This window comes from Novosphingobium sp. BL-A-41-Hi4A-0G, assembly GCF_055521735.1.
The window spans coordinates 387,984-442,078 of record NZ_CM145501.1; the positions used below are offsets into that span (position 1 = coordinate 387,984).

Here is a 54,095-nt window from a genome sequence, read left to right on the forward strand (position 1 = left end):
ACCACCAGCGCCTGCATCGGCGCCCACGTGCCGCCGACCACCGCGCTGCGCTGGCTGCGCATCCTCGAAGCGCGCGGCATGGTCGAGCGTGAGGATGATGGCCGCGATGGCCGCCGCACCTTCGTCTGCCTCAGCACCACCGGCCTTGCCGCGATGGACGCCACGCTCGCCACCTTGTGCAAGCGCGCCCTCGCCATCGCCGAGGAACTGGCCGACCCGGTCCCGGAACCCGCGGCCGACGAGGACGCCGCCGAGCCTGCCTGACAAAGTCGACACCCCCGGGCCGGCCACACCGGCCGGCCCCGAGCGAACGGAGTCAGCAGAGCCCGCCCGCTTCCCCTGGCGCCCCCTCCGCTGGCTCCGTTTCCGCTTCCCCTTCAACCCCATTCATCCTGAGCCCGCCGAAGGGCCGCTCACCCTGAGCTTGACGAAGGGCCAGCACCCGCTCCCGCATCTCCAGCAACCGCCCGTGCAGGGACCGACGAACCGCCTCGGCCTCCACCGCATCGGCCGCCGCCCGCTCGCGCTCCCATTGCACCTTCAGCGCGTCATAGACCGGATGCCCCGGCCGCAGGTCGCCCACCCGCACCGCCCCATACTTCTCCGGCCGCCGCGCGCGCAGCAGGAACATCAGCAGCCCGGTATTGTGATGCGTCCACGTGGCGACGACCTTCCCGCGCGAGACCACCGGCCGCTCCTCCCCCGCAATCGCCCGCTCCAGCGCGCAGTCCTCCAGCCGCGAATAGCCCTGCTCCACCGCCGCATCCCACGCCCGCGCAAAGTCCTCCGCGCCCATCCGATGCCGCAACTTGTACAGCGCCTCCACCGAAGCCCCGATGCTCAGCGCCGCCTGACTCACGATCCCCGTAGCCGCCAGCGTAGCAATGAACCGCCGCTGCTTGTCGGGCGTGATCGAATTGCGCCGAGGCGCCACATGCACAAACGGCACAAAGTCGAGCGCCGACTCCTCCACCACATCCACCCGCCGCACCCGAGATGTTCGCTTTTCCTCCCCCGCCTGTCCCCGCGAAGGCGGGGAGGGAGGGGGACCACCCCGGACCTGATCCGGGGTGGTGGAGGGGCACGCGCTGTTCAGCACCACCTCAAACTCATCGCGCTCAATCTCATCCATCCCCCACAATTAACCCATACGGTTAAATGTAGGAAAGCGAAAACATGGAAGGGTCAGGAAGAAAGCCAAGATGCGAGGGTCATCACCCTCGCGCTCCCGGGAGTCGGGCATAAACTTGCAATCAAGACCCGCATCGAAGCCACAGAGCAAGCAAAAGCGCAAAACTAGCGAACGGAACAAAGCGAGTCTGAAACCAATGAAGTGTCTCTCACACAGGCAGTGAGTCCTTGACGCCAAAACTTTTTTGTTGATCGGCGCTTACCCTCCGCTAAACCGGCTGCACGTAGGGGATCCCTTTGATGAGTGCATATTGGAAATCAGTGCTAGGCCACTTCGGCACGGCGGCATTCGATGTTCTTTTTGTCGCCTTGATAAGTTTGGCACCTCTTCTTCTAGGTCGGGTCTCATTGATCATTAAGCAGGACTTAGTAGGAGGAGAATATTGGTCATTTCTTTGGAATGGACAACTGTCTTTCTTTTCGATGGGGTCTTTGGTTACTCTGCTACTTTTTTGCTTTAGAAAGAAACTGCCGGATATCGCCACATTGTGGATTGGTTCTTTTGCGACAGTTTGCCTTTTCTTTTTAGTTGCACTCGTCGGAATTGACCCAACTCTTCAGCAGGGCCAGCAGTTCGTCGGTCCCGCTGCTTTGCTGCTATACTTGGCAGTGCTCTCGATCAGGATTCTCGCTGATGCTATGAAAACAGTGGAGGCGGCTGATGCGTTGGCGGCGGGGACTAATGTTTCTAAAAAGTTACAGCGCGGACTAAGCGAGCGGATGTCGGGGAGAATCGTATGACCCGCGAGGTTGTGATGAACGTCGTTCGAGCGCGCCAGCCCTTGGGTGATCTTTATGTAGGGACAATTGCGAGTGGAGTGCTGTGGGAACTCGCAGAATATGACATGCGTGAAATCAGGCAGAAGGAAGATGGCATTTATCTAGCGACAGGTGTGCAGCGGGAATTGAGTGAAAAGCGTGTTCAGGAAATTGCGACATACGTTGGAACTATCGATGCAACGTTTCCGACCGCTGTCGTTTTGGCAGTTTCAGCAGATTGCATTGACTTAATTGAACTGACCGATGGCGGTCTTAAGATGAAGATTCGCAGCGAAGAAGTGGCTGTTGATGGAGATCTCTTCGGCTATGCAAGGGTGGTCAGGGTCATCGATGGTCAACACAGAATTGAAGGCCTAAAGAGGGCCAACAAGAGGGACTTTGACGTCAATGTTGCTGTGCTTATTGATGCAGATATTGAAGATCAAGCCCGGGTATTTGCTACTGTAAATCTTGCTCAAACCAAGGTAAGTAAGAGCTTGGTTTACGACTTGTTCAGCTACAGTACGTCCAATTCGCCGGAAAGAATAGCGCACTCTGTTTGCTTATCTCTGGATCAGACAGAGGGTAGTCCGTTTTACGAACGGATTAAGCGGCTCGGAACCGCTACTCCTGGTCGATCCGCGCCAGAGCCTTTGTCGCAGGCAACGGTGGTTGAGGCAATCTTAGCCCATATGGTTGCTAACAAATCGCAGTTGATCACCGACCGAGATTGGGCTCGGAGGGGTAAATCTTTTCGGCCAATCTCTGATGACGAAGCTACGCGACTTGTGCTTCGGAGGTTTTTCTTGGAAAATCGAGAATTAGACCTTGCTGAGTTGCTGTGGAACTACTTTGACGCGGTTAAACATCGCTGGCCATTAGCTTGGAAGGTTGGCGGCGCAGGGCAAATATTGCCGCGGACAAACGGATTCCGAGCATTAATGCGTTTCTTCAAGGATGCGTATAATTTTGTTGCAGTTCCGGGAGAAATGGTTCGCTCCTCTGATTTCTTTGATCTCTTTCAGAGAAGTCGATTAAATGACGCTGACTTTAACACGGATAGGTATTTGCCAGGCACGTCTGGTGAGACGCGGCTATATCGCGATCTGGTAGATATTCTTCCCCAATGGTAATGTTGGGGAACGGTGAGAATCGGGTTAACGTAGTCCTAACTCCGTTTCTGAAGTGGGCAGGCGGTAAGCGCTGGCTAGTGAGTGCGGGTGTCCCCGTACCAAAGAGGTTTGATCGGTTTGTGGAGCCGTTCCTGGGCGGTGCCGCAGTGTTTTTTGCACTCGCTCCGGAACGAGCCCTGCTCACTGACGTCAACGCAGATTTGATCAACCTCTATCAAATGGTACGAGACCGGCCGATTGAACTTCAGACCCTTCTTGAGGCACATCATAATGCTCACTCTAAGGAACATTACTATGCTGTGCGCTCTTCGGAGTATGCGTCTAACTTAGAGCGTGCGGCGCAGATGCTTTACTTAAATCGAACTTGTTGGAATGGATTGTATCGGGTCAACAGGAAGGGTAAATTTAATGTCCCGATTGGTACTAAGACATCCGTGATATTTAAGAATGAAAATCTGCAAGATTATGCAGATGTACTCAATAATGCGGTAATTAGAAGTTGCGACTTTGAGGAGACTGTTGATTCTTGTGGAGACGGTGATTTTTTATTTGTTGATCCACCTTATACAGTTAAGCACAATATGAATGGCTTTGTAAAATATAACGAGAAAATATTCAGTTGGGAGGATCAAGCTCGACTCGCTGCTGCACTAAAACGTGCCGGAAGTCGGGGTGCCTCGATTCTAGTGACAAACGCTGACCATGAGAGTGTTAGAGAACTTTATAGGAATGGATTTAGCTATCGGCCAGTCGGAAGGCAGTCAGTTTTGGCTGGTTCAGCAGTTCATCGGGTCAGGACTACCGAAGCGCTCTTTGGGCTAAACTTAGATGCAGCCTGTGATGCCATCAGCGATTCCTGACTGACAGATGAGTTGATCGAGAACGAACTTGGCCTGTCAGTCGTAAGCTTTGGCTAATGGTGCTTGACCCCACCCCCAAACCCGCCTAAGGGCGCCTCCTTCCACAGGTGCGGCCCCTTTTAATCGATTGGGCCGTGTCCGTGGCTTGAGCTGAACATTGCCGGTGCGTCTGGGTCTCCCAGGTAATCCGTCAAAGTAACCCGGTGACGAAAGTTGCGGGTGGAGCGTTTCGGTTCGTGATTGCGATTGACCCTGCGGGACTTTCTCGTTGGGCTGGGTCCCGGCCCTCGCCGGGATGACGGTTGGCTGATACGGCAACCGGATTGCACTTCGCGGGTCCCGCATCCTTCACCTTCGGCCGAAGCGCCAGAACTACAGGTGAAGTTTTCACATGCCCACTATCAATCAGCTGGTCCGCAAGGGCCGCGAACCGCAGAAGGCCAAGTCCAAGGTCCCTGCGATGGAGCAGAACCCGCAGAAGCGCGGCGTATGCACCCGCGTCTACACGACCACCCCGAAGAAGCCGAACTCGGCTCTCCGCAAGGTCGCCAAGATCCGCCTGACCAACAGCCGCGAAGTCATTTCGTACATCCCGGGTGAAGGCCACAACCTGCAGGAGCACTCGGTCGTGCTCATCCGCGGCGGCCGCGTTCGCGACCTTCCCGGCGTTCGCTACCACGTCCTGCGCGGCGTGCTCGATACGCAGGGCGTCAAGGACCGCAAGCAGTCCCGCTCGAAGTACGGCGCCAAGCGTCCGAAGTAATTAGGCCAAGGTCCGGCGCAGGACCGCTCCCCCTCCCGGCTACCCACCCTTGGGTAGGCTGTGGGTGGCCGGGAGGGGGAGCGGGCCGGAGCCGAGAGCCTGACGCGGATGCGGAAGGCTCACTCCGAAGGAGTACACAATATGTCACGTCGTCGTCGTCCGGAAAAGCGGGTCATCCTGCCCGACCCGAAGTTCGGTGATCAGGTTCTGTCGAAGTTCATGAACAACCTCATGCTCGATGGTAAGAAGTCGGTTGCCGAAAGCATCGTCTATGGCGCTCTCGAAACCATGCAGACGCGTGCGAAGGCGGACCCGGTCCAGCTCTTCCACGATGCGCTGAACAACGTCCGTCCGCAGATCGAAGTGCGCTCGCGCCGCGTCGGTGGTGCGACCTACCAGGTCCCGGTCGAGGTTCGCCCCGAGCGTGCCCAGGCGCTCGCCATCCGCTGGCTGATCACCGCTGCGCGCAACCGTTCGGAAACGACGATGGCCGCGCGCCTCTCGGCCGAGCTGCTCGATGCTGCCAACAACCGTGGCAACGCCGTCAAGAAGCGTGAAGACACCCACCGCATGGCCGACGCCAACCGCGCGTTCAGCCACTACCGCTGGTAATCGCTGGCGGTATTTGCGGCCGTCTTTAAACGGTCACAATGGTAACCATATGGGCGGGACCTGTCCGGTCCCCCCATACTCCCAAGGAATAGCACCATGGCACGCAGCCATCCGCTCGAGCGCTATCGCAATTTCGGCATCATGGCGCACATCGACGCCGGTAAGACGACGACGACCGAGCGCATCCTCTACTACACCGGCAAGTCCTACAAGATCGGCGAAGTCCATGACGGCGCCGCGACCATGGACTGGATGGAGCAGGAGCAGGAGCGCGGCATCACGATCACGTCGGCCGCGACGACCTGCTTCTGGAACGACCACCGCCTGAACATCATCGACACCCCCGGCCACGTCGACTTCACCATCGAAGTCGAGCGTTCGCTGCGCGTGTTGGACGGCGCTGTCGCCGCCTTCGACGGCGTCGCCGGCGTCGAACCCCAGTCGGAAACCGTCTGGCGCCAGGCCGACAAGTACAACGTCCCCCGCATGTGCTTCATCAACAAGCTCGACCGCACCGGCGCGAACTTCAAGTACTGCGTGCAGACGATCATCGACCGCCTCGGCGCGAAGCCGGCGGTGCTGTATCTGCCGATCGGTGCCGAGAGCGATTTCAAGGGCCTCGTCGACCTCGTCGAACAGCGTGCGATCATCTGGAAGGATGAATCGCTCGGCGCCGAGTTCTTCTACGAAGAGATCCCGGCCGACATGGCTGACGAAGCCGCCGAGTATCGCAACAACCTCATCGAACTCGCCGTCGAGCAGGACGACGAGGCGATGGAAGCGTATCTTGAAGGCAACGAGCCTGACGTGGCGACGCTGAAGGCGCTTATCCGCAAGGGTACGCTCGGCCAGGCCTTCGTGCCGGTGCTGTGCGGTTCGGCGTTCAAGAACAAGGGCGTCCAGTGCCTGCTCGACGCAGTGGTGGACTACCTGCCTTCGCCGATCGACATCGAAGACGTGCAGGGTATCAACCCCGACACGGACGAGCCGGACAGCCGTCCGACCGCTGACGATGCACCGTTCTCGGCGCTGGCGTTCAAGATCATGAACGACCCGTTCGTCGGCTCGCTGACCTTCACCCGCATCTACTCGGGCACGCTGACCAAGGGCACGTACCTGAACTCGGTGAAGGACAAGAAGGAGAAGGTCGGCCGCATGCTGCTGATGCACTCCAACAACCGTGAAGACATCGATGCAGCCTATGCCGGCGACATCGTTGCCATCGCGGGTCTGAAGGAGACGACCACGGGCGACACCCTGTGCTCGGAAAAGCATCCGATCATCCTCGAGCGCATGGAATTCCCCGAGCCGGTCATCGAACTGTCGGTGGAACCCAAGACCAAGGCCGACCAGGAGAAGATGGGCATCGCGCTCAACCGTCTCTCGGCCGAGGACCCTTCGTTCCGCGTTTCGACCGACCACGAATCGGGCCAGACGATCATCAAGGGCATGGGCGAACTTCACCTCGAAATCCTTGTCGACCGCATGAAGCGCGAGTTCAAGGTCGAGGCGAACGTCGGTGCGCCGCAGGTGGCCTACCGCGAATACCTCGCCAAGCCGATCGATCTTGACCACACCCACAAGAAGCAGTCGGGCGGCACCGGCCAGTTCGGCCGCGTCAAGGTCAAGGTCACGCCGGGCGAGCGTGGTTCGGGCTTCGTCTTCAAGGACGAAATCAAGGGCGGTAACATTCCGAAGGAATACATCCCCGCGATCGAAAAGGGCTTCCGCGAAACCGCGCTGACGGGCTCGCTGATCGGCTTCCCGATCATCGACTTCGAAGTCCTGCTTTATGACGGTGCGTACCACGACGTCGACTCGTCGGCCCTGGCCTTCGAAATCTGCGCCCGCGGTGCCATGCGCGAAGCCGCCCAGAAGGCCGGCATCAAGCTGCTCGAGCCGATCATGAAGGTCGAAGTGATCACGCCGGACGAATATCTCGGCGACGTGATCGGCGACATCAACTCCCGTCGTGGCCAGATCCAAGGCACCGACAGCCGCGGCAATGCCCAGGCCGTCGTGGCAATGGTGCCTCTGGCAAACATGTTCGGCTACGTGAACCAGCTCCGCTCGTTCACCCAGGGCCGTGCAAACTACTCGATGTTCTTCGACCACTACGACGAGGTCCCGGCGAACGTCGCGACCGAGCTCAAGGCGAAGCTTGCATAAGAGCACGGATAGCATTAGGGGCGGCGCTCGATTCAGCGGGTGCCGTCCATTTCCCGCAGTATCTGCACACATTGAAAAGAAGGTTTGAACAATGGCCAAGGCTAAGTTTGAGCGGACCAAGCCGCACTGCAACATCGGCACCATCGGTCACGTCGACCACGGCAAGACCACGCTGACCGCCGCAATCACCAAGGTTCTCGCAGAGACCGGTGGCGCGACGTTCACTGACTACGCGAACATCGACAAGGCTCCCGAAGAGCGCGAGCGCGGCATCACCATCTCGACCGCACACGTCGAGTACGAAACCGCCAACCGTCACTACGCGCACGTCGACTGCCCGGGTCACGCTGACTACGTGAAGAACATGATCACCGGTGCTGCCCAGATGGACGGCGCGATCCTGGTCGTGAACGCTGCTGACGGCCCGATGCCGCAGACCCGCGAACACATCCTGCTCGCCCGCCAGGTCGGCGTGCCTGCTCTGGTCGTGTACATGAACAAGGTCGACCAGGTTGACGACGAGGAAATCCTCGAGCTCGTCGAACTCGAAGTTCGCGAACTGCTGTCGTCGTACGACTTCCCGGGCGACGATATTCCGATCGTCAAGGGTTCGGCTCTGGCCGCTCTCGAAGGCCGTGACGACAACATCGGTCGCGACTCGATCAACGCGCTGATGGAAGCGGTCGACAGCTACATCCCGCAGCCGCCGCGTCCGACCGACAAGCCGTTCCTGATGCCGGTCGAAGACGTGTTCTCGATCTCGGGTCGTGGCACCGTGGTGACCGGCCGTATCGAAACCGGTATCGTCAAGGTTGGCGAAGAAGTCGAAATCGTGGGTCTGAAGGACACCATGAAGACGACCGTGACCGGCGTCGAAATGTTCCGCAAGCTGCTCGATCAGGGTGAAGCCGGCGACAACGTCGGCGCGCTGATCCGTGGCATCAAGCGTGAAGAAGTCGAGCGTGGCCAGGTTCTCTGCAAGCCCGGTTCGGTCAAGCCGCACACCGAGTTCTCGGCTGAGGTCTACGTGCTGTCGAAGGACGAAGGTGGCCGTCACACGCCGTTCTTCGCCAACTACCGCCCGCAGTTCTACTTCCGCACCACCGACGTGACCGGCGAAGTGATCCTTCCCGAGGGCACCGAGATGGTCATGCCGGGCGACAACGTCACCCTGGCTGTCAAGCTGATCGCTCCGATCGCGATGGATCCGGGTCTGCGCTTCGCAATTCGCGAAGGCGGCCGTACCGTCGGTTCGGGGGTTGTCAGCACGATCACGAAGTAATATAGGCCGCGCACCGGCGGGGAGATTCGCTCTTCCCGCCGGTCGGTTTTTTACTGACTGATCGCTTTTAGGCAGTCGGCCCGCTCTCCCCGAGCTTCAGGAAATGGGGTGGGGTAGAGGGCAGGTTGACTGACCTTTTTTGTTTTTGCTCTTTCGCATCGGTAAACGGACATGGACGCCCAGAATATCCGCATTCGCCTCAAGGCCTTTGATCATCGTGTGCTCGACCAGGCCACTGGAGAAATTGCAGATACCGCCCGCCGCACCGGCGCGCTGATCCGGGGTCCCATTCCGCTCCCGACGCGCATCGAGAAGTTCACCGTGAACCGCGGTCCGCACATCGACAAGAAGTCGCGTGAGCAGTTCGAGGTCCGTACCTACAAGCGCCTTCTCGACATCGTGCAGCCCAATGCGGCCACTGTCGACGCGCTGATGAAGCTGGACCTCGCGGCCGGCGTGAACGTCGAGATCAAGCTGGCCTGAGGCCGCTGATCGAGCGGCCTGCGAAAGCAGTCGCCAGCTCCGGTCGGGTCGTCCGCAACGACCCAGAATTTCTGGTCGGACTTGTTCGGCCAAGCCTTCATTTCGGTGAAGGGCCAGAGTTTCCGGGGTAACAAAAGCCTCGTTGACAATGGGATACCTCCGGCGCCGCCTTTACGGGCACAGCCGGGCAAGCGTCCCCCGATTGCTTCTGCCAAGGCAGGGGTACTCAGCCCGGTCGGGGGCGCGCTTCACATACGGGCTGAACACGCATGTCGGGATGGGCCCGGCATGCCTCTGTTATGGAGTATGGATCATGCGCACCGGCGTGATCGCGAAGAAGGTGGGGATGACCCGCCTTTTCCAGGAAGATGGTCGGCACGTGCCGGTCACTGTCCTGTCGCTAGAAAATTGCCAGGTGGTTTCGGTTCGCACTGAAGACCGTGACGGTTACGTCGCGGTTCAGCTCGGTGCTGGCCAAGCCAAGCAGAAGAACGTTGCCAAGCCGCAGCGCGAGCATTTTGCCAAGGCAGAAGTTCCGCTGAAGATGGAAGTCGCCGAGTTCCGCGTTGCAGAAGACGCGCTGCTCGATGTCGGCTCGACCATCGCCGCTTCGCACTTCGTCCCCGGCCAGTATGTCGACATCACCGGCAACACCCAGGGCAAGGGCTTCCAGGGCGCTATGAAGCGCTGGGGCTTCGGCGGTATGCGCGCCACCCACGGTGTCTCGATCTCGCACCGTGCTCACGGTTCGACGGGTAACCGCCAGGATCCGGGTCGCGTTTTCAAGAACAAGAAGATGGCCGGCCACATGGGCGACCGTCAGCGCACGCAGCAGAACCTCGAAGTCGTCCGCACCGACGACGAGCGTGGCCTGATCTTCGTGAAGGGCTCGGTGCCCGGTTCGAAGAACGCATGGCTCCTCGTGCGCGACGCCGTGAAGGTCTCGCGTCACGCTGAAGCGCCCTATCCCGCCGGCCTCAAGCAGGCCGCCAACAGCAATGACTCGGCAGCTGCCGACACCCCGGCGGAAGCCGTCGCGGCTGTCGAAGCCACCGAAGGTCAGGAGGGCTAAGTCGTGAAGGTTCAGATCCTCAATCTCGACGGCACTGCCGGCAAGGGCGAAGTCGAACTGTCGGAAGCCGTGTTCGGCGTCGAGCCCCGCGCAGACATCCTGCACCGCGTTGTCACCTGGCAGCTCGAAAAGCGTCGCGGCACTGCCCGCAAGGCGCGCGAGCGTTCGGACGTTGCCCGCACCGGCAAGAAGTTCGGCAACCAGAAGGGCGGCGGTACGGCTCGTCACGGCGATCGCGCAGCTCCGATCTTCATCGGCGGCGGCAAGGCCCATGGTCCTCGCGTTCGTGACTTCAACCCTTCGCTGAACAAGAAGGTTCGTGCGCTCGGTCTGAAGATGGCGCTGTCTTCCAAGGCCAAGGCTGGTCTGGTGATTGTCGACAACCTCGACATCGAAGCCAAGACCAAGGCTCTGGTTGCAGAACTCGGCAAGGCCAACTGGGGCCGCAAGGTTCTGGTGATCGACGGCGATGCGGTGAACGACAACTTCGCCAAGGCTGCCCGCAACATCGTCGGCGTCAACGTGCTGCCCGCGATCGGTGCGAACGTCTACGACATCCTGAAGCATGACACGCTGGTGCTGACGCGCTCTGCTGTCGAAAAGCTGGAGGCGCGTTTCAATGGCTAACGCAATCGACACGCGTCACTATGACGTGATCGTGGCTCCCCACATCACCGAAAAGGCAACGCTGCTGAGCGAAAACAACGCCGTGGTCTTCAAGGTTGCCGAAAAGGCGACCAAGCCGGAGATCAAGGCAGCGGTCGAAGCCCTGTTCAACGTCAAGGTCACCAAGGTGAACACCCTGACGCAGAAGGGCAAGACCAAGCGCTGGAAGGGCAAGCCCTACAAGCGCTCCGACGTCAAGAAGGCTGTCGTGACCCTGGCCGCAGGCCAGTCGATCGACGTCACCAGCGGGATCTGAGGCTAGACCATGGCACTCAAGAGCTACAATCCGACCAGCCCCGCCCGGCGCGGCCTGATCCTCGTCGACAAGTCGTCGCTGTGGAAGGGCAAGCCGGTCAAGGCGCTGACCGAAGGCAAGTCGAAGACCGGCGGCCGCAACAACAAGGGCCATGTCACTTCGCGCGGCATCGCCGGTGGTCACAAGCAGAAGTACCGCTTCATCGACTTCAAGCGTCGCAAGTGGGACATGCCGGCTACCGTCGAGCGTCTGGAGTATGACCCCAACCGCACCGCGTTCATCGCTCTCATCAAGTATGAGGACGGCGAGCAGACCTACATCATCGCTCCGCAGCGTCTGGCTGTCGGCGATGTGGTCGTCGCTGGCGAGAAGACCGACGTGAAGCCGGGCAATGCCATGCTTCTGTCGCAGATGCCGATCGGCACCATCATCCACAACGTGGAGATGAAGCCGGGCAAGGGCGGGCAGATCGCACGTTCGGCAGGCACCTATGTCCAGCTCGTCGGTCGTGACCGCGGTATGGTCATCGTTCGCCTGAACTCGGGCGAGCAGCGCTACCTGCGCGGTGACTGCATGGGCACCGTCGGTGCCGTGTCGAACCCGGACAACGCGAACACGAACCTTGCAAAGGCCGGTCGCAACCGCTGGCTCGGCAAGCGTCCGCTGACTCGCGGTGTTGCGAAGAACCCGGTCGACCACCCGCACGGTGGTGGTGAAGGCCGTACTTCGGGTGGCCGTCATCCTGTGACTCCGTGGGGCAAGCCGACCAAGGGCGCCCGCACCCGTCACAACAAGTCGACGGACAAGATGATCATTCGTTCGCGCCACGCGAAGAAGAAGAGGTAAGACCACATGGCACGTTCCGTCTGGAAGGGCCCCTTCGTCGAGCTGCACCTCCTGAAGAAGGCAGAAGCCGCTCAGGATGCAGGCAGCCGCGCTGGCCCGATCAAGACCTGGTCGCGTCGTTCGACCATTATTCCGCAGTTCGTTGGCCTGACGTTCAACGTCTACAACGGGCACAAGTTCATCCCCGTCTCCGTCTCGGAAGAGATGGTCGGCCACAAGCTTGGTGAATTCGCGCCGACGCGCACGTTCCCGGGTCACGCCGCTGACAAGAAGGGCAAGCGCTGATGAGCAAGCCTAAGGCACCCCGTCGCGTTGGCGACAAGGAAGCGCTGTCGGTCGGCACGCAGATCCGCGGTTCGGCGCAGAAGCTGAACCTCGTGGCTGCGCTGATCCGCGGTCGCAAGGCCGAAGAGGCCATGAACATCCTGGCCTTCTCCAAGAAGGGCATGGCGGTTGACGCCCGCAAGGTTCTCGCTTCGGCGATCGCCAATGCGGAAAACAACCACAACCTCGACGTCGACGCTCTGGTCGTGGCGGAAGCCTCGGTCGGCAAGTCGATCACGATGAAGCGCTTCCACACCCGTGGTCGCGGCAAGTCGACCCGCATCCTGAAGCCGTTCAGCCGGCTGCGGATCGTGGTCCGCGAAGTTGAGGAGGCCTGATCATGGGTCACAAGTCGAACCCCATCGGTCTGCGCCTGCAGATCAACCGCACCTGGGACAGCCGCTGGTACGCGGAAGGTCGCAACTATGCGCAGATGCTCAAGGAAGACCTTGAGATCCGCAAGTTCATCGTCACGAGCCTGCCGCAGGCAGCGATCTCGAAGGTGGTGATCGAGCGTCCTGCCAAGCTGTGCCGCGTGTCGATCTATGCCGCCCGCCCGGGCGTCATCATCGGCAAGAAGGGCGCTGACATCGAGAAGCTTCGTTCGAAGCTTGCCGCGATGACCAGCAGCGACGTGAAGCTGAACATTGTCGAGATCCGCAAGCCGGAAATCGACAGCAAGCTCGTTGCCCAGGGCATCGCCGACCAGCTGGTCCGCCGCGTTGCCTTCCGTCGTGCGATGAAGCGCGCCGTGCAGTCCGCCCTGCGTCTTGGAGCCGAAGGCATCAAGATCACCTGCGGTGGCCGTCTCGGTGGTGCGGAAATCGCCCGCGTCGAATGGTATCGCGAAGGTCGCGTTCCGCTGCACACGCTGCGCGCGAACATCGATTATGCCGAAGCCGAGGCGCTGACCGCTTATGGCATCATCGGCATCAAGACCTGGATCTTCAAGGGTGAGATCCTCGGTCACGATCCGATGGCCCAGGACCGACTGATGATGGAAGCTCAGACTTCCGGCGTCCGTCCGGCTCGTTGATCCTCGAGGTTAGAGAAGCACCATGCTGCAACCGAAGAAGACCAAGTTCCGCAAGACCTTCAAGGGCCGCATCCACGGCCTTGCGAAGGGTGGCACGGACCTGAACTTCGGCTCCTACGGCCTCAAGGCCCTGGAACCGGAACGCGTCACCGCCCGCCAGATCGAAGCGGCCCGCCGCGCGATCACGCGCCACATCCGCCGTCAGGGCCGTCTGTGGATCCGCGTGTTCCCCGACGTGCCGGTTTCGAAGAAGCCCGCCGAAGTCCGCCAGGGCAAGGGCAAGGGTTCGATCGAATACTGGGCAGCCCGTGTGAAGCCGGGCCGCATCCTCTTCGAACTGGACGGCGTCCCCGGCCCGCTCGCGGCCGAGGCTTTCAGCCGCGCCGCGATGAAGCTGCCGATCAAGACGAAGGTCGTTGCCCGCCTGGGTGACACTTCGCACCTTGGCGGCGAGTGATTGGGAGTCGAATGATGGCCAAGATCGAAGACCTTCGCGCCAAGAGCGACGACCAGCTGAACGCTGAACTCGCCGAGCTGAAGCGCGAGCAGTTCAACCTGCGTTTCCAGGGCGCGACGAACCAGCTTGAGCGCCCCGCGCGCATCAAGGAAGTCCGTCGCGACATCGCGCGCATCAAGACGCTGCAGACTGAGCGTTCTCAGTCGGCCCAGGCGTAAGGAAGCTACTATGCCCAAGCGTATTCTGGTCGGAACCATCGTTTCCGACAAGACCGACAAGACCGTGGTCGTGAAGGTCGAGCGCAAGGTGAAGCACCCGCTCTACGGGAAGATCATCCGCCGCTCGAAGAAGTATCACGCCCATGACGAGGCGAATGCCTTCAAGACCGGCGAGACCGTGCGCATCGAAGAGACCGCGCCGATCTCGAAGCTGAAGACGTGGAAGGTCATCGACCGCGTCACGGCCGGCAAGGGCACCGCGATCGAAGCGGACGTCTGATAGTCGTCAGTCAAGTTAGGGGTTGCTTCGCGGCACCAGTCGTGTAGCGGCCCCGGCTACTGTTTTGGAACTGCCGGACTGGTTCCGGCAAGCCAGTGAGAAGGAACCGGATCAATGATCCAGATGCAATCCAATCTCGACGTGGCGGACAACAGCGGCGCAAAGCGCGTCCAGTGCATCAAGGTGCTGGGTGGCTCGAAGCGTCGGTTCGCAAGCGTTGGCGACATCATCGTGGTGTCGGTCAAGGAAGCGCAGCCGCGTGCCCGCGTCAAGAAGGGCGACGTGCACCGTGCGGTTATCGTGCGCACCAAGAAGGATGTCCGCCGTGCAGACGGTTCGGTCATCCGTTTTGACGGCAACGCTGCCGTGCTCGTCGGCAAGAACGAAGAGCCCATTGGCACGCGTATTTTCGGACCCGTCGTTCGCGAACTGCGCGGCAAGGGCTTCATGAAGATCATCTCGCTCGCGCCGGAGGTGCTGTAATGGCTGCCGCGAAGATCAAGAAGGGCGACACCGTCGTCGTTCGTTCGGGCAAGGACAAGGGCCGCACCGGCACCGTCCTTCAGGTCCTTCCGAAGGATGAGAAGGTCGTCGTGCAGGGCGTGAACATCGCTGCCCGTCACCGCAAGCCGAGCCAGCAGAACCCGCAGGGTGGCATCGATCGCTTCGAAGCGCCGATGCACATCTCGAAGGTTTCGGTTGCCGACAAGGATGGCAAGCCCACCCGCGTCCGCTTTGAAACCAAGGACGGCAAGAAGGTCCGCGTGGCCGTGAAGTCCGGGGAGACGATCGATGGCTGACAAGTATACGCCGCGTCTGCGGTCGAAGTATGACGCCGAGATCGCTGCCGCGATGCAGGCCAAGTTCGGCTACAAGAACGCGATGGAAATCCCGCGCATCGAAAAGATCACGCTCAACATGGGCGTGGGCGAAGCGAGCCAGGACAAGAAGAAGGTCACGACCGCAGCTGCAGAAATGGAGCTGATCGCCGGCCAGAAGCCCGTCATCACCAAGGCGAAGAAGTCGATCGCGCAGTTCAAGCTGCGTGAAGGCATGCCGATCGGTTGCAAGGTTACCCTGCGCCGCGAACGCATGTACGAATTCCTCGACCGCCTCATCACCATCGCAATGCCCCGCATCCGCGACTTTCGTGGTCTGAACCCGAAGTCGTTCGACGGTCGCGGCAACTACGCGATGGGTCTGAAGGAGCAGATCATCTTCCCGGAGATCAGCTACGACCAGATCGAGAAGGTGCGTGGCATGGACATCATCGTCACCACGACCGCGAAGACGGACGACGAAGCGCGCGAGCTGCTCCGCCTGTTCGGTTTCCCGTTCCCGCAGGAAGCTGCTGAAGAGCAGCAGGCCGCGTGATCCAGAATTGAAGAAGAGAGCTTAAGTCCATGGCGAAACTGAGTTCCATCAACAAGAACGAGAAGCGCAAGAAGCTCGTTCAGAAGTTTGCGGCGAAGTATGCTGCGCTCAAGGCTACGGCTGACGACCAGTCGCTCGACGAAACCGAGCGCCTGATTGCCCGCCTCAAGATGGCCGAGCTTCCGCGCAACGCGAACCCGACCCGGGTGCGCAACCGCTGCGCAACGACCGGCCGCCCGCGTGGCTACTATCGCAAGTTCGGCCTGTGCCGCATCGAGCTGCGGGACAAGGGCAACAAGGGCCTTATCCCCGGCCTGACCAAGTCGAGCTGGTAAGGATCATCCGATGGCTATGACCGACCCCTTGGGTGATATGCTCACCCGCATCCGCAACGGCCAGCAGGCAAAGAAGGACTCGGTCCTTTCGCCCGCCTCAAAGCTGCGTGCGCACGTGCTCGAAGTCCTTCAGCGTGAGGGCTACATCCGCGGTTTCTCGGAGGACGCCACCGGCGCCCACCCGCAGCTGCGCATCGAGCTCAAGTATTTCGAAGGCCAGCCTGCGATCAAGCATGTTGCCCGTGTCTCCAAGCCTGGCCGTCGCGTCTACTCGGGTTCCAAGGAACTTCCGGTGATCCGCAACGGTCTTGGCATCACCATCGTCTCGACGCCCAAGGGCGTGCTTTCGGATGCCGAAGCACGCGCTGCCAACGTCGGTGGCGAAGTGCTTGCGGAGGTGTTCTGATGAGCCGCATCGGCAAGAAGCCGGTGGTGATCCCCGGTGGCGTCACTGCGAACATCGCGGACGGCGTGCTGACCGTGAAGGGCCCGAAGGGCACCCTGACGCTCACGCTCCGTGACGAGATTAGCTACACCGTCGACGGCGACACGATCCTCGTGAAGCCGGCGAACGACACCAAGGCTGCGCGTGCCTTCTGGGGCATGCAGCGCACCCTCGTCGACAACCTCGTGACCGGCGTTACGCAGGGCTACACCAAGGTTCTTGAAATCACCGGCGTCGGCTATCGTGCCAACGCTCAGGGCAAGAACCTGAAGCTGCAGCTCGGCTACAGCCACGACGTCGATTTCCCGGTGCCGGAAGGCATCGAGATCAAGACCCCTGACAACACCACGGTGGAAATCTCGGGCATCGACAAGCAGAAGGTCGGCCAGGTCGCCGCAGAGATCCGTCGCTGGCGCAAGCCCGAGCCTTACAAGGGCAAGGGCATCAAGTACCGCGGCGAGTTTATCTTCCGCAAGGAAGGGAAGAAGAAGTAATGGCAAAGCTGTCTCTCTTCGCACGCCGCCGCCGTCGCGTCCGCACGGCGCTCAAGGCTCGTTCGGGCGGTCGTCCTCGCCTTTCGGTGCATCGCTCCGGCCGTCACATCTACGTCCAGATCATCGACGACGCAGCCGGCAAGACGCTTGCTGCCGCCTCGACGCTGGTCAAGGGCCAGAAGTCGATCGGCGCGAACGTCGATGCCGCCACCAAGGTTGGTACCGAGATCGCCGAGAAGGCCAAGGCTGCCGGCATCACCACCGTCGTGTTCGATCGCGGCGGGTTCCTGTTCCATGGCCGCGTCAAGGCGCTGGCTGACGCTGCCCGCGCAGGCGGGCTGGAGTTCTGACGATGGCTGACGAAACCAACCTGGAAGTCGCCGCCCCGGTCGAATCGACCGGCGGTGAGCAGCGCGAAGGTCGCGGTCGTGGCCGCGGCCGTGGCGGAAATGATCGTGGTGGCGAACGTGGCGGCCGTGGCCGTCGCGACGACCGTCGCGGTCGTGGCAACAACGACGAGGAAGGTGGCGAGGAGCTGATCGAAAAGCTCGTCCACATCAACCGCGTCTCCAAGACCGTCAAGGGCGGCAAGCGCTTCGGCTTTGCAGCACTCGTCGTGGTCGGCGACGGCAAGGGCCGTGCAGGCTTCGGCAAGGGCAAGGCTCGCGAAGTGCCTGAAGCGATCACCAAGGCCACTGCCGCTGCAAAGCGCGCCATGGTCCGCGTGCCGCTGAAGGAAGGCCGCACCCTGCACCACGACGGCAAGGGCCGTTTCGGTGCCGGCAAGGTCAACGTCCGTTCGGCTCCAGCCGGTACCGGCATCATCGCCGGCGGTCCGATGCGCGCTGTCTTCGAGAGCCTCGGCGTTGCCGACGTGGTGACCAAGTCGGTCGGCACCTCGAACCCCTACAACATGATCCGCGCCACCTTCGACGCGCTGACCGACCAGACTTCGCCGAAGTCGGTTGCCCAGCGTCGTGGCAAGAAGGTTGCTGATCTCCTCGGCCGTGGTGGCGCTTCGCAGGTCGAAGCCGAAGCCGCTGCCGAAGCCATCGCGGAGTAATCGGTCATGGCTACCATCAAGATCAAGCAGATCGGTTCGCCGATCCGTCGCCCTGAAGCCCAGAAGAAGATTCTGGTCGGCCTGGGCCTGGGCAAGATGCACCGCGTTGTCGAGCTGGAAGACACGGCCGAAGTGCGTGGCGCCATTGCCAAGCTTCCCCACATGGTGGCCGTGGTCGACTGACCACTGCTCCCGTTGCGGGTTACAGGGACACCCCGGCCATGTGCCGGGGTTTTCCATTGGGGCTACGGGGCATGGGTTCCGCTGGTCCTGCGAGGGGGTGACAAGCCGGGCCTGATGGTCTAGGCGGCGCCCTTTCCGAAGCGCGTCTCAAAGCGAAAGCGAGTGCAGAACATGAAGCTCAACGAACTCAACGACAACTATGGCGCCCGCAAGGGCCGCATGCGCGTGGGCCGCGGTATCGGCTCGGGCAAGGGCAAGACTGCCGGTCGCGGCCAGAAGGGTGCCAAGGCACGTTCGGGCGTCAGCGTGAACGGCTTCGAAGGCGGCCAGATGCCGCTTCACATGCGCATCCCGAAGCGCGGCTTCAACAATATCTTCGCCAAGGACTTCGCTGAAGTGAACCTCGGCATGATCCAGAAGATGATCGATGCCGGCAAGCTCGACGTCTCGGGCACTGTCGATCACGCAGCGCTGAAGGCCGCTGGTCTGGCCCGTGGCGGCAAGGATGGCGTGCGCCTCCTCGCCAAGGGTGAGCTGACTACCAAGGTCGCGTTTGCGGTGACCGGTGCCTCGAAGGGCGCGATTGCCGCTGTCGAGAAGGCCGGTGGCTCTGTCACGCTTCCCGAAGCGCAGCCCAGCGAGCACGAGAAGAAGACGGCTCGCCGCGAGGCCAACAAGGCCAAGTAAGCACTTTTCCGGTCCCCGCCCGCCAGTCGGGCGGGGATTTCGGCATTGCAGGGGTTCGACTTTCGTCGCCCCGCACTATATGGGCTAGCTCAAGACGTCCGAGATACGTGGCCCAGGGCCCGATTTCGCAGCAAGGCTTAGAACCCCGAAATGGCATCACGCGCCGATAACATCGCCAGCAACCTCAATCTGGCCAACTTCTCCAAGGCAACCGAGCTCAAGAAGCGCATCTGGTTCACGGTGGGCGCGCTCATCGTCTTCCGGTTCCTCAGCTTCGTGCCGCTGCCCGGCGTAAATCCGCTGATCATGGAGACGCTGTACGACCAGACCCGCGGCGGCGTTCTCGATATCTTCAACGCGTTCTCGGGCGGTTCGCTCGAACGCATGAGCCTCATCGCACTGGGCGTCATGCCCTATATCACCGCGTCGATCGTGGTGCAGCTCGCCGCCTCGCTTCACCCCGCGCTTGCCGCGATGAAGAAGGAAGGCGAGAGCGGGCGCAAGAAGCTCAACCAGTACACGCGCTATGGCGCAGTGCTGCTCACCGCGATCCAGGGCTGGGTGCTCGCCTCCGGGCTTGAAGCATACGGCGCGTCGAGCGGTCTGCAGGCGGTGGTAAATCCGGGCCTCCTCTTCCGTGTCGGAGCGGTCATCTCGTTGATCGGCGGCACCATGTTCCTGCTGTGGCTGGGCGAGCAGATCACCTCGCGCGGGATCGGCAACGGCGTTTCGCTGATCATCATGGCCGGCATCGTCGCGCAGCTGCCGAAGTTCTTCGGCAACCTGTTCGAAGGCGGCCGCACCGGCTCGATCTCGCCGTTCCTGATTGTCGGCATCGTGATCATGCTGGTCGGCCTCGTGCTGGCGATCTGCTTCTTCGAGCGTGCGACGCGGCGGCTGCTGATCCAGTATCCCAAGCGCGCGACGCAGCGCGGCATGATGAATGCCGACCGCAGCCACCTGCCCTTGAAGCTCAACACCGCAGGCGTGATCCCGCCGATCTTCGCCAGCTCGCTGCTGCTGCTGCCGCTGACCATCACGCAGTTCGCCGGCAAGTCGATCTCGCCCGACACCACGATGGGGCAGGTGATCGTCTCGCTGAACCAGTACCTTGGGCACGGCAAGCCGCTCTACATGCTGTTCTATGCGCTCGGGATCATCTTCTTTTCGTTCTTCTACACCGCCGTGGTGTTCAACCCGGAAGAGACGGCCGAGAACCTCAAGAAGAATGGCGGGTTCATTCCCGGCATCCGTCCGGGCAAGAACACCCAGACCTACTTAGACTATGTGCTAACTCGCATCACCGTGCTGGGTGCGGCATACATCACCGTGGTCTGCGTCGTGCCGGAATTCATCATGGCGGAGACAGGCATGGGGACGCTGTTCTTCGGCGGCACCAGCCTGCTGATCGTGGTCAACGTCACGGTCGACACCATTACCCAGATCCAGTCGCACTTGCTGGCGCACCAGTATGGCGACCTGATCAAGAAGGCGAAACTGAAGGGACGGCTGCGCTGAGGGCAGCAGCTGCATGAGGGGAGCGATTTCGTGAACATCATCCTGTTGGGGCCTCCGGGCGCGGGCAAGGGCACGCAGGCCCAGCGTCTGGTCGAACGCCATTGCATGAAGCAGCTCTCCACGGGCGACATGCTCCGTGCGGCGGTCAAGGCTCAGACGCCGGTCGGCCTCAAGGCCAAGGCCGTGATGGAAGCGGGTCAGCTCGTTTCGGACGAGATCGTCTCGGCCCTGATCGGTGATGAACTCGATGCGCTGGCCGAGGGCCAGGGCGCGATCTTCGATGGCTATCCCCGCACCGCCCCGCAGGCGGAATCGCTCGAGGCGATCCTGGCGAGCCGCGGCAAGAAGCTTGACTACGTGATCGAGCTCGACGTGAACGAGGATGCGCTCGTCGAGCGCATCACCGGGCGTTACACCTGCGCCACCTGCGGCAAGGGCTATCACGACACGTTCGAGAAGCCTGCTGTCGAAGGTACCTGCGACAAGTGCGGCGGTCACGAGTTCAAGCGCCGTCCCGACGACAACGAGGAAACCGTGCGCACCCGCATGGCCGAATATCGTGCCAAGACCGCGCCGATCCTGCCGATCTACGAAGCGCAGGGCATCGTCAGCCGGGTTGATGGCATGGCGGACATGGATGAGGTCACGGCAGCCATTGAGGCAATCCTCGGCAAGCGCTAACACGCAGGCGTGACCCGCCCGTCCCGGTGCGGGCGGAGGCGCGTGATGGCCAAGGTCCTGAAATTCCTGACGGCGGGGCTTGGCGGCCTCGCCGTTGTTGCGTCTGCTCCCGCTCGCGCCGAAGTGACGACGCGGACTGACGCAGGGTTCGTCGTGCGGGTGACTGCAGAGGTCGCCGCGAGCCCCGCCGATGCGTGGAAGGCCTTCACCACGCCATCGCTGTGGTGGAACCCACAGCACACCTTTTCGGGCGAGTCCGTGAACCTGGCCATGGACCCTTCAGCCAACGGGTGCTTCTGCGAGAAGCTGCCGGTGCCCAAGGGCGCGCCAGCGACGCAGAAGCCGGGGTCGGTGATGCACATGCGGGTGGTCTATGCCGAGCCCTACCGGGCGCTGCGGCTCGTCGGTGGATTGGGTCCGCTGCAGTCCGAGGCGGTCAACGGCACGATGACAGTGACGTTCAAGCCGGTCGACGGGAGTGGCGGCAAGACCACGCGGATCCTGTGGGAGTACGTGGTCGGCGGTTTCATGCGCTACAAGACCGAAACGATCTCCGGCGCGGTCGACAAGGTGCTGACCGAGCAGATTGCGGGTCTTTCCAAGCTGATCGGTCCGGCGGTGATGCAGGCTGCGCCGGCAGCTGTAGTGCCCGAAGCAACGCCTGAGCCAAAGGTGCCCGATGCTGCGTCCGAACCGCCTGCGATGAAGCAGGAGCCTGTCGGCGAGGATGCGCCGACCTACACGCCCGATCCCAACAGGGACGACGCGGCCGCTGCGGAATCGGTCAAATCGGCACTGGATGGCCTGTTCAAGAAGAAGGTCGAGGACGACCGACTCCCGCCAGGGCGCTAGACAGGCTTCAAGGTGCGCTTCGCCGCTTTCCCGTAGCGCAAAACCCGCTAATCTCTCTGCCACAACAGCGCGACTCGGGGCTTGGCCGAAGTCGTGCAGACACGGGCCGCACCCAGCGAATCCTGGCCGCCATTCCGGCAGCCGCATCGGGAGCCAAAAGGCTCCGATCAGGGGGAGAGTACCGTGGCCGTTTCCGATCATGTTGACCTGCCGACCTTCATGGAAGGCGTGAAGAAGCGCAATCCCTATCAGCCGGAGTTCGTCCAGGCGGTGCAGGAGGTTGCCGAAGACATCTTCGAGTTCATGCAGGACAAGGAAGAGTACCACTCGCAGCAGATCCTGCGCCGCATCGCCGAGCCGGACCGCGTGGTGTCCTTTCGCGTCTGCTGGGAAGACGACAAGGGCAACATCCGCGTGCAGCGCGGGTGGCGCGTGCAGAACAACAACGCGATCGGCCCCTACAAGGGCGGCATCCGTTTCCACCCATCGGTGACCGAATCGGTCCTGAAGTTCCTCGCCTTCGAGCAGACCTTCAAGAACGCGCTGACCGGCCTGCCGATGGGCGGCGGCAAGGGCGGATCGAACTTCAATCCCAAGGGCAAGAGCGTGCGCGAGATCATGCGCTTCTGCCAGTCGTTCATGACCGAACTCTATCGCCATATCGGTGCCGACGTCGACGTTCCGGCAGGCGACATCGGCGTGGGCGGGCGCGAGATCGGCTTCATGTTCGGCCAGTACAAGCGCATCACCAACAACTTCACCGGCGTGCTGACCGGCAAGGGCCTGGAATGGGGCGGCTCGCTGATCCGCACCGAGGCGACTGGCTATGGCGCAGTCTACTTCCTTGCCAACATGCTCGCCACCAAGGGCGAGGACCTGACCGGCAAGACGGCGGTGATCTCGGGCTCGGGCAACGTGGCGACCCATGCGGCCGAGAAGATCGTCCAGCTGGGCGGCAAGGTGCTGACCCTCTCGGATTCAGGGGGCTACATCCACGATCCTGATGGCATCGACCAGGAGAAGATCGACTGGGTCAAGACCCACAAGACCCATCGCCGCGGCCGCATTGAGGAATATGTCGAGGCCTTCCCGAAGGCGACGTTCGTGGCAGGCAAGACGCCGTGGGGCGTGCCATGTGACGTGGCATTGCCGTGCGCCACGCAGAACGAGCTGCTGGGCGACGATGCGCGCATGCTGATCGCCAATGGCTGCAAGGCGGTGGCCGAGGGCGCGAACATGCCGACCGACCTTGACGGCGTGCACGTGTTCAAGGCGGCCAAGATCCTCTATGCGCCGGGCAAGGCCTCGAATGCGGGTGGCGTTGCCGTCTCCGGCCTCGAAATGAGCCAGAACTCCGAACGCCGTTCCTGGAAGGAAGAAGAGCTGCAGCAGATGCTCAAGGACATCATGGCCGGCATCCACAAGTCCTGCCTTGCCTATGGCGACCAGGGCGGCGGGTACATTGATTACGTGAAGGGTGCCAATATCGCCGGCTTCAAGAAGGTGGCCGATGCGATGCTGGCGTTCGGCGTGGTGTAGCGCACCGGCGCTTTGCGCATGATGAGATGAACACGGGCCCGGGGCAAGTCTTCGGGCCCGTTGTCGTTTCAGTCCTCGAACTCTGTGGCAATCCGCGCGAGGCAGCGCAGGAACGCGGCGAACACGGCGCCCGGTAGCGTGGTGGCATTCTGCGAGTAGCCGCTGTGAATCCCGGCAAGTGCAACCTTGGCGATATGCGTCTTCGAGGATTCGAAGCGCGATGCGGCAATTTCGAGGCAATCCGGAATCGCGGCAAAGGCAGCGGCTTCGTGCTCGCCCGCGGCATAGCGGCGGAGCGCATCGGCGATCCTGCGCGGATCAAGTCCCGGAGCCGTGATCGCGAAGCGTTGTTCGCCCAGCACGATATCACACAGTTCGGCAGCCCCCGACTCCATGCCGTGCTGGTCGTTGCGCTCGACGCTTTCGGCCATCTTGAGCAGACGGCTGCGCAAGTTGGCGATGCTAATGATCTGCCCCGCCTGCGGCGGCGGCGAGAAGGTCGGCCACGGGAGAGACTTCCTGCAAGGCATATCCTGACGATCCATGGCTCGTGATCCTGATGCTGGGTTTCAATTTGGCTCTGAGGCCGGAGATGAGGACCTGGAGGGACTTCGGCGAGATCGGGCGATGCACAGACCTTCCGGTTGCGGCGAGCCTCTGGTTGCGAACGGGCGATCCCCTGGCTGCTACAAGCAACGACAGGATCTTTGCTTCGCGGCCGAGAAGGGGCGTGACGACGTAATGCTGAAGGTGCAGCTCACGCACCTCGCGCAGCAGTTCGTCGGTCTGCCGCTGACCCATGCGGGCGAGAATGGCCTCGATGCGGGCCTGTCCTTCCGGCGTGGACATGCCGACATCGAACACGTCATCGAAACCGACGTTGAGAATCTGCGCACGTACTCTTGGTCTGGCATCACGCAGCAGGGCAATCTTGGCCTTGCCCTTCAGCAACGGGCGATAGATGCGCATGAACTTGCGGATGCGGACCGGATCGCTTCCCACAACGAAGATAACGCTGTAGGCCTGACGCCCGTCATCGGTGTAAGCCGTGTAGTCGTCGGTGATGCGAAAGACTTGTGCCGTTTCGCAAAAGGCTGCGGCACAGGCCACTTCCATCGGCGGAGCGCCGTTTCCAAAATGAAGAATCCTTGCGGCCACCCCTACAGTGTGGCTCTGCCTTGCGGTCAGGAATTGATCTTCGGAACTCCAGGCCGAATCCGCCGCGCGCAGCTTCGTAGACGTCTTGCGCCTTCGGTCGCTATTGAAACGCATGTTGCTATAACTTTCGATATATCTAGAGATATACTTATAGATATTCGTTAGCCTTGCAATTGCGATCAATGGTTAACGGACCGGACGTGGGCCGAGTCGCCAGCTGTGGGGGGTGGAGAGTCCTTTGCGACGTTGAAATGAGGGTGCCGCGTCGGTGGCATGGCGGATGCGGCGGTTCTCCGGGCCGTGTGAGGCACACATGACGGGTTGCTTGTCGGCCGGGAAAAGCGTCTGGCGATAAGTGTTTGCGATAACGTGCTTCCAGAACGGAGCGATTTTTTCGTTCCCCTCTTGTTCTAATGGAACACAACAAGTACATAACCCTTGTTGACGGCTCATGTCAGCCAACTCTAGCAAGGGAAACGAAGCCATGGCGGCTCAGCTCAAGCTCATCGAGGAAGGTAAGATCAAGGACATGGATCGTCAGAAGGCGCTCGACGCGGCCCTTGCGCAGATTGACCGCGCGTTCGGCAAGGGGTCGGCAATGAAGCTGGGCTCGAAGGAAGCGATGCAGGTGGAAGCGATTTCCACCGGATCGCTCGGGCTCGATATCGCGCTCGGCGTGGGCGGATTGCCGCGCGGCCGCGTGATCGAGGTTTACGGGCCGGAAAGTTCGGGCAAGACCACGCTCGCGCTGCACGTGATTGCCGAGGCGCAGAAGAATGGCGGCACCGCTGCCTTCATCGACGCCGAACACGCGCTTGACCCGGTCTATGCCCGCAAGCTGGGCGTGGACATCGACAACCTGATCGTCTCGCAGCCTGATACGGGCGAGCAGGCGCTGGAAATCACCGACACGCTGGTGCGCTCCAACGCGATCGACGTGCTGGTGGTTGACTCGGTGGCAGCGCTCGTGCCGCGTGCCGAAATCGAAGGCGAGATGGGCGACAGCCATGTCGGTCTTCAGGCCCGCCTGATGAGCCAGTCGCTGCGCAAGCTGACCGGCTCGATCAGCCGCTCGCGCTGCATGGTGATCTTCATCAACCAGCTGCGCATGAAGATCGGCGTGATGTACGGCAACCCCGAGACGACGACGGGCGGCAACGCGCTCAAGTTCTACGCTTCGGTCCGCCTCGACATCCGCCGCACCGGGCAGATCAAGGACCGTGACGAGATCGTCGGCAACGCCACGCGCGTGAAGGTGGTCAAGAACAAGGTCGCCCCGCCGTTCAAGCAGGTCGAATTCGACATCATGTATGGCGAGGGCATTTCCAAGATCGGCGAGATTCTCGATCTTGGCGTCAAGGCCGGGCTCGTCGAGAAGTCCGGCGCCTGGTTCAGCTATGACTCCATTCGCATCGGGCAGGGGCGTGAGAACGCCAAGAACTTCCTGCGCGAGAACCGTGAACTTTGCGACCGGTTGGAAGCTGCGATCCGTGGCCGCACCGACAAGGTTGCCGAAGGTCTGATGGTCGGTCCGGACGCGGACGACGACGTCTGATCTTCAAGGCGGCGGGCCTGCAGCCTCCATCCGCACCCGCCTGCCACACCAAAGAGCCCGCGCATTCCCCGGCAGGAATGGGCGGGCTTTTTGTTTGCGTTCTGATGGTTGGCGTTTAACCTTGCGGTTAATCCAACAGGAGTCCCGACCATGGCGATCATCGTGCACCACCTCAACAACAGCCGTTCGCAGCGCGTCCTGTGGCTGCTCGAGGAACTGGGCGTGGATTACGAGATCCGCCATTACCAGCGCGATGCCGTCACCAATCTCGCGCCGCCCGAACTGAAAGCGGTGCATCCCCTCGGCAAGTCGCCGCTGCTCGAGATCGATGGCCGGGTGATCGAGGAATCAGGCGCGATCGTGCAGGTGCTGTGCGAGCGTTATGGCAATGGCGCGTGGTTGCCTGCTGCCGGGTCCGATGATGCGCTGCGCCATCTCGAATTGATGCACTTCGCCGAAGGCTCGGCGATGACGCCTGTTCTCCTCCAGCTTTACACCTCGCGCCTTGGCGATGCTGCGGAACCGTTGAAGCCGCGCATCGACGAGCAACTGGCTGCGCACTTCGGCTACATGGAACAGATCCTGCGCCCCTCCGGGCACTTCATCGGTGACGACTGGACCGGGGCGGACGTGATGCTGAGCTTCCCGGCAGAGATCGCGGTGATGAACGGCGCAGGCGCGCATTTTCCCAAGCTCGCGGCCTTCGTCGCTGCCGTCCATGCCCGTCCCGCGTGGCAGCGGGCCCGCGAGAAGGGCGGCGCCTACTTCGGGATGTGATGCGATGACGAATGCAGGGGACTGGCAGGGCACCGTCGGGCGGAGCTGGGCGGCGGAATGGCGGCGAACCGACGTCAGCTTTTCCGAGCTTACCCCCGCATTGCTTTCTGCCATTGCGGCCGAGCAGGGGAGTGACGTCGTCGATATCGGCTGTGGTGCGGGCGAGCTGGCCATGGCCGTCGCGGCGGCGAGACCTCAGGCACGGGTGACGGGAATCGATATTTCGCCGGACCTGATCGAAGCGGCCTCGGAGCGCGCCTATGCCGCGAACCTTTCGTTCGAACTGGCCGATGCGACCGCGTGGCAACCGCGCAACAGGCCAGACCTGCTGGTGTCGCGGCATGGGGTGATGTTCTTTCCCGATCCGCCACAAGCCTTTGCCCATCTTGCAGCGGTTTCTGCGCCGGGTGCCCGCATCGTGTTCTCATGCTTCCGTTCCGCAGCGCAGAACGAGTGGGCTGCGGCGATTGCCGACCTTCTGCCGAGGTCAGAGCCGCCACCGCCACAACCGTTCGCGCCCGGACCCTTTGCCCTCGCCCAGCCCGAGCATGTCCGGCGCTGCATGGCGGGGTGGCGCGACCTTGCGTTCACGGCGGTCGATTTCGACTACATCGCCGGGACGGGCGCGGATGCCGTGGGCGAGGCGATGGCGCTGTTCCGCCGAATCGGTCCGGCAGCGGCTGCGTTGCGAACCCTGCCCGAAGAGCAGCGCGAAGAGGTCGCCAAACGTCTTCAGGACCTTGTCGAGGCGCATCATCGCGAGGGGCATGTCGCGTTTCGGGCAGCGGCATGGCTGGTAACGGGCACATCCGATCACTGAGATGGATGAAACGTGCTTGTAGCGCGCCGAACGCTCGCCTAATCGGCCTTTCATGACTTCGACGAACGAAATCCGCCGCTCATTCCTCGAATACTTCGGCTCGCAGGGGCACGATGTGGTGCAGTCTGCGCCGCTGGTGCCCTACAACGACCCGACGCTGATGTTTACGAACGCGGGGATGGTGCCGTTCAAGAACGTGTTCACGGGGCTTGAAACCCGTGCGACCCCGCGCGCCACCTCGTCGCAGAAGTGCGTGCGCGCAGGGGGCAAGCACAACGATCTCGACAACGTGGGCTACACCGCACGGCATCACACATTCTTCGAGATGCTCGGCAACTTCTCGTTCGGCGATTACTTCAAGGAGCAGGCGATCACGCACGCGTGGACGCTGTTGACGCGCGAATGGGGCCTGCCCAAGGACAAGCTGCTCGCCACGGTCTATCACACCGACGACGAGGCGTTCGAGCTGTGGAAGAAGATCGCGGGGCTCCCGGAAGACCGCATCATCCGCATCGCCACGAAGGACAACTTCTGGGCGATGGGCGATGATGGCCCGTGCGGCCCGTGCTCGGAGATCTTCTTCGACCATGGCGACCACATCTGGGGCGGCCCTCCGGGATCGCCTGAGGAGGACGGCGACCGCTTCATCGAGATCTGGAACCTCGTGTTCATGCAGTTTGAGCAGACGGCGGGCGAGATCACCGGCAGCCTGCCCAAGCCGAGCATCGACACCGGCATGGGCCTTGAGCGCATCGCTGCAGTGCTGCAAGGCGAGCACGACAACTACGACACCGACACGTTCAAGGCGCTTATCGCCGCGTCCGAGAGCCTGACTGCGGTCAAGGCCGAGGGCGAGCAGCGTGCGAGCCATCGCGTGATCGCCGACCACTTGCGCTCGACCAGCTTCCTGCTGGCCGATGGCGTGTTGCCTTCGAACGAAGGGCGCGGCTATGTCCTGCGCCGGATCATGCGCCGCGCGATGCGGCATGCCCACCTGCTGGGCGCGAAGGACCCGCTGATGCATCGCCTGGTGCCCGCGCTGGTGGCCGAGATGGGCGCTGCCTATCCCGAGCTTGGCCGCGCGCAGCCGCTGATCGAGGAAACCTTGCTGCGCGAGGAAGTGCAGTTCCGCCGCACGCTGTCAAACGGCATCAAGCTGCTCGACGAAGCGACCGCGACGCTGGGCGAGGGCGACAAGCTGCCCGGCGACACCGCCTTCAAGCTCTATGACACCTTCGGCTTCCCCTATGACCTGACCGAAGACGCCCTGCGCGCACGCGGCATTGCTGTGGACCGTGAAGGCTTCGACGCGGCGATGGCGCAGCAGAAGGCGGCAGCGCGGGCGGCGTGGAAGGGATCGGGTCAGGCGGCGGACAGCGAAGTGTGGTTCGACATCGCCGAACGTGTCGGCGCGACCGAGTTCACCGGCTACACCGCCACCACCGGCGAGGCGCAGGTCGTCGCGCTGGTCCGCGATGGCAAGGAAGTCGACAGCGCCACGGCGGGTGACAGCGTCACCGTCATCGTCAACCAGACGCCGTTCTATGGCGAGAGCGGCGGCCAGACCGGCGATGCCGGGACGATCACTGGCGCGGATGGACTGGTGCTGCAGGTGAGCGATACGGCCAAGCCGCTGGGTCGCCTGCATGCGCATAATGCGACGGTCGCGTCGGGTGCCGTGAAGGTCGGCGATGTGGTCAAGCTCGACATCGATGTCGAGCGCCGCGATGCGATCCGTGCCAACCATTCGGCAACGCATTTGCTCCATGCGGCGCTGCGCCACCGGCTTGGCGGCCATGTGACGCAGAAGGGTTCGATGGTCGCTGCCGATCGCCTGCGCTTCGACTTCTCGCAGCCGACGGCGCTCACGCCTGAGGACATTGCCGCGATCGAAGCCGAAGTGAACGCCGAAATCCGCGCCAACGAGCCGGTGACCACGCGCCTGATGAGCCCCGATGAGGCCATCGAAGCAGGCGCCATGGCGCTGTTCGGCGAGAAGTACGGCGACGAAGTGCGCGTGCTGAGCATGGGCCGTGTGGCGGACAAGCATTATTCGGTCGAACTGTGCGGCGGCACCCACGTGCGTGCGCTGGGCGACATCGGCGTGTTCCGCATCGTCAGCGAAAGCGCGGTGTCATCGGGCGTGCGCCGCATCGAGGCGCTGACCGGCGAGGGTGCGCGGCAGTGGTTCGTGGCGCGCGAGGATGCGCTGAAGAACACCGCCTCGATCCTGCGCACGACGCCGGAAGACGTGGAAGCCCGCGTCACCGCGCTGATGGACGAGCGCAAGAAGCTCGAACGCGAACTCGCCGAGGCGAAGAAGGCGCTGGCGCTCGGCGGTGGTTCGGCCAAGGCCGAGAATGCCGACGAGGACGTGGGTGGCGTGAAGTTCTCAGGGCAAGTGCTTGATGGCCTAGACCCCAAGGAACTGCGCGGGCTGCTCGATCAGGCCAAGCAGCGGCTTGGTTCGGGCGTAGCGGTGATCGTCGCGGTGAACGAGGGCAAGGCTTCCATCGCGGCTGCGGTGACCGAGGATCTGGTCGGCAAGGTCAGCGCGGTGGACATCGTCCGCGCTGGCGTCGAAGCGCTCGGCGGCAAGGGCGGCGGTGGCCGTCCGGACATGGCACAGGGCGGCGGGCCGGATGGGGCCAAGGCTGCAGACGCGATAGCGGCGGCGAAGGCTGTGCTGGCCGCATGATCCGGCTATATGGCATCGCGGTGCTGACCTGCGCCGTGCTGTCGACCCCGGCACTGGCCCACGTCACACTGTCCCCGACAGAGACGCACGCGAGCGAGCGCACGGTCTATACCGTGCGAATGCCGAACGAGCGCAAGGTTGCCTCGACCCGCCTTGATCTGGCCATTCCGGGTGGCGTGACAGTCATGTCGTTCAGGCAGGTGCCGGGGTGGGCGCTCGACGTTGAGCGCGGGGCTGACGGTGCCATTGTCGGTGCGCACTGGACGGGCACGCTCATGCCTGAGGAGTATGTGGAATTTGCCGTGATGGCCCGGAATCCCGACCAACCGGTCGAACTCGTCTGGAATGCCCGGCAAAGCTATGCTGATGGCACCGTAGTCGAATGGTCGGGTGCGCCGGGTAGCAAGACGCCTGCTCCGCGGGTTTCGGTTACGGCAGCGGTATCGACGGACCATTCGGCCCATCACTGAGAGCGCAAGTCTTGCACCAGCGTTCTGAGAATCGTTCCGGCATCGGAATTTACGGAGTTTTCTAGGCTTCAGCCGCCCACCCGTTCGCGCAATGACGCCGACTTGAGCTTGGGCAGCGAGTTCAGTTCGCCTTCTTCCTTGATCTTCTGGCGGAATTCGTCGCGCTTTTCGTGGATCGAGGCGATGACCGGGCCCATCGGGAAGCCGAGGTCGACCAGCACCGCTTCGGAGAGCTGCAGCGAGCTTTCGAGGGTTTCGGGCACGGCATGGCTGGCGCCTGCCTTGTAGAGTTCGGCGGCGTGGCTTGCGTCGCGGGCGCGGACGATGATCGGCAGGTCGGGATGGGCCGAGCGCAACCGCTTGACCATGCGCAGGATCAGGACCGGTTCGTCCATCGTCAGGATCATCGCGCGGGCACCGTCGAGGCCGAGGCGGGAGATCGCGGCTTCGCTGTCGACATTGCCGAACAGCACCGGCAGCCCGTCCTTGCGCGCGGCCTTGACGATGGCAGGATCGCTGTCGATGCCGAGCCAGCTTGCGCCGTGCACGGTCAGCATGTCGGAGATCAGGCGGCCGACGCGGCCGAAGCCCATGACCACGACGCGCTCGCCTTCGGGCAATTCGACCGGGACCGACTGTCCGGCATCGGCACTTTCGCGACTTAGGCGCCCGGCCCATGTCTCGCCCAGCTTGGCCAGCATGGGAGTGATGGTGAGACCGATGGCGGTGACGATCTGCCAGAACTGCGCCGTCTCGCGGTCGATCAATGCGGCTTCGGCGGCGGCGGTCAGCACGATCAGGGTGGTCTCTGACGGGCTGGCCATGAGGATGCCGGTTTCGAGCGCGGTGGCGCGGCCCTTGCCCATCAGGCGCAGGCCAAAGCCGGTGACCAGGGCCTTGAGCACGACAACGCCGACCACCGCGAGCGTCAGCGGTCCGATCTGTGCCCAGACCACGCGCAGGTCGATGCCCATGCCGATGGTGATCAGGAAGACGCCCAGCGCGAGGCCCTTGAACGGCTTGGTAATGGCTTCGACTTCGGTGTGATACTCGGTCTCGGCGATCAGCAGGCCGGCGAGCAGCGCGCCCATGATCGGCGAGAGGCCGACGAGCGAGGTGGACAGGGCCGAGGCGATGACTACCAGCATGGTCGCGGCGAGGAACAGTTCGGGGCTCTTGGTCTGTGCGGCCTGCGCGAAGAGTCGGGGCAGGAGCAGGCGGCCGAACACCAGCAGGGCGGCAACGACCAGCGCTCCGTAGAGCAGCGTCTCGCCGATGCCGGGGCCATGGCCCTGCGCGGCAAGCGGGGCGAGCGCGCCGAGCATGAAGATGATCGGGACGAGCGCGATATCCTCGAACAGCAGCATCGACAGCGCGGCGCGGCCGACCGGCCCCTGCGTGCCAGAGATCGGCAAGACCAGCGCGGTGGAGGACAGGGCGAGGGCAAGGCCGAGGCCGAAGGCGCCGCTGATCTGCAGGCCGGTCGCCATCAGGACCAGAGCGAGCAGCGTGGCCGATACCGCCAGTTCCATGGCGCCGAGGCCGAAGACAAGGCGCCGCATGTCCCACAGGCGGTTGAACGAGAGTTCGAGGCCGATCTCGAACAGCAGGAGGATGATCCCGAATTCGGCGAACGGCGTGATCGCCGCCTGATCGGTTATCGTGACGTGATAGAGCCAGGGGTACTGGCCGACGAGCGAGCCGAGGCCGAAGGGACCGACGGCAAGGCCGACCAGAATGAACCCGATGATCGGGGTGATGCGCAGGCGGGCGAAGGCCGGGATGACGATGCCGGCGGCACCGAGGACAACAAGGACGTCGGAAAGGGCTGTAGTCGGTTCGAGATTGCCTGCCATGCCCGCAGGTTAGGGGAGGGGGCGCGGGGTGTCACCCCCGATAAGGCCCCTCAAAAGCAAAGGGCCCCGGCGTGAACCGGAGCCCTTGCGTTATCGGTTGAAGATCGGGCGCTTAGGCCCAGTTCTTCATTTCCGTTTCGAGGTTCTCGACGATGGCTTCGAAGAACTTCTCGGTGGTCATCCAAGCCTGATCGGGGCCGATGAGCAGCGCGAGGTCCTTGGTCATCTTGCCGCTCTCGACGGTCTCGATGCAGATGCGCTCGAGCGTTTCGGCGAACTTCACGACTTCCGGCGTCTCGTCGAACTTGCCGCGATACATCAGGCCGCGGGTCCAGGCGAAGATCGAGGCGATCGGGTTGGTCGAGGTCTGCTTGCCCTGCTGGTGCTGGCGGTAGTGACGGGTCACCGTGCCGTGCGCAGCTTCGGCTTCGACGGTCTTGCCGTCGGGCGTCATCAGGACCGAGGTCATCAGGCCGAGCGAGCCGAAGCCCTGTGCCACGGTGTCGGACTGGACGTCACCGTCATAGTTCTTGCAGGCCCAGACGAACTTGCCCGACCACTTGAGCGCCGAGGCGACCATGTCGTCGATCAGGCGGTGTTCGTAGCTGATGCCGGCGGCAGCGAACTTTTCCTTGAAGCCTTCGGTGTCGAACACTTCCTGGAACAGGTCCTTGAAGCGGCCGTCATAGGCCTTGAGGATGGTGTTCTTGGTCGACAGGTACACCGGCCAACCCAGGCCAAGGCCATAGTTGAACGAGGCGCGGGCGAAATCGCGGATCGAATCGTCGAGGTTGTACATCGCCATGGCGACGCCGCCCGAAGGATAGTTGAAGACTTCGCGGTCGATCGTCTCGCCGTTGTCGCCTTCCCAGACGAGGCGGAGCTTGCCGGGGCCGGGGACGACGAAATCGGTGGCGCGGTACTGGTCACCGAAGGCGTGACGGCCGACGACGATGGGGTCGGTCCACCCTGGAACCAGGCGCGGCACGTTCTGGATCACGATGGGTTCGCGGAAGACCACGCCGCCCAGGATGTTGCGGATCGTGCCGTTGGGCGACTTCCACATCGACTTGAGGTTGAATTCCTCGACGCGCTGTTCGTCAGGGGTGATCGTGGCGCACTTCACGCCGACGCCGTACTGCTTGATCGCGTTGGCGGAATCGATGGTGATCTGGTCGTCCGTCTCGTCGCGCTTCTGGACCGAGAGGTCGTAGTACTTGAGGTCGATGTCGAGATAGGGGAGGATCAGACGCTCGCGGATCCATTCCCAGATGATGCGGGTCATTTCATCGCCGTCGAGTTCGACGACCGGGTTCTTCACCTTGATCTTCGCCATGTCCGTCCTGTCTTTCAAGCTGGGGAGAGAAATTGCGCTTCCCCTTAGCAGAGGCTTGCAATGGTGCAAGGAGGGCTACCCGCCGATCAGGAGATTCGCGCAATTTTTGGGGCTTTCCACTGGACATCGGCGGGTCGGCAATGCAGATGTTTAAGTGACCGGTTAAGTCCGGGACGAGATCTGTTCGGAGAGATACTATGAGCGAGGCTGAAGTCCTTACCGAAGTCGATGGCAACGTGCTGATCGTCACCATCAACCGGCCCGACGCAAAGAACGCGATGAACAAGGCCGCTGCCGAAGGTATCTCGGCGGCGATGGACCGGCTGGATGCCGAGGCCGACCTGCGCTGCGCCATTCTCACCGGTGCGGGCGGGACTTTCTGTTCCGGCATGGATCTCAAGGGCTTCCTGCGCGGTGAATCGCCTTCGATCCCGGGGCGCGGCTTCGGTGGGCTTTCGGAATGGACGCCGAAGAAGCCGATCATCGCAGCGGTGGACGGCTATGCTCTGGCGGGCGGCATGGAACTGGCGCTGTCGTGCGACCTGATCGTGGCCAGCGCGTCGTCGAAGTTCGGCATTCCCGAAGCCAAGCGCGGGCTTGCAGCAGCGGCTGGCGGCCTGATCAAGCTGCCGCGCCAGATTCCGCCGCGCATCGCGATGGAACTGGCGCTGACAGGTGACTTCATCTCGGCGCAGCGCGCTTATGAACTGGGCTTCATCAACCAGATCGTCGAGGGCCCGTCACTCGATGCGGCCAAGGCGCTGGCAGCAAAGGTTGCCGAGAACGGCCCGCTCGCGCTGATCGCGTCCAAGGGCATCATCCGTGATTCGCACGAATGGACCGAGGCCGAGATGTGGCAGAAGCAGCAGGCCTACATCGCGCCTGTGTTTTCCTCGAGCGATGCCCGCGAGGGTGCGGCGGCGTTTGCCGAAAAGCGCAAGCCGAACTGGCAGGGCAAGTAAGCAGGACCTTGGGGACGGAAGGGGCGGGGGCGCTGCCTGTTGCTCCCGCCTTCCGGGCAGGCCTGGCCCGTGCAGCTTGTCCGGCCAAGAGCCGGATCTCGCCGTGCATGGAGACTCGTGCGGGCAGGAAAGCCGAGCAATTCGGTGTTTCTGAAAACTCGCCCGATCTTTTGCGGGGGGGGGGGGCAGCCTGAGCATATGCGTGGCGTGGGGCCACGCTTCCCGTCACCAGGCGATATTCAACGCACGATCACTGTGTCGGTTACGTACAGGACCAGATCGTGAAGGCCGAGCTTGTTCAGGAGCGCCAGGTAAGCGCGTGCTGAAGCGGTCTCTTCGAGATATCTGGACCGATAGAATGACCTCGTTCGGTCCTTTCGCGGCTCGAAAAACGCCCGAATGCGGTCGGTGTCACCAGAAACGAGCTCAGCCTTTGAGAAGACTTCTTCCTCGAAACCGCACTGCTTGCAAGCGATCGTGATGCTTTCGGGCTTGTGGGAGAGCTCCGTTTCGAACAGCTGCCGTTTGCGGTATGCATAGGTCGCTGGCATGGCAGATGTCAGCCCGCATCGAACACATCTCGTGTCGGGGCCAAAGCCGATTACGGTATATATTTGCGCCATTTTAATCAGCTAGATAGACTTTCTTGATCGCAAAAGCGATCGGGCTGGCAACAGGCTTTACGTAGAGGCAATGTGGGCATCTGAAGCCATGCTCCGTCGTCATGCCAAGCACCCGCCTCACACGCTTCATTACCAATTGATATGATGAACTCAGTTTGCAACGCGGACATATTTTCTCAGGCGTTCTGAGACTTCCACGAATCAAATGCCATTCTCCGCCTGGCTTTGGCACAAAGGCTCCCCGTCACGTGCTTTACCGAAAGGCGGTAGCCGGGCATCAAAGGTTATGGAAGCAGCCAAAATGGTGCTGTGGTTAGCGCCGTTGTAGCGGGTGGAATGTGCCCGAGGCCGGGCTGAAGCCTATCATGTCCCAGCCAATTTCTGCGACGGTCGGCGGCCTGCCGCCGTTCTGGTTGCAGAGAGCGAAGGCAGATCGCTTGCGCCGCAGGTCCATGTGACAGACCTGTGGAACAGATTGAGCCGGAAGGGATAGCTTGGCTGTCTGCTGGCGTGCTCGCCAACAGCGCCAGCGGATGGCGAGTACGTCTTGCTTTCAGCCTGTCGTGCAACAAAAAACCCCGCCAATGGCGGGGTTTGTTTTGCGATGGTGGGCGTAGCAAGGATTGAACTTGCGACCCCTACGATGTCAACATAGTGCTCTACCACTGAGCTATACGCCCGCACCATCTGCTTGTCCCGAACCTTGCGGCGAGCCGCTCTTGTCGTCGGGAAGCGCGCCATTAGCCTTGGGTTCGAGGCAAGGCAAGGGGGAATTTTGCGTGGCTGCCCACGCGTGGTCAGCGGCTCCCGGCAAACGGCGCATCTTCGAACACGCGCTCCACTTCGAGCACGAGATCCTTGAGGTGGAACGGCTTCGACAGCACGCGCGCCTGGGGAGCCTCGCGATTCGCCTTGAGCGTAACGGCGGCGAATCCGGTGATGAACATGACCTTCGTTCCGGGGCTGATCTCGCTGCAGCGCTGGGCCAGTTCGATCCCGTCCATTTCGGGCATGACGATGTCCGAGAGGAGAAGATCGAAATGCTCGCTTTCCAGCAGCGGGATGGCTGCGGTGCCGCGATCGACTGCAGCCACGGAGTACCCTGCATTTTCGAGCGCGCGGGTGAGGTAAGTGCGCATCGCCTCTTCGTCTTCGGCGAGCAGGATCCGGATCATGGCCAACCTGTATCTGTTTCGGGCTTCGGTTCGGGCGGGGGACGCACGGAGGCGACCTGATCCGTCATAAGCCCAGCCAGGTTAACATTCTTCCGACATCGCCACTTCGTTCATGCCGCTTTTCATTTCCCTGAGCTGGATAGCACTGACACCTATCGGACGTTGTTTTGACTTCGTTGCGAATCGGTTGCACGGTTCGCCCATGCAGCAATCCGGAAAGCATGACGGCGATTCGGCACTGGTCCAGGGAGGATCGGTACCCGGCCATGCCGGCGTGCCCGCGTTCAGCCTCAAAACTGTCGATCCATCGCCGATCCCGGTAGTGATCGCCGTGCCCCATGCCGGACGAGCCTATGCCAAGTCGCTGCTCGACCGCATGCGCCACCCGGCGTTTGCCGCACCACGGCTCGAGGATCGTTATGCCGACCTGCTCGGCGAGGCGGTTTCACGCGAGACTGGTGCGGCGCTGCTGGTGGCCCATGCCCCGCGGGCCATGCTTGATCTCAACCGGGCCAGCGACGATGTTGACTGGGAAATGCTGGGCGGGCCGCCCGCCGATGCATCCGCCGCGCCGAGCGGTTTCGGCAGGCGCGCGCGCAGCGGCCTCGGGCTCGTGCCCCGTCGCTTGCCGGGGCTGGGCGAATTGTGGAAGCGTCGGCTGGATCATTCCGAGCTCAACGAGCGGATCGCGGCGATCCACCAGCCCTATCACGCAGCTCTGGCCACGACCCTTGAGACCATTCGCGACCGGTGGGGCGCCGCACTGCTGATCGATCTTCATTCGATGCCGCCGCTGGCCGCACGCTCGCCCGGCGAGCGCGCACCCGAGTTCGTGGTGGGCGACCGGTTCGGCGCGTCCTGCGACGGCGGGATTGTCAGCGCGGCTTTCGGATACTTCACCGAATCGGCACGGCGCGTTTCGCACAACCGCCCATATGCCGGTGGCTATGTCCTCGAACGTCATGCCCGCAGGATCGAAGGGTTGCACTGCATGCAGCTCGAGATCGACCGGACGTGCTATCTCGATCCGCGCATGGCAGAGCCTGGGCCGGGTTTCGAGGCCACGGTCGAACTGCTGATCGGGCTGGTCCGGCGGCTGGCGGTGGACGTTGCGGACCTCGGCCGGACGTCTGATCGCGGCCGCTGGCGCGCTGCCGCAGAATAGCCAACCTTCCGCCCCTTCCTGAACACCCCAAGAAAAAACCACCTGGAGCGATGCTCCAGGTGGCCAAGGTTCAGGGAGGAGGTGCACGTGAGTGCACCAGTTACGCTGGGCCATGAGGGGAGCCGCAACGCAACATGCTCTAAATAGGGGAGGGCCTTGGAGCCTGCAAGGGGTTTCGAGGGATTTTTGCAACACTCCAAGAAAAAACGCGACGAACCGTGTGGCTCGTCGCGTTTTTGTATTGACCTGTTGCCCTTGCGTCGGGGCTTCGTGTCTTTTTATTTCTGATTTACTCGGCCGGGATGGCGATCGCCGGGGTCGGCCCCTTGCCGAGCTGAACCTGTGCGCCAAAGATCTGGCTGATCAGTTCCAGCGAGAACAGGTGCGCATAGAGCAGCGGCAGAAGCCCGCTCTGCGCCCAGCCACGCAGCACGTCGCCACGGGTTTCGCGCAGCTTGTCCTGGTTGACCATCTGGAAGCCACGATAGACGAACGGCTGGTCATTGCCCTGCTGCTGGATGGCGACTTCGCCTTCCATGAGCAGGTCGTGCTTCTTCAGCTCGTCGATGAAGGCCTGCGTGCGCTGGCCTGCCTGTTCGAACTGCTCGCAGAAGCCGAGTGCGGCCTGCGTGGCTTCCGAAGGCTTGCCATCGGTGAACAGTTCCTGGCCCTCGACCGAATCACCCAGCAGGTTTGCCGAGGGGTCGAAGCACAGCGACAGCTCTTCGCTGTTCGGGTTGAGCTTGGCGAGGAGGAAGGGATAGCGGCGGACATAGGCCGGGATGTAGATCGGCTGCGTCACCTTGCCTTCGTCGTCGACGAAGACGTTTACGCCTTCGTTCAAACCCATCAGCGCCAGCGGCACGGGATTGTCGCCCGAGGCGAAGATGATCGGATAATGCCGTGCAGCCTGCGGAAATTCCTCAGCCGTCAATGGGATGGCATGCTGACCGACGAGCCAGGGAGCCGCATCCGCGTTCTTGGCCTTCCACGTGGCGTGGTCGCGGCTGTTGAGCGGCATGAGGTCGTTGTAGAACATCGGCAGGTTCGCTTGCGGCGCGCTGGCCATTTGGCATCTCTCCAAGAATCAACACTGAACGCGCGGCATGAACTGGCTATGGCCGCGGCTTGCGGGAACCGCGGTTCTTAGGGACTGACAAAAGGCCGCGCAAGCCGCGTCAGACAAGCTTTCCCGGGTTGAGCAGGCCTTTGGGGTCCAGCGCCTGCTTGATTGCACGCATTGCCGCCAGCATCGCCGGGTCAGCGAGGCGGGCAAGATCGTCGCGCTTGAGCCTGCCGATGCCGTGCTCGGCCGAGATCGAGCCGCCCCATGCGGTGACCATGTCGTGCACTTGCGCGCTGATCGCCTTGCCGTCGCCCGCTTCCCACGCTGCTCGCTCGCGGCCCGGTGGTGCGATGACGTGGAAGTGCACGTTGCCGTCGCCGAGATGGCCGAAGCAGACTGCGCGCGTACCCGGCCAGTCTGCTTCGAGGCGCGGGACCGCAGCCTCGACGAAGGCCGGCATCTTCTCGACCGGGACCGAGATGTCGTGTTGCATGGCCGGGCCGATCGCGCGCTCGGCGGGCGAGATGGTCTCGCGGATCAGCCAGAGCCTCTCGGCCTGGTCCTCGCTGGCGGCGATCGTGGCGTCGTTGATCAGTCCGCGCTCGAACGCAGTGGCGAGCAGGTGCTCGGCGATTTCGGACAGGCGGGCCGCCGTCCCCTCGTCTCCTGCGACAAGTTCGATCAGGGCGTGCCAGGCGTGCGGCTCTGCCAGGGGCGCGCGCGCATCGGGCAGATAATCCAGCACGGCTTCGAGGCTGTGCTGGGGGAGGACTTCGAAGCCTTCGACCAGCCCCGGTGCAAGGTCCTCGGCCAGAAGCAGCAGGCTGCGCGAATCGTGCAGCGATGTGGTGCCGGCCCACATGACCGTGCGTCCGGCGATCTGGGGCACGAGCTTGAGTGTTGCCGCCGTGACGATGCCCAGTGTGCCTTCCGAACCGATCAGCACCTGCTTGAGGTCAAAGCCGCGATTGTCCTTCTTGAGCGGGGTGAGCAGATCGAGCACCGAGCCGTCCGCCATGACCGCTTCCAGCCCGAGGACCAGCGCCCGCATCGAACCATGGCGCAGGACCTGCGTTCCGCCCGCATTGGTGGAAATCAGCCCGCCGATCGTGGCCGAACCCTTGCCGCCGAGCGTCAGGGGAAAGCGCAAGTCGGCCTTTTCCGCCGCTTCGTGCAGCACCTGCAGGATCACGCCTGCCTCGCATGTGGCCGTGCGTCCGGCCGAATCGAGGCTGCGGATGCGGTTCATCCGGCGCAGCGACAGGATGACCTCGCCGCCGTGCTCGAACGGGGTGGCGCCGCCCGACATGCCGCTGTTTCCGCCCTGCGGCACGATCGGCACGCCATGCTTCGCGCATAGCCGCACAAGGGCCGCCACCTCCTCGGTGTCGGCGGGCGAGGCGAGGGCCAGCGCCTTTCCGGTATAGCGCCCGCGCCAGTCCGTCAGCCACGCGGCCATGTCGGCGGGGTCGGTGGTCAAGCCTTTGGGCCCGAGCAGGCGGGCCGCTTCTGCAAGAAACGTATCGCTCATGGCGCATCGGCTATTGCCACCCCGGCGAGAGGGCAATTCATTTTTGATTGCTGGCGGGTTAAGCACAGGTTCAACCCCTTGGGCTAAGGGGTAGGGAGCGATGGTGCAGGGCGGATCAGGGCCGTCTGCTCCAGAGAGGGGTCCAAGAGAGTTCTTTTGCAATAATGCCCAGTATCTTCAATCTCTTGGCCTCAATGGGCATGGTGCTGTCGTTGCCGACGGCAAGTCCTGTGGCAACGCCGGGGATCGACGAGCAATGGGCGGCTGCGAAGGTTCCGGCAGGCTCTCCACTTTTCAATGAGGATTTCACCCAGAGCCCGTTTGCCTCGTTCGTCGTGCAGGGCCTTGCCGACCAAGGCTGGGATCAGGTGCGTGTCGAGCAGCGCATGATCATTCGCATTGCGCCCCGGATGCCTGCGCAGATGTACGCCCCGCTGCCGTCCGCACCGCAGCCGCCCCGGTTCTACGAGCGCAAGACCGACAAGTGCCTGCCGATCACCAGCATTGCGGGCGTGCAGATCGAATCGCAGGACCGCCTGCTGCTGATTACCCGCAGCCGCAAGCTGATCGGCGCGAGCCTCGACAAGGCGTGTCATGCGCGGGACTTCTATTCGGGCTTTTACGTCGAACGGAACGAGGACGGCCAGCTCTGCGCGGGCCGTGACACGATCCATTCGCGCGCCGGAGCGAACTGCGCGATCACCAGGATGCGCGAGCTCGTTCCGGATGATGACTGAAGCCTGCGTCACATCGCGGATTTCTTGACTTTTCGGGCCATATCGTCATAGCGCGCATTCAGTGCTGGCGGCGTCTTGCGATGCAAGCTGTCCAGCGGGCGCGACACTGTTTTCGCCGTCTCTAATTCTCGGAAAATTGCCTGCATGAAGTTTGCCGATCTCGGCCTCTCGGATGAATTGCTCCAGTCGGTGCTCGACGCTGGCTATGATGAGCCCACTCCGATCCAGGCGCAGGCAATTCCCGCCGTCCTCATGATGAAGGATATCATCGGCATCGCCCAGACGGGCACCGGCAAGACCGCCGGGTTCGTGCTGCCGATGATCGACATTCTGGCCCATGGCCGCCGCCGCGCGCTGATGCCGCGCTCGCTGATTCTCGAACCCACGCGCGAACTCGCCGCACAGGTCGCCGAGAATTTCGAGAAGTACGGCAAGAACCACGACCTCAAGATGGCGCTGCTGATCGGTGGCGTGCAGATGGGCGATCAGGTCAAGGCGCTGCAGGACGGCGTCGACGTCCTGATCGCCACGCCCGGCCGGTTGATGGACCTGTTCGAGCGCGGCAAGATCCTGCTTACGGGCTGCGACCTGCTGGTGATCGACGAGGCTGACCGCATGCTCGACATGGGCTTCATCCCCGATATCGAGAACATCTGCACCAAGCTTCCGGCCCAGCGCCAGACGCTGCTGTTCTCGGCCACGATGCCGCCGCCGATCAAGAAGCTGGCCGATAAGTTCCTGTCGAACCCCAAGATGATCGAAGTGGCGCGTCCCGCCAGCACGAACACCAGCATCGTCCAGCACAAGGTCCGCTGCACCACGCGGCAGAAGCGCGAAGTGCTGCGCCACCTGCTGAAGACCGACAACGTGACCACCGCCATCGTCTTCGCCAACCGCAAGACGACCGTGCGCGAACTCGCCAAGTCCTTGCAGAGCCACGGCTTTGCCGCGGGCGAGATCCATGGCGACATGGACCAGAACTCGCGCAACGCCGAACTGCAGAAGTTCAAGGACGGCGACATCACGATCCTGTGCGCCTCCGACGTTGCTGCGCGCGGGCTTGACGTGAAGGGCGTGAGCCACGTCTTCAACTTCGACACGCCCTGGCACCCGGACGATTACGTTCACCGCATCGGCCGCACTGGTCGTGGCGGGGCCACCGGTCGCGCGTTCACGCTGGTTTCCGACGAGGATCTCGAATCGATCGAGAACGTCGAGAAGCTGCAGGGCACCAAGATTCCCGAATTCAAGATCGAGGTTGCCGAAAAGCCCGAACGCAAGCCGCGCGAAGCCAAGCCCGAGCGCGCTGAAGAGCGCCGCGAGGAAGAACCCAAGCGCGAAAGCCGCCGCGAACGTCCCGCGCGCGAGGAACGCAAGCCCCGCGCCGAACGCGCGCCGCGCGCCGAAGCCGTGCCAGAATCGCGCGCCGAACGTGCCCCGCGCAGCGAACCGCAGCGCTACCGCGAGCAGTCCGAGCCGCCGTCAAAGCCTGGCGAATGGAACGGCCCGATTCCGGAATTTCTGGCGGTTTCGGCGCTCTGACGCTCTAGCCCTCTCCCCTTCAGGGGAGAGGGTTGGGAGAGGGGGCCTTGCGCCCAGCCTCACCGTCCAAGCCCCTCTTGGGCTTCGGCTAGGCGGCAAGCCGCCAAGCCTGCGTATCTCTCCCCTGAAGGGGAGAGAGCGACGGCACTCGGCGCAGGATAACATCCCATTCCATCGTCGGCCCGGACTTGATCCGGGCCTTGGCTTTTCTGTTCTGGCGCTGCGCCGGAAGAACAGCCCAACGCCGTGCCAAGCACGGGGTGACGGAAGGAAGTGAAGCGTCCCGGGTTTTCCGGAGGCTCCTATCTGTGAGAAGGAGCTGTGATGAGCGCTACAAGGAACAAGTTTTCGCCTGAGTTCGCGACCGTGCCGTGCGGATGGTCGATGAGCATCGAGGGGATTATCCGTCGGAGTGGGCGGCGATGACCTCGATCGCCGGGAAGGTGGGCTGCACGACCGAGACGCTGCGCCGCTGGTGCCGCGAGGAGGCGAGCCGACGAGCGGGGCCAGTGGCGCAGGCCGCCACTGACCGGGAACGCCTCAAGTTGCTGGAGCGGGAGGTCAAGGAGCTACGGCGGGCCAACGAGATCCTGCGCAAGGCTTCCGCGTATTTTGCGATGGCGGAGCTCGACCGCCACGGCAGATGATGATGGCGTTCATCGACGCCCATCGCGAGGACCTGGGTATCGAGCCGATCTGCCGTGAACTGGCGATCGCCCCGTCCTCCTATCACGAGCATGCTGCCCGCCTTGCCGATCCCGGCAGGCGACCGGCTCGGGCACGACGGGACGATGAGATGCGGGCACAGATCAAGCGCGTCCATGAGGCCAGCTTCGGTCTCTATGGGACGCGCAAGGTCTGGCACCAGCTGCGGCGCGAAGGCGTGGTGATCGCCAAGTGCACAGTGGAACGCCTGATGGCAGCCATGGGGCTGGCAGGTGTGCGGCGTGGCAAGAAGACTATCACCACGGTCGGCGATCCGAAGGCGCCATGCCCGCTGGACAAGGTCAACCGTGAGTTCCGCGTCAGTCGCCCCAATGCCCTGTGGGTGGTCGACTTCACCTACGTCCACACCTGGGCAGGGTTCGTTTACGTAGCCTTCGTGATCGATGCCTATGCCCGACGGATCGTGGGCTGGAAGGTTAGCAGCTCGGCGACCGCCGGCTTCGTCCTAGATGCCCTCGAACAGGCGATCCACGCCCGCCGCCCCGGCCCCGATGACGGACTGATCCACCATAGCGACCGGGGCGTTCAATACCTTGCCATGAACTACACCCAGCGCCTCGCCGAGGCGAACCTTGTGCCGTCGGTCGGCAGCGTCGGCGACAGCTATGACAATGCCTTGGCCGAGACGATCAACGGCCTCTATAAGGCCGAAGTCATCTGGCGGCAGCGGTCATGGCCCAGCGTGTCAGCCGTGGAAATGGCAACCCTGCGCTGGGTCGATTGGTTCAACAACCATCGCCTGCTCGGCCCCATCGGACACATCCCGCCTGCTGAGGCCGAGGCCAACTACTATGCAGCCAACGAGACCCTCGATTTGGTGGCATGTCCCAATTCAAACTGCCTCCGGAAAACCCGGGACGCTTCAAAGATCAAGGCAAGTTTACGGGATGGCCGCGAATGGGTGGAAACCGAACGTAGACCACGTTAGCAACGCTCATGATGAAGTTGCAACTGACCGCTGCCACACCATGGGTGTCCCGCCACCTCGTCAGAGTAGGCGGACTTATTGGCATAGGTTTCGCAGCCGATTCTGATTTGCTTCAGGTGGCAAGTCACGATGGTCGCGGGGTTATCGATTGCGTTACGGGCGAGCTTCTAGCTCGGGACGATGATCCGCTTTTCCCGTTCGATGAAGACACGCAGATGGTGTACGGGGTAGGACCGCTAGCGGATCAGGAAGTTAGGATTGCGGGGCCGGTCTATGGCGGCACTCTACCGACAGAGACGCAAGACGGTTGGTCCTTGTTGGGAGGATTGACGAATAGCAGCGATGACGCCGTCGTTCTGCTTCCTCCAACAGCGCAAGGTGGTGAACCCCATACATTTACAGGCTTCGTCCCAGAAGTCCGCGTCTTCGGGTTCTCACCGACGTGGCGTTCTTTCGTCTTCGGAACTGGCGCGGAAGTCTACACCTTCGCCCGCTAACCAGCTCTTTCGAGTCACCGTGCATCATAGCCGAACGTCAGGCTTTGGGCGAATTCGCTGGTCCAACAATAGCGCGCGACAAAGGCAACGCCCTCAAGCCAGCTTCACAAAACTATCAATCACCCGCTTCCGCCCGGCGCTTTCGAAGTCGATCTCCAGCTTGTTGCCTTCCTGCTCCGCCACGGTGCCATAGCCGAACTTCTCGTGGAACACGCGCGCGCCCACGGCGATGTCGGCGCGGGGTTTGGCGGCGAAGCTGGCGGCGCTGCGGGTGGGTTCGGCGATGCGGCGCGGGGCCGGGGTGAAGGGTTGGGCGGCGGCGCGTTGCCAGCCCGGGCCGCGGGAGGCTGCGCGGTTGGCACTAGCCTGTGCGACATGGGCGAAGGGATCGTCGCGCTCGCTCCAGTTGGCGCGCCACATCGATGCGCCGCCCGAAAGCGTGGTTTCCTCCTCGATATGGTCGGCGGGCAGCTCGCCGATGAAGCGCGAGGGGATCGAGCTGGTCCACTGGCCGTAGATCTGGCGATTGGCGGCGTGGATGATCGTACAGCGCCACCGAGCGCGGGTGATCGCGACATAGGCGAGGCGGCGTTCTTCCTCCAATGAAGCGAGCCCGCCCTCGTCCAGCGAGCGTTGCGAGGGAAACACGCCTTCTTCCCACCCCGGCAGGAACACGTTGTCGAACTCCAGCCCCTTGGCCGCGTGGATGGTCATGATCGTGACCTTGTCCTCGTCGGCAGTGTTCTCGTTGTCCATCACGAGGCTGACGTGCTCGAGGAAATCGCCCAGCGTCTCGTACTCTTCCATCGCGCGGGCGAGTTCGGTGAGGTTTTCGAGGCGGCCTGCGGCTTCGGCGGTCTTTTCGGCCTGAAGCGCGGCGGTGTAGCCGCTTTCGTCGAGGATCGTGCGGGCGAGTTCGGCAGGCATCAGCTGCTTGGCGGCATCACGCCACCGTGCGAAATCGCGCATCAGCGCGGCGAGGGTGTTGCGCGCGCGGGCTGGCAGTTCGTCGGTATCGAGAATCTCCACCGCCGCCAGCGAGAGGGGGATGCCGCGCGAACGGGCATGGCGGTGGAGCTTTTCCAGCGTCTTGTCGCCAAGGCCGCGCTTGGGGGTGTTGTAGATCCGTTCGAACGCAAGGTCGTCCTGCGGGCTGGCGATCTGGCGCAGATAGGCCAGCGCGTCCCGGATTTCGGCGCGTTCGTAGAAGCGGAAACCGCCGACGATGCGATAGCCAAGGCCGATCTGGATGAAGCGGTCTTCGATGGTGCGCGTCTGGAACTGCGCGCGCACGAGGATGGCGACGCGATCAAGCGCCGCGCCCTCCCGCTCAAGCCGCTCGATGTCCTCGCCGATCCGCCGCGCTTCTTCGGGCGCGTCCCACACGCCGATCACGCGAACCTTGTCGCCGCCATCGACCTCGGTCCACAGCGTCTTGCCCAAGCGTTCGGAGTTCTCCGCGATCAGGCCCGACGCCGCGCCGAGGATGTGCGGGGTGGAGCGGTAGTTCTGCTCCAGCTTGATCACCTTGGCGCCCGGAAAATCCTTTTCGAACCGCAAGATATTGGCGACTTCCGCGCCGCGCCACGAATAGATCGACTGGTCGTCGTCCCCCACCACGCAGATGTTCTTGCGGTTCTGCGCGAGCAGGCGCAGCCACAGGTACTGGACGGCGTTGGTGTCCTGATATTCGTCCACCATCACGTACTTGAAGCGCTGCTGCCAGCTTTCCAGCACGTCGCGCTCGCGCCGGAAGATGTTGAGCATGTGCATCAGCAGGTCGCCGAAATCGCAGGCGTTCAGTTCGCGCAACCGGTTCTGGTAAAGCGCGTAGAAGCGCTGGCCCTTTCCATTGGCATAGGCCTCGTTCTCCAGCGCATCGAGATCGCCGGGATTGAGCCCGCGGTTCTTCCACTTGTCGATGAGGCCCGCGAGCTGCTTTGCCGGCCAGCGCTTGTCGTCAATCCCCTCGGCCACGATCAACTGCTTGAGCAGGCGCAACTGGTCGTCGGTGTCGATGATCGTGAAGTTGCTCTGCAGGCCGACCAGTTCGGCGTGGCGGCGCAGCATCTTGGCGGCGATGGCGTGGAACGTGCCGAGCCAGGGCATCCCTTCCACCGCCGGGCCGATCAACTGGCCGACCCGCTCGCGCATCTCGCGCGCGGCCTTGTTGGTGAAGGTGACGCACAGGATCTCGCTCGGCCAGGCGAGCCGCTGGCGCAGCAGGTTGGCGAGGCGGGCGGTGAGGGCGGCGGTCTTTCCGGTGCCAGCCCCTGCCAGCATCAGCACCGGCCCGTCGGTGGTCGTCACCGCCTCGCGCTGGGGCGGATTGAGGCCATCGAGCCATGCGTCAGCATGGCCGGGATTCACGGAAACAGGGGAAGACATAGGTGAACAGATAGGGACCAAACCTCGCGCGGGCAATCGCAATCGGCCCTTCCTTCACAGCATTCGGTTCGTCGCAGACTTCTCTGCGCTCCGTCGCAGGGGCGGGAACCTGCGTAGCTGCGGGTGCTTGGCTTTAGCAATCGGGTTCAAGAAAATTCAGGAGAATTCAGATGCGAAACCTTTTTGCGGCGAGCGCGCTGGCGCTTGCCATGGCAACGGCCCCGGCCATGGTCGCGGCACAATCCACCACACCGCCGACGACCATGCCGGACTCCACTTCGCCCACCGGCACGCAGGACACAACTGCACCGACGACCGCCACCACCGGCACGTTCTCGCCCACGCCTGATCAGCAGACCCAGATCGACGCCTGGGCCGCCGAGCAGAAGACCAAGTACAATGCCTGGCCTTCGACCTATCAGGAGTATTTCTGGACTCTCGATCCCGACCAGCAGAAGGGCTGGTGGGCGCTGACGGACGAGCAGAAGGCCCAGATCTACGCGATGACGCCCGAACAGCGCACGCAGGTCTGGCCCGCCATCGTGGCGCAGGTCACCGGGCGCGCGGTGCCGTCTTCTGGAGCCACGCCTGCGCAGCCCACTCCTGGCGCGGGGATGGGCGCTACGCCCGCAACACCGGCCGAGCCCGCAACGCCGCCCTCGCGCGGCATGAGCGCTGGCATGGACAGCACGACTACAGGCAACATGACTCCGCCGCCCGCCGCGGCGATGAACAAGAAGTATCCGGTCTGCAGCAAGACCGTGACCGACAGCTGCCGCAATCGCGGCGGCGTCTGACGCGAGCAGCAGTCGTCACGTGAGAGGGGCGCCGGGTAACCGACGCCCTTTTTCGTGTGCGCAGCAGTTGACCCGGAAGGAGCGCAGCCCAAAGAGCATCACTGCGACAACAGGGGGAGAGCGCGCCGATGAGTCCGATTCGCCAGCATGGCCGCGTGCTTGCTGCCAGCCTCGTCGGCACGGCGGTCGAGTTCTACGACTTCTACATCTACGCCACGGCTGCGGCGCTGGTCATCGGACCTTTGTTCTTCCCCACCGAATCGGCTGCGGCGCAGACGCTGCTCTCGTTCATGACCTTCGGCCTCGCCTTCTTCGCCCGACCGGTGGGCGCGGTTGCCTTCGGCCACTTCGGTGACCGCATCGGCCGCAAGTCTACGCTCGTTGCCTCGCTGATGCTGATGGGGGGATCGACGCTGCTCATCGCTTTCCTGCCGACATACGCGATGGCCGGCTGGATCGCGCCCGCGCTGCTGTGCCTGCTGCGCTTCGGGCAGGGTTTCGGCCTTGGCGGCGAATGGGGCGGTGCCGCCTTGCTTGCGGTGGAGAACGCGCCACAGGGCTGGGAAGCGCGCTTCGGCTCGGCCCCGCAATTGGGCGCGCCGCTCGGCTTCTTCTTTGCCAATGGCCTGTTCCTGCTGCTGGGCCTTGGCCTGTCGGACGAGGCCTTCGCCAGCTGGGGCTGGCGCGTGCCGTTTCTGGCGAGCGCCGTGCTGGTCGGCGTCGGCCTGTGGGTCCGCCTCAAGATCGGCGAGACGCCCCCGTTCCGCGAGGCCATGGAGAAGGCCCCGCCGCCGCAAGTGCCCGTCGCGAGCCTGCTGCGCGATCACACCCCGGCGGTCGTTGCAGGCATCGCGGGCGTCGTTGCCTGCTTTGCCGTGTTCTACCTCGCCACGACTTTCGCGCTGTCCTTCGCCACGACCAAGCTGGGCTATGCCAAGCAGGAATTCCTCGGCATCCAGCTGGGCGCCAACGCCTTCTTCGCGCTGGGAATTCTCGTCGCGGGTTACTGGGCCGACAAGTCCTCGGTCCGGCGCGTGCTGGGGACTGGCGCAGCGTTGACGGCTGTGATCGGACTGGTCTTCGGCACCGGCCTCGGCTCCGGTTCGCTGCCTGTGGTTTTCTCGACGCTCGCCGGATCGCTGTTCGTGATGGGGCTGGCCTATGGCCCGCTGGGCGCGTGGCTGCCGACGCTGTTTCCGGTGTCGGTGCGCTACACCGGCATTTCGGTGGCGTTCAACGTCGGCGGCATCATCGGCGGCGCGCTGGCACCGTTCGCGGCCGCTTGGGCGGCTTCTGCGGGCGGGACGGCCTATGTCGGCATCTTCCTGACGCTTGCGGGGACTATGACGCTGGCGGGCGTGCAGTTCTCGCCGAAGCTGCGGGACTGAAATCCTCCCTGATTTTCCGAAGGACAATCGGGGAGGGTGACCGTCCCGGACGTGTTCCGGGATGGTGGAGGGGCTTTTCCCCTCCGTCAGCCACCTGCGGTGCCTGACACCTCCCCATTTGAGCTACGCAGAAACGGGGAGGATCATGCTGCCTTCAACCGCATCAGCGTGATCAGCGCCTTGCCGACCTTGCGCTCTGCATCGACCTCGCAGACCCGCACATCCGGCACTTCCTTGGCGGCGGTTTCGAGGCAGATCCACGTCGCCTCGCCGATCCAGCCAAGCCGCGCCAGTCGCTCGATCGCCACCGCACCAGCGCCAGTGCCATAGGGCGGATCGAGCAGCACCAGATCGAGCGGCTGCTTCACAGGCCCCAACGTCAGCACCGAACTCGCGCGCACGTCGCACTGCGGGGCGCAGCGCAGCGCGGCGATGTTGGCGCGGATCGTGCGGACGGCGGCGGCATCGCTTTCAACGAACACCGCGCTCGCCGCCCCGCGCGACAGGGCTTCGAGGCCAAGCGCGCCAGATCCTGCAAACAGGTCGGCCACGGCCAGCCCTTCGAAGCTGCCAAGGCGGCTGGCGAGCATCGAGAACAGCGTCTCGCGCGTGCGGTCTGCGGTAGGGCGGGTCGTGTCACCCTCGGGCGCGCGCAAGGGGCGGCCGCGCCATTCTCCGGCGATTATTCTCATTTGGCTTTCAGCATCTTTCGGAAGCGTTCCACCTGGACCTGGGGGATTTCCTCGACCGAACCGCGCTGCAGATCGGCCAGTTCGAACGGGCCATAACTGGTGCGCAGCAGGCGTGACACTTCAAGGCCGAGATGTTCGAGCACGCGGCGGATTTCGCGGTTCTTGCCCTCGGTCAGGGTCATCTCGATCCACTTGTTGCGATTTGCGCTGCGTTCCAGATTGGCGTTTATCGGGCCATAGCGAACGCCGTCGATCTCGATGCCTTCGATCAGCTCTTCGAGCCGCGCCTGGCTGATGTCCCCAAACGTCCGGGCGCGATAGGTGCGCGGGATGCCGGTGGAGGGCAGTTCCAGCGCGCGCTTCAACTCGCCATCGTTGGTCATCAACAGCAGCCCTTCGGTGTTCACGTCGAGGCGGCCAACCGGCATCACGCGCGGCGCGTCCTTTGGCATCGAGTTGCGCAGGGCAGTGTAGATCGTCGGGCGGCCGGTGGGGTCACGCTCGGCAGTGATCAGGCCTGCGGGCTTGTGGAAGCGGTAGAGGCGCGGCGCGGCAATCGGGCCGACCATCTTGCCATCCACCGAAACGCCGCGCAGCGACTTGAGCAGCGTCGCGGGCGTGGTGACAACCTCGTCGCCGATCTTGACGCGGCCTTCCTCGATCATCCGCTCGACCTCGCGGCGGCTGGCAATGCCCGCGCGGGCGAGCAGCTTGGCGATGCGATCACCCTCGCGTTCGGAGCCATCCTCGTTCAGCGCGCGCTTGGCGGGCACGACCGGCTGCGAGGTGCGCGGTGCACCGCTGCGCATGGAAAAAGGCTTCTTTTCGGTGGCGCCGGGCCGAGGGCTGAACCGCTTCGGCCGATCGCCGCCGTTTCTTGGGGGAAAAGTCATGGGGGTGCCCTTACGCGAGATAGCGCAATCCGTCACCCCTAGCGCCACGCGAATAGAGCGCTAGTCTGCCAGCAACAATTGAGGGAGCTTTGGCGTCGATGAGCACCGGGACCAGTGAACGCAACCTGTGGGACTCGGTGCGTCCCTATCTCGAGAAGGAATCGCTCGCCGCGTTCTTCCTCGGCTTGTCCTCGGGCTTTCCCTATGCGATGATCGGCGCGACGCTGACGACCCGGCTGGCGCAGGACGGGATCGACAAGAAGACGGTCACCGCCTTCACGCTGGCGTTCCTCGTTTACAACCTCAAGGTGTTCTGGGCGTGGATCGTCGATGGCCTTCACCTGCCGTTGCTCGGGCGCATGGGGCAGCGGGTTTCCTGGATGCTGCTGGCAGGCTCGCTGGTCATGGCGGCGGTTGCCAATCTGGCGCTGGTCGATCCGAGCGCGGACCTTGGCGCCACCGTGCTCGCCGCCGTACTGGTGGGCGTTGCGGGTGCGACGTTCGACATCGTGATCGACGCCTATCGCATCGAGACATTGAAGCCGTACCAGCTCGGCACGGGCTCGGGCATGAGCCAGTACGGCTGGCGTATCGGTTCGGCCGGGGCAGGGGCCTTGGCACTGGTCATTGCAGGCCGCTCCGGCTGGAGCGCTGCCTACCTCGCTTGTGCGCTCTTTGCGTTGCCTGCGATGCTGACCGCGCTGGTTCTGGGCGAACCAGAACGCCATCGCGATCCTCTGGCGCGCAAGGGCGTGGCCGAAGTCTTCGCTTCGATCATCGGTCCGTTCGGCGAGTTCTTCCGCCGCAACGGTGCCTGGCTCGTGCTGCTGTTCATCCTCGTCCACAAGGTCGGCGATACGCTGGCGAACCTCACCTTCCGCCTGCTGTTCGATGATCTTGGCTTCAGCAACGACGAGATCGCGATCTGGGACGTGGGCGTGGGCTTCTGGGCCTACCTGATCGGCGTGTTCATCGGCGGCGTGGCTTACGCAAAAATGGGTCTCAAGCGCTCGGTTCTGGTGGCGCTGGTGTTGATGGCGGTATCGAACCTTTCGTTCGCGGCGCTCGCGGCTGCTGGCCATTCGAACCTTGGCATGGCAGGCGCAATCGGGTTCGAGAACATGGCATCGGGCTATGGCGGCGTCGTCGTCGTCGCCTATTTCTCGGCGCTGTGCGACCTGCGCTACACCGCCTCGCAGTATGCGCTGATTTCGGCGGCGGCTAGCATCGTCGGCCGCTTTGCCACGGGCACCACCGCAGGTGCGCTGATCGAGAGCATGGGCTATGTGAACTTCTACATGGCTACCACCGTACTGGCGCTGCCGGGCATCGTGCTGTTCTGGTGGATGAGCCGCAGTGGCCTTGTCGACGCGGCGATGGGGACGGCGGGCGAGGAAGAGGCCCCCGGTTCCTGATCAGTCCGGCACTTCCTCGTTAAGCCTCAGCACTTCGCCCGCAAGATAGAGCGAGCCGACGATCAGCACGTCGCCCTCTGAAGAAAGCGCGGCAATCGCTTCGGGCACGGTGGCGAAACTGCCGACCGGCAGGCTCGTATAAGGCGCGAAGTCCTCGGGCCGGTGCGCCTCGTGTCCCGGCGCGGGGACGACCGAGATCGACAGCGCCCGGTCTGCCAGGGGCTTGAGGATCGCCGATGGGTCCTTGTTCGCCAGCATCCCCATGATCACGTGCACGGGCGGCTGGCTCTCCAGATGCCGGGCAATGGCAAGGCCTGCGTCGGGGTTGTGCCCGCCATCGAGCCACACGGTGCGCCCGCCTGCGAGCGTCGTAAGCGGTCCCGCCCCAAGCCTCTGCAGTCGCGCGGGCCAGCGCGCGTCGACGATGCCCTTGCCGACTGCGCCAATCGTGACCTGAACCGCGCGCTGGTGGCGGATCATCGCCACGGCGAGCGCCGCGTTCTCGGCCTGATGCGTGCCGGGGAGGGCAGGCAATGGCAGCGGCAATTCGCCATGCTCGTCGCGATAGAGGATCGAGCCTGCAATCTCGGCATCCCAATCGCGCCCGCGCATGATCAACGGCGCACCGATCCGCGCTGCGGTCTCGGCCACGGAATCAGCGGCGATCTGCGGATAGGCCATCGTCACCAGCGGCACGCCGGGCTTGGCGATGCTCGCCTTCTCGAACGCGATCCGGGCAAGCGGCACGGTCGGCACGCCCTCTTCGGGCGCGAGCAGGAACGCCTCGTGATCCATGCCCAGCGTGGCGATGCCGCAGACTGCGGCGGTCGGTATCACGTTGGTGGCATCAAGCCTGCCGCCCAGTCCCGTCTCGATCACGCAAGCGTCGGCGGGATGCCGGGCATAGGCGAGGAAGGTGGCGACCGTCGTCACCTCGAAAAAGCTCGGCTCCAGCCCCTCGCCTGCATCGAGCACTTCCTTGAGCAGCGCGGCAAGCAGCTCATCCTCGATCAGCTTTCCAGCAATGCGGATGCGCTCGTTGTAGCGCACCAGATGCGGCTTGGTGGCGGAATGTACCGTCAGCCCTTCGGCTTCGAGAATATAGCGCAAGTAGCTGCAGGTAGAGCCCTTGCCATTGGTCCCTGCGACATGGAACACCGGGGGCAGGCGGTCCTGCGGATCCCCCAAACGCGCGCACAGTTCGCGCACCGTATCGAGGCCGAGGCGGCCTGATGGCAGCGAAAGCGCCCCCAACCGGTCAAGCTGCGCCTGAACCGCCGCGTTTTCGGAGATCGCGAAGTCTTTCAAGCAACCCCTCCGTC

Annotated in this window: 59 protein-coding genes, 1 tRNA gene, 1 pseudogene and 1 other annotated feature (1 of these 62 only partly in view); of the genes and pseudogenes, 46 read left to right on the forward strand and 15 right to left on the reverse strand. The window is 63.1% G+C overall.

The window, feature by feature from the left end; all coding sequences use genetic code 11:
* On the forward strand, positions 1-264 hold the 3' end of the coding sequence (locus tag ACZ1JX_RS02000; RefSeq protein WP_465125161.1) for a MarR family transcriptional regulator. 264 nt of this gene lie to the left of the window's left edge; only the last 264 of its 528 coding nucleotides appear in the window; its start codon lies beyond the left edge, outside the window; the stop codon is at positions 262-264.
* Between the two features lie 52 nt (positions 265-316).
* Here ACZ1JX_RS02000 and ACZ1JX_RS02005 read toward each other — a convergent pair whose 3' ends face one another.
* On the reverse strand, positions 317-1,132 hold the full coding sequence (locus ACZ1JX_RS02005; protein WP_465125162.1) for a hypothetical protein: 816 nt from the start codon (positions 1,130-1,132) through the stop codon (positions 317-319).
* A 299-nt stretch (positions 1,133-1,431) separates the two neighbouring features.
* Between ACZ1JX_RS02005 and ACZ1JX_RS02010 the strand changes: the two genes are divergently transcribed.
* The 32 genes from ACZ1JX_RS02010 to gdhA all read left to right on the forward strand — a co-directional run bounded on the left by ACZ1JX_RS02010 (position 1,432) and on the right by gdhA (position 23,578).
* The gene (locus ACZ1JX_RS02010) at positions 1,432-1,932 is read left to right on the forward strand and encodes a hypothetical protein (RefSeq protein ID WP_465125163.1); all 501 of its coding nucleotides are present in this window, start codon (positions 1,432-1,434) and stop codon (positions 1,930-1,932) included.
* The gene (locus ACZ1JX_RS02015; RefSeq protein WP_465125164.1) at positions 1,929-3,083 is read left to right on the forward strand and encodes a DGQHR domain-containing protein; all 1,155 of its coding nucleotides are present in this window, start codon (positions 1,929-1,931) and stop codon (positions 3,081-3,083) included. Before ACZ1JX_RS02010 ends, ACZ1JX_RS02015 begins: the two co-directional genes overlap by 4 nt.
* Entirely contained in the window at positions 3,083-3,943 is an 861-nt protein-coding gene (locus tag ACZ1JX_RS02020) for a DNA adenine methylase (protein WP_465126336.1), read from the forward strand. Before ACZ1JX_RS02015 ends, ACZ1JX_RS02020 begins: the two co-directional genes overlap by 1 nt.
* A 391-nt stretch (positions 3,944-4,334) precedes the next feature.
* Positions 4,335-4,706, forward strand: coding sequence for a 30S ribosomal protein S12 (gene rpsL / locus ACZ1JX_RS02025; RefSeq protein WP_011444902.1), 372 nt, complete (start codon positions 4,335-4,337; stop codon positions 4,704-4,706).
* A 141-nt stretch (positions 4,707-4,847) separates the two neighbouring features.
* Positions 4,848-5,318, forward strand: coding sequence for a 30S ribosomal protein S7 (gene rpsG, locus ACZ1JX_RS02030; protein WP_039334380.1), 471 nt, complete (start codon positions 4,848-4,850; stop codon positions 5,316-5,318).
* Positions 5,319-5,414: 96 nt separating this feature from the next.
* Complete coding sequence (gene fusA / locus ACZ1JX_RS02035) at positions 5,415-7,487, forward strand: elongation factor G (protein ID WP_465125165.1); 2,073 nt, start codon at positions 5,415-5,417, stop codon at positions 7,485-7,487.
* 91 nt (positions 7,488-7,578) lie between these two features.
* A complete protein-coding gene (gene tuf, locus ACZ1JX_RS02040) occupies positions 7,579-8,769 on the forward strand; it encodes an elongation factor Tu (protein WP_144902039.1) in 1,191 nt (396 codons plus the stop codon).
* Positions 8,770-8,940: 171 nt separating this feature from the next.
* Positions 8,941-9,252 carry a 30S ribosomal protein S10 gene (gene rpsJ, locus ACZ1JX_RS02045; RefSeq protein WP_039334374.1) on the forward strand — a complete coding sequence of 104 codons (312 nt, stop codon included), beginning with the start codon at positions 8,941-8,943 and terminating at the stop codon, positions 9,250-9,252.
* Between the two features lie 313 nt (positions 9,253-9,565).
* The gene (gene rplC / locus ACZ1JX_RS02050) at positions 9,566-10,324 is read left to right on the forward strand and encodes a 50S ribosomal protein L3 (RefSeq protein ID WP_465125166.1); all 759 of its coding nucleotides are present in this window, start codon (positions 9,566-9,568) and stop codon (positions 10,322-10,324) included.
* A gap of 3 nt (positions 10,325-10,327) precedes the next feature.
* Complete coding sequence (rplD, locus tag ACZ1JX_RS02055) at positions 10,328-10,951, forward strand: 50S ribosomal protein L4 (RefSeq protein WP_465125167.1); 624 nt, start codon at positions 10,328-10,330, stop codon at positions 10,949-10,951.
* Positions 10,944-11,246, forward strand: a complete 303-nt coding sequence (locus tag ACZ1JX_RS02060) for a 50S ribosomal protein L23 (protein WP_039334368.1) — start codon at positions 10,944-10,946, stop codon at positions 11,244-11,246. Before rplD ends, ACZ1JX_RS02060 begins: the two co-directional genes overlap by 8 nt.
* Positions 11,247-11,255: 9 nt before the next feature.
* On the forward strand, positions 11,256-12,092 hold the full coding sequence (rplB, locus tag ACZ1JX_RS02065; RefSeq protein WP_144902033.1) for a 50S ribosomal protein L2: 837 nt from the start codon (positions 11,256-11,258) through the stop codon (positions 12,090-12,092).
* Between the two features lie 6 nt (positions 12,093-12,098).
* Positions 12,099-12,377, forward strand: coding sequence for a 30S ribosomal protein S19 (gene rpsS, locus ACZ1JX_RS02070; RefSeq protein WP_144902031.1), 279 nt, complete (start codon positions 12,099-12,101; stop codon positions 12,375-12,377).
* Entirely contained in the window at positions 12,377-12,754 is a 378-nt protein-coding gene (gene rplV / locus ACZ1JX_RS02075) for a 50S ribosomal protein L22 (protein WP_144902029.1), read from the forward strand. The genes rpsS and rplV overlap by 1 nt, the downstream gene beginning before the upstream one ends.
* 2 nt (positions 12,755-12,756) lie before the next feature.
* A complete protein-coding gene (gene rpsC, locus ACZ1JX_RS02080) occupies positions 12,757-13,452 on the forward strand; it encodes a 30S ribosomal protein S3 (protein WP_144902027.1) in 696 nt (231 codons plus the stop codon).
* Between the two features lie 22 nt (positions 13,453-13,474).
* The gene (gene rplP / locus ACZ1JX_RS02085; protein ID WP_144902025.1) at positions 13,475-13,909 is read left to right on the forward strand and encodes a 50S ribosomal protein L16; all 435 of its coding nucleotides are present in this window, start codon (positions 13,475-13,477) and stop codon (positions 13,907-13,909) included.
* Between the two features lie 11 nt (positions 13,910-13,920).
* Positions 13,921-14,127 (forward strand): 50S ribosomal protein L29, encoded by a 207-nt coding sequence (gene rpmC / locus ACZ1JX_RS02090; protein WP_039334358.1) that lies wholly within the window; start codon positions 13,921-13,923, stop codon positions 14,125-14,127.
* 10 nt (positions 14,128-14,137) lie between these two features.
* Positions 14,138-14,407 (forward strand): 30S ribosomal protein S17, encoded by a 270-nt coding sequence (rpsQ, locus tag ACZ1JX_RS02095; protein ID WP_144902021.1) that lies wholly within the window; start codon positions 14,138-14,140, stop codon positions 14,405-14,407.
* A gap of 114 nt (positions 14,408-14,521) precedes the next feature.
* Positions 14,522-14,890, forward strand: coding sequence for a 50S ribosomal protein L14 (gene rplN / locus ACZ1JX_RS02100; protein WP_084278971.1), 369 nt, complete (start codon positions 14,522-14,524; stop codon positions 14,888-14,890).
* Positions 14,890-15,207, forward strand: a complete 318-nt coding sequence (rplX, locus tag ACZ1JX_RS02105; protein ID WP_144902019.1) for a 50S ribosomal protein L24 — start codon at positions 14,890-14,892, stop codon at positions 15,205-15,207. The genes rplN and rplX overlap by 1 nt, the downstream gene beginning before the upstream one ends.
* On the forward strand, positions 15,200-15,781 hold the full coding sequence (rplE, locus tag ACZ1JX_RS02110) for a 50S ribosomal protein L5 (protein WP_465125168.1): 582 nt from the start codon (positions 15,200-15,202) through the stop codon (positions 15,779-15,781). Before rplX ends, rplE begins: the two co-directional genes overlap by 8 nt.
* 29 nt (positions 15,782-15,810) lie before the next feature.
* Positions 15,811-16,116 (forward strand): 30S ribosomal protein S14, encoded by a 306-nt coding sequence (gene rpsN / locus ACZ1JX_RS02115; RefSeq protein ID WP_144902015.1) that lies wholly within the window; start codon positions 15,811-15,813, stop codon positions 16,114-16,116.
* Between the two features lie 10 nt (positions 16,117-16,126).
* On the forward strand, positions 16,127-16,522 hold the full coding sequence (gene rpsH, locus ACZ1JX_RS02120) for a 30S ribosomal protein S8 (RefSeq protein ID WP_039334346.1): 396 nt from the start codon (positions 16,127-16,129) through the stop codon (positions 16,520-16,522).
* A complete protein-coding gene (gene rplF, locus ACZ1JX_RS02125) occupies positions 16,522-17,055 on the forward strand; it encodes a 50S ribosomal protein L6 (RefSeq protein WP_465125169.1) in 534 nt (177 codons plus the stop codon). The genes rpsH and rplF overlap by 1 nt, the downstream gene beginning before the upstream one ends.
* Positions 17,055-17,405 carry a 50S ribosomal protein L18 gene (rplR, locus tag ACZ1JX_RS02130; protein WP_144902011.1) on the forward strand — a complete coding sequence of 117 codons (351 nt, stop codon included), beginning with the start codon at positions 17,055-17,057 and terminating at the stop codon, positions 17,403-17,405. The genes rplF and rplR overlap by 1 nt, the downstream gene beginning before the upstream one ends.
* 2 nt (positions 17,406-17,407) lie before the next feature.
* Positions 17,408-18,118 (forward strand): 30S ribosomal protein S5, encoded by a 711-nt coding sequence (gene rpsE / locus ACZ1JX_RS02135; RefSeq protein ID WP_465125170.1) that lies wholly within the window; start codon positions 17,408-17,410, stop codon positions 18,116-18,118.
* A gap of 6 nt (positions 18,119-18,124) precedes the next feature.
* Positions 18,125-18,301 carry a 50S ribosomal protein L30 gene (gene rpmD, locus ACZ1JX_RS02140; RefSeq protein ID WP_144902007.1) on the forward strand — a complete coding sequence of 59 codons (177 nt, stop codon included), beginning with the start codon at positions 18,125-18,127 and terminating at the stop codon, positions 18,299-18,301.
* 171 nt (positions 18,302-18,472) lie between these two features.
* Positions 18,473-18,988 (forward strand): 50S ribosomal protein L15, encoded by a 516-nt coding sequence (gene rplO / locus ACZ1JX_RS02145; RefSeq protein WP_465125171.1) that lies wholly within the window; start codon positions 18,473-18,475, stop codon positions 18,986-18,988.
* A gap of 150 nt (positions 18,989-19,138) precedes the next feature.
* Positions 19,139-20,506, forward strand: coding sequence for a preprotein translocase subunit SecY (gene secY / locus ACZ1JX_RS02150; protein WP_465125172.1), 1,368 nt, complete (start codon positions 19,139-19,141; stop codon positions 20,504-20,506).
* 30 nt (positions 20,507-20,536) lie between these two features.
* The gene (locus ACZ1JX_RS02155; RefSeq protein WP_465125173.1) at positions 20,537-21,187 is read left to right on the forward strand and encodes an adenylate kinase; all 651 of its coding nucleotides are present in this window, start codon (positions 20,537-20,539) and stop codon (positions 21,185-21,187) included.
* 45 nt (positions 21,188-21,232) lie between these two features.
* Complete coding sequence (locus ACZ1JX_RS02160) at positions 21,233-22,039, forward strand: SRPBCC family protein (protein WP_465125174.1); 807 nt, start codon at positions 21,233-21,235, stop codon at positions 22,037-22,039.
* A 183-nt stretch (positions 22,040-22,222) separates the two neighbouring features.
* Complete coding sequence (gene gdhA / locus ACZ1JX_RS02165) at positions 22,223-23,578, forward strand: NADP-specific glutamate dehydrogenase (protein WP_465125175.1); 1,356 nt, start codon at positions 22,223-22,225, stop codon at positions 23,576-23,578.
* A gap of 68 nt (positions 23,579-23,646) precedes the next feature.
* Here gdhA and ACZ1JX_RS02170 read toward each other — a convergent pair whose 3' ends face one another.
* Together ACZ1JX_RS02170 and ACZ1JX_RS02175 are read right to left on the reverse strand one after the other, a co-directional pair.
* On the reverse strand, positions 23,647-24,030 hold the full coding sequence (locus tag ACZ1JX_RS02170) for a hypothetical protein (RefSeq protein ID WP_465125176.1): 384 nt from the start codon (positions 24,028-24,030) through the stop codon (positions 23,647-23,649).
* Positions 24,031-24,040: 10 nt separating this feature from the next.
* Entirely contained in the window at positions 24,041-24,919 is an 879-nt protein-coding gene (locus tag ACZ1JX_RS02175) for a helix-turn-helix domain-containing protein (RefSeq protein ID WP_465125177.1), read from the reverse strand.
* A gap of 301 nt (positions 24,920-25,220) precedes the next feature.
* On the opposite strand from ACZ1JX_RS02175, the gene recA reads away from it, so the two are divergent.
* From recA to ACZ1JX_RS02200, 5 genes are all read left to right on the forward strand, one after another.
* Positions 25,221-26,291 carry a recombinase RecA gene (recA, locus tag ACZ1JX_RS02180; protein WP_144901993.1) on the forward strand — a complete coding sequence of 357 codons (1,071 nt, stop codon included), beginning with the start codon at positions 25,221-25,223 and terminating at the stop codon, positions 26,289-26,291.
* 150 nt (positions 26,292-26,441) lie between these two features.
* Positions 26,442-27,068 carry a glutathione S-transferase family protein gene (locus tag ACZ1JX_RS02185; RefSeq protein ID WP_465125178.1) on the forward strand — a complete coding sequence of 209 codons (627 nt, stop codon included), beginning with the start codon at positions 26,442-26,444 and terminating at the stop codon, positions 27,066-27,068.
* Between the two features lie 4 nt (positions 27,069-27,072).
* The gene (locus ACZ1JX_RS02190) at positions 27,073-27,888 is read left to right on the forward strand and encodes a class I SAM-dependent methyltransferase (protein WP_465125179.1); all 816 of its coding nucleotides are present in this window, start codon (positions 27,073-27,075) and stop codon (positions 27,886-27,888) included.
* 52 nt (positions 27,889-27,940) lie between these two features.
* Complete coding sequence (gene alaS, locus ACZ1JX_RS02195; RefSeq protein ID WP_465125180.1) at positions 27,941-30,586, forward strand: alanine--tRNA ligase; 2,646 nt, start codon at positions 27,941-27,943, stop codon at positions 30,584-30,586.
* Positions 30,583-31,056 carry a DUF1775 domain-containing protein gene (locus ACZ1JX_RS02200; RefSeq protein WP_465125181.1) on the forward strand — a complete coding sequence of 158 codons (474 nt, stop codon included), beginning with the start codon at positions 30,583-30,585 and terminating at the stop codon, positions 31,054-31,056. Before alaS ends, ACZ1JX_RS02200 begins: the two co-directional genes overlap by 4 nt.
* Positions 31,057-31,124: 68 nt before the next feature.
* Here the strand turns inward: ACZ1JX_RS02200 and ACZ1JX_RS02205 are convergent, their stop codons facing one another.
* Both ACZ1JX_RS02205 and ACZ1JX_RS02210 read right to left on the reverse strand, forming a co-directional pair.
* Complete coding sequence (locus ACZ1JX_RS02205) at positions 31,125-32,912, reverse strand: cation:proton antiporter domain-containing protein (protein WP_465125182.1); 1,788 nt, start codon at positions 32,910-32,912, stop codon at positions 31,125-31,127.
* A gap of 112 nt (positions 32,913-33,024) precedes the next feature.
* On the reverse strand, positions 33,025-34,248 hold the full coding sequence (locus ACZ1JX_RS02210) for an NADP-dependent isocitrate dehydrogenase (RefSeq protein ID WP_465125183.1): 1,224 nt from the start codon (positions 34,246-34,248) through the stop codon (positions 33,025-33,027).
* Positions 34,249-34,445: 197 nt separating this feature from the next.
* Here ACZ1JX_RS02210 and ACZ1JX_RS02215 point away from each other — a divergent pair, with 197 nt between their 5' ends.
* Entirely contained in the window at positions 34,446-35,210 is a 765-nt protein-coding gene (locus ACZ1JX_RS02215) for a crotonase/enoyl-CoA hydratase family protein (RefSeq protein ID WP_465125184.1), read from the forward strand.
* Between the two features lie 239 nt (positions 35,211-35,449).
* On the opposite strand, the gene ACZ1JX_RS02220 is transcribed toward ACZ1JX_RS02215, so the two are convergent.
* The 3 genes from ACZ1JX_RS02220 to cpdR all read right to left on the reverse strand — a co-directional run bounded on the left by ACZ1JX_RS02220 (position 35,450) and on the right by cpdR (position 37,008).
* The gene (locus ACZ1JX_RS02220) at positions 35,450-35,761 is read right to left on the reverse strand and encodes a hypothetical protein (protein ID WP_465125185.1); all 312 of its coding nucleotides are present in this window, start codon (positions 35,759-35,761) and stop codon (positions 35,450-35,452) included.
* A gap of 677 nt (positions 35,762-36,438) precedes the next feature.
* Positions 36,439-36,513, reverse strand: a tRNA-Val gene (locus tag ACZ1JX_RS02225).
* A 117-nt stretch (positions 36,514-36,630) separates the two neighbouring features.
* Entirely contained in the window at positions 36,631-37,008 is a 378-nt protein-coding gene (cpdR, locus tag ACZ1JX_RS02230; RefSeq protein WP_465126337.1) for a cell cycle two-component system response regulator CpdR, read from the reverse strand.
* A gap of 202 nt (positions 37,009-37,210) precedes the next feature.
* On the opposite strand from cpdR, the gene ACZ1JX_RS02235 reads away from it, so the two are divergent.
* Positions 37,211-38,173: an N-formylglutamate amidohydrolase gene (locus ACZ1JX_RS02235; RefSeq protein WP_465125186.1), complete on the forward strand. Its 963-nt coding sequence runs from the start codon at positions 37,211-37,213 to the stop codon at positions 38,171-38,173.
* A gap of 289 nt (positions 38,174-38,462) precedes the next feature.
* On the opposite strand, the gene ACZ1JX_RS02240 is transcribed toward ACZ1JX_RS02235, so the two are convergent.
* Positions 38,463-39,242, reverse strand: coding sequence for a SapC family protein (locus ACZ1JX_RS02240; protein ID WP_465125187.1), 780 nt, complete (start codon positions 39,240-39,242; stop codon positions 38,463-38,465).
* Between the two features lie 109 nt (positions 39,243-39,351).
* Positions 39,352-40,770, reverse strand: coding sequence for an FAD-binding oxidoreductase (locus tag ACZ1JX_RS02245; RefSeq protein ID WP_465125188.1), 1,419 nt, complete (start codon positions 40,768-40,770; stop codon positions 39,352-39,354).
* 164 nt (positions 40,771-40,934) lie between these two features.
* Here ACZ1JX_RS02245 and ACZ1JX_RS02250 point away from each other — a divergent pair, with 164 nt between their 5' ends.
* A complete protein-coding gene (locus tag ACZ1JX_RS02250) occupies positions 40,935-41,507 on the forward strand; it encodes a hypothetical protein (protein WP_465125189.1) in 573 nt (190 codons plus the stop codon).
* 8 nt (positions 41,508-41,515) lie between these two features.
* Here ACZ1JX_RS02250 and ACZ1JX_RS02255 read toward each other — a convergent pair whose 3' ends face one another.
* Complete coding sequence (locus tag ACZ1JX_RS02255; RefSeq protein ID WP_465125190.1) at positions 41,516-41,653, reverse strand: hypothetical protein; 138 nt, start codon at positions 41,651-41,653, stop codon at positions 41,516-41,518.
* Here ACZ1JX_RS02255 and ACZ1JX_RS02260 point away from each other — a divergent pair.
* Both ACZ1JX_RS02260 and ACZ1JX_RS02265 read left to right on the forward strand, forming a co-directional pair.
* Positions 41,652-43,049 (forward strand): DEAD/DEAH box helicase, encoded by a 1,398-nt coding sequence (locus ACZ1JX_RS02260; RefSeq protein WP_465125191.1) that lies wholly within the window; start codon positions 41,652-41,654, stop codon positions 43,047-43,049. The genes ACZ1JX_RS02255 and ACZ1JX_RS02260 overlap by 2 nt on opposite strands.
* Before the next feature lie 324 nt (positions 43,050-43,373).
* A pseudogene (locus ACZ1JX_RS02265) lies at positions 43,374-44,598 on the forward strand (IS3 family transposase); the annotation flags it as partial.
* Positions 43,654-43,768: a sequence feature (AL1L pseudoknot), on the forward strand. Its footprint overlaps the pseudogene before it by 115 nt.
* Positions 44,599-45,293: 695 nt before the next feature.
* Here the strand turns inward: ACZ1JX_RS02265 and ACZ1JX_RS02270 are convergent.
* Positions 45,294-47,588: an ATP-dependent helicase gene (locus tag ACZ1JX_RS02270; RefSeq protein ID WP_465125192.1), complete on the reverse strand. Its 2,295-nt coding sequence runs from the start codon at positions 47,586-47,588 to the stop codon at positions 45,294-45,296.
* A 170-nt stretch (positions 47,589-47,758) separates the two neighbouring features.
* On the opposite strand from ACZ1JX_RS02270, the gene ACZ1JX_RS02275 reads away from it, so the two are divergent.
* Positions 47,759-48,385 (forward strand): hypothetical protein, encoded by a 627-nt coding sequence (locus ACZ1JX_RS02275; protein ID WP_465125193.1) that lies wholly within the window; start codon positions 47,759-47,761, stop codon positions 48,383-48,385.
* A gap of 128 nt (positions 48,386-48,513) precedes the next feature.
* Entirely contained in the window at positions 48,514-49,773 is a 1,260-nt protein-coding gene (locus ACZ1JX_RS02280; protein WP_465125194.1) for an MFS transporter, read from the forward strand.
* Positions 49,774-49,916: 143 nt separating this feature from the next.
* On the opposite strand, the gene rsmD is transcribed toward ACZ1JX_RS02280, so the two are convergent.
* Both rsmD and ACZ1JX_RS02290 read right to left on the reverse strand, forming a co-directional pair.
* Complete coding sequence (gene rsmD, locus ACZ1JX_RS02285) at positions 49,917-50,465, reverse strand: 16S rRNA (guanine(966)-N(2))-methyltransferase RsmD (RefSeq protein ID WP_465125195.1); 549 nt, start codon at positions 50,463-50,465, stop codon at positions 49,917-49,919.
* Positions 50,462-51,274: a pseudouridine synthase gene (locus ACZ1JX_RS02290; RefSeq protein WP_465125196.1), complete on the reverse strand. Its 813-nt coding sequence runs from the start codon at positions 51,272-51,274 to the stop codon at positions 50,462-50,464. Before ACZ1JX_RS02290 ends, rsmD begins: the two co-directional genes overlap by 4 nt.
* A gap of 182 nt (positions 51,275-51,456) precedes the next feature.
* On the opposite strand from ACZ1JX_RS02290, the gene ACZ1JX_RS02295 reads away from it, so the two are divergent.
* Complete coding sequence (locus ACZ1JX_RS02295; protein ID WP_465125197.1) at positions 51,457-52,773, forward strand: AmpG family muropeptide MFS transporter; 1,317 nt, start codon at positions 51,457-51,459, stop codon at positions 52,771-52,773.
* Here ACZ1JX_RS02295 and ACZ1JX_RS02300 read toward each other — a convergent pair whose 3' ends face one another.
* A complete protein-coding gene (locus tag ACZ1JX_RS02300; RefSeq protein ID WP_465125198.1) occupies positions 52,774-54,081 on the reverse strand; it encodes a bifunctional folylpolyglutamate synthase/dihydrofolate synthase in 1,308 nt (435 codons plus the stop codon). It lies immediately after the preceding gene.
* Between the last annotated feature and the right edge of the window lie 14 nt (positions 54,082-54,095).

What these genes read in the sequence shown, in the direction of transcription:
- ACZ1JX_RS02005 (WP_465125162.1), bottom strand. Translation starts at nt 1,132, where the DNA reads ATGGATGAGATTGAGCGCGATGAGTTTGAGGTGGTGCTGAACAGCGCG.
- ACZ1JX_RS02010 (WP_465125163.1), top strand. Translation starts at nt 1,432, where the DNA reads ATGAGTGCATATTGGAAATCAGTGCTAGGCCACTTCGGCACGGCGGCA.
- ACZ1JX_RS02015 (WP_465125164.1), top strand. Translation starts at nt 1,929, where the DNA reads ATGACCCGCGAGGTTGTGATGAACGTCGTTCGAGCGCGCCAGCCCTTG.
- ACZ1JX_RS02020 (WP_465126336.1), top strand. Translation starts at nt 3,083, where the DNA reads ATGTTGGGGAACGGTGAGAATCGGGTTAACGTAGTCCTAACTCCGTTT.
- rpsL (WP_011444902.1), top strand. Translation starts at nt 4,335, where the DNA reads ATGCCCACTATCAATCAGCTGGTCCGCAAGGGCCGCGAACCGCAGAAG.
- rpsG (WP_039334380.1), top strand. Translation starts at nt 4,848, where the DNA reads ATGTCACGTCGTCGTCGTCCGGAAAAGCGGGTCATCCTGCCCGACCCG.
- fusA (WP_465125165.1), top strand. Translation starts at nt 5,415, where the DNA reads ATGGCACGCAGCCATCCGCTCGAGCGCTATCGCAATTTCGGCATCATG.
- tuf (WP_144902039.1), top strand. Translation starts at nt 7,579, where the DNA reads ATGGCCAAGGCTAAGTTTGAGCGGACCAAGCCGCACTGCAACATCGGC.
- rpsJ (WP_039334374.1), top strand. Translation starts at nt 8,941, where the DNA reads ATGGACGCCCAGAATATCCGCATTCGCCTCAAGGCCTTTGATCATCGT.
- rplC (WP_465125166.1), top strand. Translation starts at nt 9,566, where the DNA reads ATGCGCACCGGCGTGATCGCGAAGAAGGTGGGGATGACCCGCCTTTTC.
- ACZ1JX_RS02060 (WP_039334368.1), top strand. Translation starts at nt 10,944, where the DNA reads ATGGCTAACGCAATCGACACGCGTCACTATGACGTGATCGTGGCTCCC.
- rplB (WP_144902033.1), top strand. Translation starts at nt 11,256, where the DNA reads ATGGCACTCAAGAGCTACAATCCGACCAGCCCCGCCCGGCGCGGCCTG.
- rpsS (WP_144902031.1), top strand. Translation starts at nt 12,099, where the DNA reads ATGGCACGTTCCGTCTGGAAGGGCCCCTTCGTCGAGCTGCACCTCCTG.
- rplV (WP_144902029.1), top strand. Translation starts at nt 12,377, where the DNA reads ATGAGCAAGCCTAAGGCACCCCGTCGCGTTGGCGACAAGGAAGCGCTG.
- rpsC (WP_144902027.1), top strand. Translation starts at nt 12,757, where the DNA reads ATGGGTCACAAGTCGAACCCCATCGGTCTGCGCCTGCAGATCAACCGC.
- rplP (WP_144902025.1), top strand. Translation starts at nt 13,475, where the DNA reads ATGCTGCAACCGAAGAAGACCAAGTTCCGCAAGACCTTCAAGGGCCGC.
- rpmC (WP_039334358.1), top strand. Translation starts at nt 13,921, where the DNA reads ATGATGGCCAAGATCGAAGACCTTCGCGCCAAGAGCGACGACCAGCTG.
- rpsQ (WP_144902021.1), top strand. Translation starts at nt 14,138, where the DNA reads ATGCCCAAGCGTATTCTGGTCGGAACCATCGTTTCCGACAAGACCGAC.
- rplN (WP_084278971.1), top strand. Translation starts at nt 14,522, where the DNA reads ATGATCCAGATGCAATCCAATCTCGACGTGGCGGACAACAGCGGCGCA.
- rplX (WP_144902019.1), top strand. Translation starts at nt 14,890, where the DNA reads ATGGCTGCCGCGAAGATCAAGAAGGGCGACACCGTCGTCGTTCGTTCG.
- rplE (WP_465125168.1), top strand. Translation starts at nt 15,200, where the DNA reads ATGGCTGACAAGTATACGCCGCGTCTGCGGTCGAAGTATGACGCCGAG.
- rpsN (WP_144902015.1), top strand. Translation starts at nt 15,811, where the DNA reads ATGGCGAAACTGAGTTCCATCAACAAGAACGAGAAGCGCAAGAAGCTC.
- rpsH (WP_039334346.1), top strand. Translation starts at nt 16,127, where the DNA reads ATGGCTATGACCGACCCCTTGGGTGATATGCTCACCCGCATCCGCAAC.
- rplF (WP_465125169.1), top strand. Translation starts at nt 16,522, where the DNA reads ATGAGCCGCATCGGCAAGAAGCCGGTGGTGATCCCCGGTGGCGTCACT.
- rplR (WP_144902011.1), top strand. Translation starts at nt 17,055, where the DNA reads ATGGCAAAGCTGTCTCTCTTCGCACGCCGCCGCCGTCGCGTCCGCACG.
- rpsE (WP_465125170.1), top strand. Translation starts at nt 17,408, where the DNA reads ATGGCTGACGAAACCAACCTGGAAGTCGCCGCCCCGGTCGAATCGACC.
- rpmD (WP_144902007.1), top strand. Translation starts at nt 18,125, where the DNA reads ATGGCTACCATCAAGATCAAGCAGATCGGTTCGCCGATCCGTCGCCCT.
- rplO (WP_465125171.1), top strand. Translation starts at nt 18,473, where the DNA reads ATGAAGCTCAACGAACTCAACGACAACTATGGCGCCCGCAAGGGCCGC.
- secY (WP_465125172.1), top strand. Translation starts at nt 19,139, where the DNA reads ATGGCATCACGCGCCGATAACATCGCCAGCAACCTCAATCTGGCCAAC.
- ACZ1JX_RS02160 (WP_465125174.1), top strand. Translation starts at nt 21,233, where the DNA reads ATGGCCAAGGTCCTGAAATTCCTGACGGCGGGGCTTGGCGGCCTCGCC.
- recA (WP_144901993.1), top strand. Translation starts at nt 25,221, where the DNA reads ATGGCGGCTCAGCTCAAGCTCATCGAGGAAGGTAAGATCAAGGACATG.
- ACZ1JX_RS02185 (WP_465125178.1), top strand. Translation starts at nt 26,442, where the DNA reads ATGGCGATCATCGTGCACCACCTCAACAACAGCCGTTCGCAGCGCGTC.
- ACZ1JX_RS02190 (WP_465125179.1), top strand. Translation starts at nt 27,073, where the DNA reads ATGACGAATGCAGGGGACTGGCAGGGCACCGTCGGGCGGAGCTGGGCG.
- alaS (WP_465125180.1), top strand. Translation starts at nt 27,941, where the DNA reads ATGACTTCGACGAACGAAATCCGCCGCTCATTCCTCGAATACTTCGGC.
- ACZ1JX_RS02200 (WP_465125181.1), top strand. Translation starts at nt 30,583, where the DNA reads ATGATCCGGCTATATGGCATCGCGGTGCTGACCTGCGCCGTGCTGTCG.
- ACZ1JX_RS02205 (WP_465125182.1), bottom strand. Translation starts at nt 32,912, where the DNA reads ATGGCAGGCAATCTCGAACCGACTACAGCCCTTTCCGACGTCCTTGTT.
- ACZ1JX_RS02210 (WP_465125183.1), bottom strand. Translation starts at nt 34,248, where the DNA reads ATGGCGAAGATCAAGGTGAAGAACCCGGTCGTCGAACTCGACGGCGAT.
- ACZ1JX_RS02215 (WP_465125184.1), top strand. Translation starts at nt 34,446, where the DNA reads ATGAGCGAGGCTGAAGTCCTTACCGAAGTCGATGGCAACGTGCTGATC.
- ACZ1JX_RS02220 (WP_465125185.1), bottom strand. Translation starts at nt 35,761, where the DNA reads ATGCCAGCGACCTATGCATACCGCAAACGGCAGCTGTTCGAAACGGAG.
- cpdR (WP_465126337.1), bottom strand. Translation starts at nt 37,008, where the DNA reads ATGATCCGGATCCTGCTCGCCGAAGACGAAGAGGCGATGCGCACTTAC.
- ACZ1JX_RS02235 (WP_465125186.1), top strand. Translation starts at nt 37,211, where the DNA reads ATGCAGCAATCCGGAAAGCATGACGGCGATTCGGCACTGGTCCAGGGA.
- ACZ1JX_RS02240 (WP_465125187.1), bottom strand. Translation starts at nt 39,242, where the DNA reads ATGGCCAGCGCGCCGCAAGCGAACCTGCCGATGTTCTACAACGACCTC.
- ACZ1JX_RS02245 (WP_465125188.1), bottom strand. Translation starts at nt 40,770, where the DNA reads ATGAGCGATACGTTTCTTGCAGAAGCGGCCCGCCTGCTCGGGCCCAAA.
- ACZ1JX_RS02250 (WP_465125189.1), top strand. Translation starts at nt 40,935, where the DNA reads ATGCCCAGTATCTTCAATCTCTTGGCCTCAATGGGCATGGTGCTGTCG.
- ACZ1JX_RS02260 (WP_465125191.1), top strand. Translation starts at nt 41,652, where the DNA reads ATGAAGTTTGCCGATCTCGGCCTCTCGGATGAATTGCTCCAGTCGGTG.
- ACZ1JX_RS02255 (WP_465125190.1), bottom strand. Translation starts at nt 41,653, where the DNA reads ATGCAGGCAATTTTCCGAGAATTAGAGACGGCGAAAACAGTGTCGCGC.
- ACZ1JX_RS02270 (WP_465125192.1), bottom strand. Translation starts at nt 47,588, where the DNA reads ATGTCTTCCCCTGTTTCCGTGAATCCCGGCCATGCTGACGCATGGCTC.
- ACZ1JX_RS02275 (WP_465125193.1), top strand. Translation starts at nt 47,759, where the DNA reads ATGCGAAACCTTTTTGCGGCGAGCGCGCTGGCGCTTGCCATGGCAACG.
- ACZ1JX_RS02280 (WP_465125194.1), top strand. Translation starts at nt 48,514, where the DNA reads ATGAGTCCGATTCGCCAGCATGGCCGCGTGCTTGCTGCCAGCCTCGTC.
- rsmD (WP_465125195.1), bottom strand. Translation starts at nt 50,465, where the DNA reads ATGAGAATAATCGCCGGAGAATGGCGCGGCCGCCCCTTGCGCGCGCCC.
- ACZ1JX_RS02290 (WP_465125196.1), bottom strand. Translation starts at nt 51,274, where the DNA reads ATGCGCAGCGGTGCACCGCGCACCTCGCAGCCGGTCGTGCCCGCCAAG.
- ACZ1JX_RS02295 (WP_465125197.1), top strand. Translation starts at nt 51,457, where the DNA reads ATGAGCACCGGGACCAGTGAACGCAACCTGTGGGACTCGGTGCGTCCC.